The sequence below is a fragment of the Streptomyces sp. NPDC057010 genome (genome assembly GCF_042673805.1).
Lineage (GTDB): Bacteria > Actinomycetota > Actinomycetes > Streptomycetales > Streptomycetaceae > Streptomyces.
Window position 1 is genome coordinate 1 of sequence record NZ_JBHUSC010000025.1, and the last position, 54,641, is coordinate 54,641.

General features: G+C 71.5%; 59 protein-coding genes and 1 rRNA gene (1 of these 60 running past the window's edge). 34 read left to right on the plus strand and 26 right to left on the minus strand.

The window, feature by feature from the left end:
- Window positions 1-142 precede the first annotated feature (142 nt).
- Window positions 143-259 (plus strand): 5S ribosomal RNA (rrf, locus tag ACFTXQ_RS21060).
- Window positions 260-339: 80 nt separating this feature from the next.
- Window positions 340-900 carry a GNAT family N-acetyltransferase gene (locus tag ACFTXQ_RS21065; protein WP_382642876.1) on the plus strand — a complete coding sequence of 187 codons (561 nt, stop codon included), beginning with the start codon at window positions 340-342 and terminating at the stop codon, window positions 898-900.
- Here ACFTXQ_RS21065 and ACFTXQ_RS21070 read toward each other — a convergent pair.
- The 8 genes from ACFTXQ_RS21070 to ACFTXQ_RS21105 all read right to left on the minus strand — a co-directional run bounded on the left by ACFTXQ_RS21070 (window position 897) and on the right by ACFTXQ_RS21105 (window position 9,660).
- Window positions 897-2,558, minus strand: coding sequence for a type VI secretion protein (locus ACFTXQ_RS21070; protein ID WP_382642877.1), 1,662 nt, complete (start codon window positions 2,556-2,558; stop codon window positions 897-899). The two genes, ACFTXQ_RS21065 and ACFTXQ_RS21070, sit on opposite strands and share 4 nt — an antisense overlap.
- Before the next feature lie 2 nt (window positions 2,559-2,560).
- The gene (locus ACFTXQ_RS21075) at window positions 2,561-3,982 is read right to left on the minus strand and encodes an ATP-binding protein (RefSeq protein WP_382642879.1); all 1,422 of its coding nucleotides are present in this window, start codon (window positions 3,980-3,982) and stop codon (window positions 2,561-2,563) included.
- 19 nt (window positions 3,983-4,001) lie between these two features.
- Window positions 4,002-5,564, minus strand: a complete 1,563-nt coding sequence (locus tag ACFTXQ_RS21080; protein ID WP_382642881.1) for an SCO6880 family protein — start codon at window positions 5,562-5,564, stop codon at window positions 4,002-4,004.
- Window positions 5,561-6,877 carry a hypothetical protein gene (locus ACFTXQ_RS21085; protein ID WP_382642883.1) on the minus strand — a complete coding sequence of 439 codons (1,317 nt, stop codon included), beginning with the start codon at window positions 6,875-6,877 and terminating at the stop codon, window positions 5,561-5,563. The genes ACFTXQ_RS21080 and ACFTXQ_RS21085 overlap by 4 nt, the downstream gene beginning before the upstream one ends.
- Window positions 6,867-7,673 carry a hypothetical protein gene (locus tag ACFTXQ_RS21090; protein WP_382642885.1) on the minus strand — a complete coding sequence of 269 codons (807 nt, stop codon included), beginning with the start codon at window positions 7,671-7,673 and terminating at the stop codon, window positions 6,867-6,869. The genes ACFTXQ_RS21085 and ACFTXQ_RS21090 overlap by 11 nt, the downstream gene beginning before the upstream one ends.
- 97 nt (window positions 7,674-7,770) lie before the next feature.
- Window positions 7,771-8,079, minus strand: coding sequence for a hypothetical protein (locus tag ACFTXQ_RS21095; protein WP_008742356.1), 309 nt, complete (start codon window positions 8,077-8,079; stop codon window positions 7,771-7,773).
- Between the two features lie 266 nt (window positions 8,080-8,345).
- Window positions 8,346-9,170 carry a pentapeptide repeat-containing protein gene (locus ACFTXQ_RS21100; RefSeq protein ID WP_382642887.1) on the minus strand — a complete coding sequence of 275 codons (825 nt, stop codon included), beginning with the start codon at window positions 9,168-9,170 and terminating at the stop codon, window positions 8,346-8,348.
- Window positions 9,171-9,174: 4 nt separating this feature from the next.
- Entirely contained in the window at window positions 9,175-9,660 is a 486-nt protein-coding gene (locus ACFTXQ_RS21105; RefSeq protein WP_382642889.1) for a GNAT family N-acetyltransferase, read from the minus strand.
- Between the two features lie 151 nt (window positions 9,661-9,811).
- On the opposite strand from ACFTXQ_RS21105, the gene ACFTXQ_RS21110 reads away from it, so the two are divergent.
- From ACFTXQ_RS21110 to ACFTXQ_RS21125, 4 genes are all read left to right on the plus strand, one after another.
- Window positions 9,812-10,420: a LysE family translocator gene (locus ACFTXQ_RS21110; protein WP_382642891.1), complete on the plus strand. Its 609-nt coding sequence runs from the start codon at window positions 9,812-9,814 to the stop codon at window positions 10,418-10,420.
- Window positions 10,421-10,472: 52 nt separating this feature from the next.
- Entirely contained in the window at window positions 10,473-11,267 is a 795-nt protein-coding gene (locus ACFTXQ_RS21115; protein WP_382642893.1) for a thioesterase family protein, read from the plus strand.
- A 606-nt stretch (window positions 11,268-11,873) separates the two neighbouring features.
- Window positions 11,874-12,887, plus strand: coding sequence for an NlpC/P60 family protein (locus tag ACFTXQ_RS21120; RefSeq protein ID WP_382643050.1), 1,014 nt, complete (start codon window positions 11,874-11,876; stop codon window positions 12,885-12,887).
- A gap of 154 nt (window positions 12,888-13,041) precedes the next feature.
- Entirely contained in the window at window positions 13,042-13,776 is a 735-nt protein-coding gene (locus ACFTXQ_RS21125) for a phosphatase PAP2 family protein (protein ID WP_382642895.1), read from the plus strand.
- A gap of 135 nt (window positions 13,777-13,911) precedes the next feature.
- Here ACFTXQ_RS21125 and ACFTXQ_RS21130 read toward each other — a convergent pair whose 3' ends face one another.
- Window positions 13,912-14,127 carry a hypothetical protein gene (locus ACFTXQ_RS21130; RefSeq protein WP_382642897.1) on the minus strand — a complete coding sequence of 72 codons (216 nt, stop codon included), beginning with the start codon at window positions 14,125-14,127 and terminating at the stop codon, window positions 13,912-13,914.
- Between the two features lie 54 nt (window positions 14,128-14,181).
- Entirely contained in the window at window positions 14,182-14,397 is a 216-nt protein-coding gene (locus ACFTXQ_RS21135; RefSeq protein WP_382642899.1) for a hypothetical protein, read from the minus strand.
- A 180-nt stretch (window positions 14,398-14,577) separates the two neighbouring features.
- On the opposite strand from ACFTXQ_RS21135, the gene ACFTXQ_RS21140 reads away from it, so the two are divergent.
- Window positions 14,578-15,363, plus strand: coding sequence for a hypothetical protein (locus ACFTXQ_RS21140; RefSeq protein WP_382642901.1), 786 nt, complete (start codon window positions 14,578-14,580; stop codon window positions 15,361-15,363).
- A 148-nt stretch (window positions 15,364-15,511) separates the two neighbouring features.
- Window positions 15,512-15,667 (plus strand): hypothetical protein, encoded by a 156-nt coding sequence (locus ACFTXQ_RS21145; protein WP_382643058.1) that lies wholly within the window; start codon window positions 15,512-15,514, stop codon window positions 15,665-15,667.
- A gap of 208 nt (window positions 15,668-15,875) precedes the next feature.
- Here the strand turns inward: ACFTXQ_RS21145 and ACFTXQ_RS21150 are convergent, their stop codons facing one another.
- Window positions 15,876-16,190 (minus strand): metal-sensitive transcriptional regulator, encoded by a 315-nt coding sequence (locus ACFTXQ_RS21150; protein ID WP_382642903.1) that lies wholly within the window; start codon window positions 16,188-16,190, stop codon window positions 15,876-15,878.
- Window positions 16,191-16,411: 221 nt separating this feature from the next.
- Between ACFTXQ_RS21150 and ACFTXQ_RS21155 the strand changes: the two genes are divergently transcribed.
- The 3 genes from ACFTXQ_RS21155 to ACFTXQ_RS21165 all read left to right on the plus strand — a co-directional run bounded on the left by ACFTXQ_RS21155 (window position 16,412) and on the right by ACFTXQ_RS21165 (window position 19,167).
- Entirely contained in the window at window positions 16,412-17,032 is a 621-nt protein-coding gene (locus ACFTXQ_RS21155; protein WP_365046515.1) for a DUF47 family protein, read from the plus strand.
- A gap of 5 nt (window positions 17,033-17,037) precedes the next feature.
- Entirely contained in the window at window positions 17,038-18,036 is a 999-nt protein-coding gene (locus ACFTXQ_RS21160; protein ID WP_382642905.1) for an anion permease, read from the plus strand.
- A gap of 183 nt (window positions 18,037-18,219) precedes the next feature.
- On the plus strand, window positions 18,220-19,167 hold the full coding sequence (locus tag ACFTXQ_RS21165) for a hypothetical protein (RefSeq protein WP_382642907.1): 948 nt from the start codon (window positions 18,220-18,222) through the stop codon (window positions 19,165-19,167).
- 114 nt (window positions 19,168-19,281) lie between these two features.
- Here ACFTXQ_RS21165 and pstB read toward each other — a convergent pair whose 3' ends face one another.
- The 7 genes from pstB to mshD form a co-directional block, all read right to left on the minus strand.
- A complete protein-coding gene (gene pstB, locus ACFTXQ_RS21170; RefSeq protein ID WP_382642909.1) occupies window positions 19,282-20,058 on the minus strand; it encodes a phosphate ABC transporter ATP-binding protein PstB in 777 nt (258 codons plus the stop codon).
- A gap of 30 nt (window positions 20,059-20,088) precedes the next feature.
- On the minus strand, window positions 20,089-21,171 hold the full coding sequence (gene pstA / locus ACFTXQ_RS21175; protein ID WP_382642911.1) for a phosphate ABC transporter permease PstA: 1,083 nt from the start codon (window positions 21,169-21,171) through the stop codon (window positions 20,089-20,091).
- A complete protein-coding gene (gene pstC / locus ACFTXQ_RS21180) occupies window positions 21,171-22,160 on the minus strand; it encodes a phosphate ABC transporter permease subunit PstC (RefSeq protein ID WP_382642913.1) in 990 nt (329 codons plus the stop codon). The genes pstA and pstC overlap by 1 nt, the downstream gene beginning before the upstream one ends.
- A 134-nt stretch (window positions 22,161-22,294) precedes the next feature.
- Window positions 22,295-23,428 (minus strand): phosphate ABC transporter substrate-binding protein PstS, encoded by a 1,134-nt coding sequence (pstS, locus tag ACFTXQ_RS21185; RefSeq protein WP_382642915.1) that lies wholly within the window; start codon window positions 23,426-23,428, stop codon window positions 22,295-22,297.
- A 244-nt stretch (window positions 23,429-23,672) separates the two neighbouring features.
- Complete coding sequence (locus tag ACFTXQ_RS21190) at window positions 23,673-24,620, minus strand: CHAD domain-containing protein (RefSeq protein WP_382642917.1); 948 nt, start codon at window positions 24,618-24,620, stop codon at window positions 23,673-23,675.
- Window positions 24,621-24,624: 4 nt separating this feature from the next.
- Window positions 24,625-26,877 carry an RNA degradosome polyphosphate kinase gene (locus tag ACFTXQ_RS21195; RefSeq protein ID WP_382642919.1) on the minus strand — a complete coding sequence of 751 codons (2,253 nt, stop codon included), beginning with the start codon at window positions 26,875-26,877 and terminating at the stop codon, window positions 24,625-24,627.
- Between the two features lie 638 nt (window positions 26,878-27,515).
- Window positions 27,516-28,445, minus strand: a complete 930-nt coding sequence (gene mshD, locus ACFTXQ_RS21200) for a mycothiol synthase (protein WP_382642921.1) — start codon at window positions 28,443-28,445, stop codon at window positions 27,516-27,518.
- A 168-nt stretch (window positions 28,446-28,613) separates the two neighbouring features.
- Between mshD and ACFTXQ_RS21205 the strand changes: the two genes are divergently transcribed.
- Complete coding sequence (locus tag ACFTXQ_RS21205; protein WP_382642923.1) at window positions 28,614-30,431, plus strand: bifunctional metallophosphatase/5'-nucleotidase; 1,818 nt, start codon at window positions 28,614-28,616, stop codon at window positions 30,429-30,431.
- Between the two features lie 189 nt (window positions 30,432-30,620).
- On the opposite strand, the gene ACFTXQ_RS21210 is transcribed toward ACFTXQ_RS21205, so the two are convergent.
- On the minus strand, window positions 30,621-31,421 hold the full coding sequence (locus ACFTXQ_RS21210; protein WP_382642925.1) for an alpha/beta fold hydrolase: 801 nt from the start codon (window positions 31,419-31,421) through the stop codon (window positions 30,621-30,623).
- A gap of 127 nt (window positions 31,422-31,548) precedes the next feature.
- On the opposite strand from ACFTXQ_RS21210, the gene ACFTXQ_RS21215 reads away from it, so the two are divergent.
- Window positions 31,549-32,118 carry a TetR/AcrR family transcriptional regulator gene (locus ACFTXQ_RS21215; protein WP_382642927.1) on the plus strand — a complete coding sequence of 190 codons (570 nt, stop codon included), beginning with the start codon at window positions 31,549-31,551 and terminating at the stop codon, window positions 32,116-32,118.
- 227 nt (window positions 32,119-32,345) lie between these two features.
- The gene (locus tag ACFTXQ_RS21220) at window positions 32,346-33,167 is read left to right on the plus strand and encodes a phosphatidylinositol-specific phospholipase C (protein ID WP_382643052.1); all 822 of its coding nucleotides are present in this window, start codon (window positions 32,346-32,348) and stop codon (window positions 33,165-33,167) included.
- On the opposite strand, the gene ACFTXQ_RS21225 is transcribed toward ACFTXQ_RS21220, so the two are convergent.
- The 5 genes from ACFTXQ_RS21225 to ACFTXQ_RS21245 form a co-directional block, all read right to left on the minus strand.
- Complete coding sequence (locus ACFTXQ_RS21225; RefSeq protein WP_382642929.1) at window positions 33,147-34,580, minus strand: sensor histidine kinase; 1,434 nt, start codon at window positions 34,578-34,580, stop codon at window positions 33,147-33,149. The genes ACFTXQ_RS21220 and ACFTXQ_RS21225 overlap by 21 nt on opposite strands.
- On the minus strand, window positions 34,577-35,308 hold the full coding sequence (locus ACFTXQ_RS21230; protein ID WP_382642931.1) for a response regulator transcription factor: 732 nt from the start codon (window positions 35,306-35,308) through the stop codon (window positions 34,577-34,579). The genes ACFTXQ_RS21225 and ACFTXQ_RS21230 overlap by 4 nt, the downstream gene beginning before the upstream one ends.
- 55 nt (window positions 35,309-35,363) lie before the next feature.
- Entirely contained in the window at window positions 35,364-36,500 is a 1,137-nt protein-coding gene (locus ACFTXQ_RS21235) for a S1C family serine protease (RefSeq protein ID WP_382642933.1), read from the minus strand.
- 175 nt (window positions 36,501-36,675) lie between these two features.
- The gene (locus ACFTXQ_RS21240) at window positions 36,676-37,698 is read right to left on the minus strand and encodes a LacI family DNA-binding transcriptional regulator (protein WP_382642935.1); all 1,023 of its coding nucleotides are present in this window, start codon (window positions 37,696-37,698) and stop codon (window positions 36,676-36,678) included.
- A gap of 23 nt (window positions 37,699-37,721) precedes the next feature.
- Window positions 37,722-38,513 (minus strand): response regulator transcription factor, encoded by a 792-nt coding sequence (locus tag ACFTXQ_RS21245; RefSeq protein ID WP_382642937.1) that lies wholly within the window; start codon window positions 38,511-38,513, stop codon window positions 37,722-37,724.
- A 458-nt stretch (window positions 38,514-38,971) separates the two neighbouring features.
- Between ACFTXQ_RS21245 and ACFTXQ_RS21250 the strand changes: the two genes are divergently transcribed.
- The 13 genes from ACFTXQ_RS21250 (at window position 38,972) to ACFTXQ_RS21310 (ending at window position 48,445) form a co-directional block, all read left to right on the plus strand.
- Window positions 38,972-39,226 carry a MoaD/ThiS family protein gene (locus tag ACFTXQ_RS21250; RefSeq protein WP_382642939.1) on the plus strand — a complete coding sequence of 85 codons (255 nt, stop codon included), beginning with the start codon at window positions 38,972-38,974 and terminating at the stop codon, window positions 39,224-39,226.
- A 4-nt stretch (window positions 39,227-39,230) separates the two neighbouring features.
- A complete protein-coding gene (locus tag ACFTXQ_RS21255; RefSeq protein ID WP_382642941.1) occupies window positions 39,231-40,628 on the plus strand; it encodes a hypothetical protein in 1,398 nt (465 codons plus the stop codon).
- Between the two features lie 64 nt (window positions 40,629-40,692).
- Window positions 40,693-41,409 carry a DUF2993 domain-containing protein gene (locus ACFTXQ_RS21260; RefSeq protein WP_382642943.1) on the plus strand — a complete coding sequence of 239 codons (717 nt, stop codon included), beginning with the start codon at window positions 40,693-40,695 and terminating at the stop codon, window positions 41,407-41,409.
- Window positions 41,410-41,570: 161 nt separating this feature from the next.
- Window positions 41,571-41,654 carry a putative leader peptide gene (locus ACFTXQ_RS21265; RefSeq protein WP_350206375.1) on the plus strand — a complete coding sequence of 28 codons (84 nt, stop codon included), beginning with the start codon at window positions 41,571-41,573 and terminating at the stop codon, window positions 41,652-41,654.
- Window positions 41,655-41,853: 199 nt separating this feature from the next.
- Window positions 41,854-42,699 carry a sulfurtransferase gene (locus ACFTXQ_RS21270; RefSeq protein WP_382642945.1) on the plus strand — a complete coding sequence of 282 codons (846 nt, stop codon included), beginning with the start codon at window positions 41,854-41,856 and terminating at the stop codon, window positions 42,697-42,699.
- Window positions 42,700-42,760: 61 nt separating this feature from the next.
- On the plus strand, window positions 42,761-43,051 hold the full coding sequence (locus ACFTXQ_RS21275; protein ID WP_382642947.1) for a DUF1416 domain-containing protein: 291 nt from the start codon (window positions 42,761-42,763) through the stop codon (window positions 43,049-43,051).
- 118 nt (window positions 43,052-43,169) lie between these two features.
- Complete coding sequence (locus ACFTXQ_RS21280; RefSeq protein ID WP_382642948.1) at window positions 43,170-43,433, plus strand: DUF3099 domain-containing protein; 264 nt, start codon at window positions 43,170-43,172, stop codon at window positions 43,431-43,433.
- Between the two features lie 114 nt (window positions 43,434-43,547).
- Entirely contained in the window at window positions 43,548-44,360 is an 813-nt protein-coding gene (locus tag ACFTXQ_RS21285; RefSeq protein WP_382642950.1) for a hypothetical protein, read from the plus strand.
- Entirely contained in the window at window positions 44,357-45,202 is an 846-nt protein-coding gene (locus ACFTXQ_RS21290) for a hypothetical protein (protein ID WP_382642952.1), read from the plus strand. Before ACFTXQ_RS21285 ends, ACFTXQ_RS21290 begins: the two co-directional genes overlap by 4 nt.
- On the plus strand, window positions 45,199-46,089 hold the full coding sequence (locus tag ACFTXQ_RS21295) for a hypothetical protein (RefSeq protein ID WP_382642954.1): 891 nt from the start codon (window positions 45,199-45,201) through the stop codon (window positions 46,087-46,089). Before ACFTXQ_RS21290 ends, ACFTXQ_RS21295 begins: the two co-directional genes overlap by 4 nt.
- 259 nt (window positions 46,090-46,348) lie before the next feature.
- A complete protein-coding gene (locus ACFTXQ_RS21300) occupies window positions 46,349-46,921 on the plus strand; it encodes an FABP family protein (protein ID WP_382642956.1) in 573 nt (190 codons plus the stop codon).
- 87 nt (window positions 46,922-47,008) lie between these two features.
- On the plus strand, window positions 47,009-47,455 hold the full coding sequence (locus tag ACFTXQ_RS21305; RefSeq protein ID WP_382642958.1) for a Fur family transcriptional regulator: 447 nt from the start codon (window positions 47,009-47,011) through the stop codon (window positions 47,453-47,455).
- 21 nt (window positions 47,456-47,476) lie between these two features.
- On the plus strand, window positions 47,477-48,445 hold the full coding sequence (locus ACFTXQ_RS21310) for a YgfZ/GcvT domain-containing protein (RefSeq protein WP_382642960.1): 969 nt from the start codon (window positions 47,477-47,479) through the stop codon (window positions 48,443-48,445).
- A 10-nt stretch (window positions 48,446-48,455) separates the two neighbouring features.
- On the opposite strand, the gene dtd is transcribed toward ACFTXQ_RS21310, so the two are convergent.
- Window positions 48,456-48,881, minus strand: a complete 426-nt coding sequence (gene dtd, locus ACFTXQ_RS21315; protein WP_382642962.1) for a D-aminoacyl-tRNA deacylase — start codon at window positions 48,879-48,881, stop codon at window positions 48,456-48,458.
- 136 nt (window positions 48,882-49,017) lie between these two features.
- Here dtd and ACFTXQ_RS21320 point away from each other — a divergent pair, with 136 nt between their 5' ends.
- The 7 genes from ACFTXQ_RS21320 (at window position 49,018) to ACFTXQ_RS21350 (ending at window position 54,142) form a co-directional block, all read left to right on the plus strand.
- A complete protein-coding gene (locus tag ACFTXQ_RS21320; protein ID WP_382642964.1) occupies window positions 49,018-49,578 on the plus strand; it encodes an AmfC protein in 561 nt (186 codons plus the stop codon).
- 73 nt (window positions 49,579-49,651) lie between these two features.
- A complete protein-coding gene (locus ACFTXQ_RS21325) occupies window positions 49,652-50,896 on the plus strand; it encodes a GNAT family N-acetyltransferase (RefSeq protein ID WP_382642966.1) in 1,245 nt (414 codons plus the stop codon).
- Between the two features lie 74 nt (window positions 50,897-50,970).
- Entirely contained in the window at window positions 50,971-51,834 is an 864-nt protein-coding gene (locus ACFTXQ_RS21330) for a sigma factor-like helix-turn-helix DNA-binding protein (protein WP_382642968.1), read from the plus strand.
- Window positions 51,831-52,601 carry a putative protein N(5)-glutamine methyltransferase gene (locus ACFTXQ_RS21335; protein ID WP_382642970.1) on the plus strand — a complete coding sequence of 257 codons (771 nt, stop codon included), beginning with the start codon at window positions 51,831-51,833 and terminating at the stop codon, window positions 52,599-52,601. Before ACFTXQ_RS21330 ends, ACFTXQ_RS21335 begins: the two co-directional genes overlap by 4 nt.
- 79 nt (window positions 52,602-52,680) lie before the next feature.
- Entirely contained in the window at window positions 52,681-53,076 is a 396-nt protein-coding gene (locus tag ACFTXQ_RS21340) for a helix-turn-helix domain-containing protein (protein ID WP_382642972.1), read from the plus strand.
- A gap of 23 nt (window positions 53,077-53,099) precedes the next feature.
- Window positions 53,100-53,702, plus strand: a complete 603-nt coding sequence (locus tag ACFTXQ_RS21345) for a hypothetical protein (protein ID WP_382642974.1) — start codon at window positions 53,100-53,102, stop codon at window positions 53,700-53,702.
- Window positions 53,703-53,803: 101 nt separating this feature from the next.
- Window positions 53,804-54,142, plus strand: a complete 339-nt coding sequence (locus ACFTXQ_RS21350) for a DUF2516 family protein (RefSeq protein WP_382642976.1) — start codon at window positions 53,804-53,806, stop codon at window positions 54,140-54,142.
- A gap of 20 nt (window positions 54,143-54,162) precedes the next feature.
- Here the strand turns inward: ACFTXQ_RS21350 and ACFTXQ_RS21355 are convergent, their stop codons facing one another.
- Window positions 54,163-54,641, minus strand: the 3' end of a protein-coding gene (locus ACFTXQ_RS21355; protein ID WP_382642978.1) for a PP2C family protein-serine/threonine phosphatase. 826 nt of this gene lie beyond the right edge of the window; 479 of the gene's 1,305 nt are visible here — the last part of the coding sequence; its start codon lies beyond the right edge, outside the window — the gene reads right to left on this strand; the stop codon is at window positions 54,163-54,165.

Consider the following 54,641-nt stretch of genomic DNA (forward strand, 5'->3'; position numbering starts at 1 on the left):
CCAGATGTGGAAGCCCGGTAACGGGTGAAGCTGACTGGTACTAATAGGCCGAGGGCTTGTCCTCAGTTGCTCGCGTCCACTGTGTTAGTTCTGAAATAACGAACGGCTGTGATTACACACCAGCGTTCAAATTTCATAGTGTTTCGGTGGTCATAGCGTTAGGGAAACGCCCGGTTACATTCCGAACCCGGAAGCTAAGCCTTTCAGCGCCGATGGTACTGCAGGGGGGACCCTGTGGGAGAGTAGGACGCCGCCGAACAATCATTGCGGGAAGCCCCGCACCGAACCCTTAGGGGTCCGGTGCGGGGCTTTTCTGCGTTCAGGCTAAGATCTCCAGCCATGAACCAGCACGTGATACGTCCTGTACGAACCGACGAGTGGGAGAAGGTCAAAGAGCTGCGGATCGCGGCTCTGCGGGATCCGGAGGCGGGTGTTGCCTTCCTGGAGACCGAGGAGGCTGCCGCGGGCCGGCCCGATGAGTTCTGGAAGCAGCGTACCGAGGGTGCTTCGCACGGGCGTTACGCGCGGCAGTTCATTGCCGAGGCGGCGGACGGAACGTGGAACGGGAACGTGGTGGTGCTGGTCGAGGAGGCCGGGACCACTGGGATTTTCGATGAGGACATCGAGGTGCACCAGGGGCACCTCGTCGGGGTGTTCGTGCGGCCCGAGCAGCGGGGGAGCGGGCTGACCGAGGCGCTGTTCGAGACCGCGCTGGAGTGGGCCTGGTCGCTGGAGGAGCCGGCGCTGGAGCGCGTACGGCTCTTCGTGCACGAGGCGAACGGGCGGGCCGCGGGCTTCTACCGGCGGTTCGGGTTCGAGGCGACGGGGCTTGCCGTGCCCGTGCCCACCGATACCGCTGCCCAGGAGATCGAGTACGTGTTCCCGAGGCCGTCCGCCTAGGGGAGGTCTGCCTCCGGCCAGCGGGAGCGGGCCTGTTCGCGGCTGCGGCACAGGGCGAGGAGGGGCAGCGTCTCGTCCTGGAGCAGCTCCGGGAGCTGGGGGACGGGGGCGACCGCCGCCACGTCGTCCAGGATCAGGGACAGTGGTGGGTCGAGCCGACCGTGGGATGACCGTACGGCCATGCGGCGGCCGTGCTCGACCACGTGAGAGGCGAGTGCGGTCAGCAAGGGCATCGCACCCGGGTGGGTGCGGGGGTCCTCCAAGGCTTCACCCACCACGTAGAGGGTGCCCCCTTCGGCGGTGAACGAAGCCAAGGTGAGGGCATCCGTTCGGTTGGGATTGCAGGCTTCGCGGATGTGGATCGAGGTCAGGCAGGAGAGCGCACGGGCCGTCAGATGCTGGGCCTGCTCCCGGCGTTCGGGGTGGGCGGTGAGCGCGCTCTCCAGTTCGCCGGCCGTGCCGGGGGCCGCCTGGGGGTGGGTGCGCAGGATGCGGACCGGGTCCTGGGCGTTGTTGCCCTGGGTCCAGCGGTGGAGCTGCTTGAAGGGGCGGTCGTCCAGGGCGGCGGCCTGGAGCCAGCTGCGCAGGAGCGTTTCCGCGGTGTCCGCGATCGCGGCGTCCATCCGCGACTGGGGCCGTACGGGGGCCAGCAGGGCGATCGCGCGGGCGGCGGCGGTGTCGCGGTCGGCGCAGCCCTCGGTGGGGTTCCAGTGCATGCGGGCCGGGGTGTCGCAGAGGTGCGAGGGGTCGTAGAGGAGGACCGGGCCGAGTTTGGCGCGGGCGTCCTTGGTCTCGGCCCAGAGGGTGGGGGAGGAGGTCACGATCAGTGCCGCGCCTTCCGTCTCCTCGATACGGGTCGCTGCCGCGTGGAAGCGGTCGCGTGGACCGGCGTAGCCCAGGCGGGCTCCGCCCAGGGGCTGCGGGTGTGCCGCGGGGGCTCCGGCCGAAGCCCGTGTGTCCGCCGGGCGGGGGCTGCTGGGGGCGCGGCCCCCAGACCCCCGCGCCTCAAACGCCGGCGAGGCTGGAGAGGCCCCGGCCGAGGGAGCGGGTGCGGCTGAAGGGGTCCCGGCCCAGTGCGTCGGTGCGGCTGAAGGGGCCCCGGCCGAGGGCGTGGGCGGGGCTGAAGGGGCCCCGGCCGAGGGCGTGGGTGCGGCTGCAGAGGTGCCGGGTGAGGGCGTGGGTGCGGCTGCAGAGGTCCCGGTCCCCTGGGTCGGGGCGGCTCGGTCTACCGGAGAGGGCTGCCCCGGCTCGGGGAGCGTGGGGGTTGCTGCGGTCTGGCGGGCCAGGGCGCGGCGGGACTTGGTGCGGGCGATGACGCCGATGGCGAAGACGGTGAGCACGAACAGCACCAGGAGCTGGCTGATGAACAGCCCCCAGAACAGGCCCCAGCCGGAGAGCGCGGCCGGGTCGGTGTCCGGCCAGGCGCCCGGGACGTCGTGCGGTTGCGCTATCAGGGCGCGCACGGCTCCCGGGGTGCGGGTGAAGGTGACGGTGGCGGGCCAGGCGCCCTTGGCGAAGAGGGCGGCCAGGCCCGTCGCGGACCAGACGAGGACGGCCAGGCCGAGGAGGAAGGCCAGCAGGCCGACCAGGAGGCCGTCCGGGATGCCACCGCGCGCCTGGGTCTCCGTACGGCGCGGGTCGTGTCGTGCGTCGTGCATGGTCAGGCCACCGTGGTCGCGGAACCCGGGCCGCCGTTGCCTCGGCGGCGTTCGATGGACAGGGCGCGTTCCTCCGCCTCCAGTTCGGCGGCCAGCAGGTCGTCGGGGAGCCGGTTGGGGGTGGAGGCCTCGGTCATGGCGCGGTCGGTGTAGACGAGGGGGCGTTCGGCTTCGGTGATCAGGTGCTTGACCACCTGGACGTTGCCGTTGACGTCCCAGACCGCGATGCCCGGGGTGAGGGTCGGGATGATCTCCACCGCCCAGCGGGGCAGGCCCAGGACCCGGCCCGTCGCCCGGGCCTCGTCCGCCTTTTGGGCGTAGATCGTGCGGGTCGAGGCCATTTTGAGGATGGCCGCCGCTTCGCGGGCCGCCGCGCCGTCGACGACGTCGGAGAGGTGGTGGACGACGGCGACGAAGGACAGGCCGAGGCGGCGGCCGAACTTCAGCAGCCGCTGGAACAGCTGGGCCACGAAGGGGCTGTTGATGATGTGCCAGGCCTCTTCGACGAGGAAGATGCGCTTCTTGCGGTCGGGCCGGATCCAGGTGTGCTCCAGCCAGACGCCGACGATCGCCATGAGGATCGGCATCGCGATGGAGTTGCGGTCGATGTGGGAGAGGTCGAAGACGATGAGGGGCGCGTCGAGGTCGATGCCGACGGTGGTGGGGCCGTCGAACATGCCGCGCAGGTCGCCGTCGACGAGGCGGTCGAGGACGAGCGCCACGTCGAGGCCCCAGGCCCGGACGTCGTCTATGTCGACGTTCATGGCGAGTGCCGATTCGGCTTCGGGGTGGCGCAGTTGCTCGACGATGTCGGTGAGGACGGGCTGGCGGTCCTGGATGGCGTCGACGACGTAGGCGTGGGCGACCTTGAGCGCGAAGCCGGCGCGCTCGTCGAGGCCGTGGCCCATGGCGACCTCGATGATGGTCCGGAGCAGCGCGAGCTGCCCGGTCGTCGTGATGGCCGGGTCGAGGGGGTTGAGGCGGATCCCGTCGTCGTTGGCGGCGATCGGGTCCAGGCGGATGGGGGTTATCCCCAGCTGCTGGGCGATGAGGTTCCACTCGCCGACGCCGTCCTCGCCCTGGGCGTCGAGGACGACGACCTGGCGGTCCTTGAAGCGGAGCTGGCGCAGGACGTAGGTCTTCTCGAGGGCTGACTTTCCGTTTCCGGATTCGCCGAGGACCAGCCAGTGGGGTGCCGGGAGCTGCTGCCCGTACAGCTGGAAGGGGTCGTAGATGTAGCCCTTGCCGCTGTAGACCTCGCGGCCGATGATGACGCCGGAGTCGCCGAGTCCGGGGGCGGCGGTGGGCAGGTAGACGGCCTGCGCCTGCCCGGTGGAGGTGCGTACGGGCAGGCGCGTGGTTTCGACTTTGCCGAAGAGGAAGCTGGTGAAGGCGTCCGTCAGGGCGGACATGGGATCTCGCATGGGCGGCACTTCCTTCCGGCTAGCGGCGGATGCCGGTGGCGAACGGCAGGGTGTTGACGAAGGCGCGGTGGTGCTCGCGGTCGCACCACTCCAGCTTCAGGTAGGACTTGCCGGCCGAGGCGCGGATCGTCCGCTTGTCACGGGCGAGGGCTTCGGGTGACCGCGAGGACACCGTGATGTACCCGACCAGGTTGACTCCCGCCGCACCGCTGGCGAGATCTTCACCCCTCTGGTCGAGTCGGCCGTGGGCTGCGATGTCGCGGGGGTCGACGGTGCGGTTCATCTTGGCGGCGCGGCTCGCGTCGGCCTCGTCGTTCGTCTTCTCCGTCAGCATGCGCTCGATGGCCACCTCGGTGGGCTCCAGGTCCATGGTGACGGCGACGGTGCGGATGACGTCCGGGGTGTGGACGAGGAGCGGCGCGAGGAAGTTGACGCCGACGGGGGTCATCGGCCATTCCTTCACCCAGGCGGTGGCGTGGCACCAGGGGGCGCGGGTGGAGGATTCGCGGGTCTTGGCCTGGAGGTAGGTGGGCTCGACGGCGTCGAGTTCGGCGGGCCAGGCGTTGCGCTTGGTCATGGCCTGGATGTGGTCGATGGGGTGGTCCGGGTCGTACATGGAGTGCACGAGGGAGGACAGGCGGCCCTGGCCGAGGGGCTGGCGGACGCGGATGTCGGCTTCGGCGAGGCGGGCGCAGATGTCGGTGAGCTCGCGGGCCATGACGATGGCGAGGCCGGCGTCGCGGTCGAGCTTGCGGCCCTTGTGGGGGGTGGCGGCGCGGGCGATGGTGTGGGCCTCGGCGGCGAGGTCGCGCGTGTAGTGCATGCAGGCGACGAGGTACGCGCGGTGCTGCTCGGAGGAGGTGGACACCATCGACTGGAGCTGGTCGTAGGAGTCGCGCAGCCAGCCGGGGGCGCCCGTGTCGCCGCGCTGGGCGACGTCCTTGGCGTGGGCGTCCGGGTCGGCGGGGAGCGTACGGGCGAGCATCTGGAGGCGGGTGACGAAGCCGTCGCCGTTGGCCACGTGCTTGAGGAGGGTGCCGAAGCGGTCGACGAGGGCTTCCTGGTCCTCGCTGTCGCGCAGGCCGACGCCGGGGCCCTCGATCTCGATGGCGGCCGTGACGGTTCTGCGGTCGGCGTGGAGGAGGACGGCGATCTCGTCGGGGCCGAAGGGGGCGGCGAGCCAGTTGATGCGGCCGATGCCGGGGGGCGGGCCGACCTCGACCTCGCGGCCGTCGGCGGCGCGGGTGCCGGCTTCCATGGCCGAGGAGCGGTAGGTCGTACCGCGGCGCAGGGTGCGCTTGTAGCTGCGGCTGATCTCGAACCAGCGGTAGAAGGTGCGGCCCTTGTACGGGACGTACACGGCGGCGAGCGCGAGCATGGGGAAGCCGGCGAGGCTGACGATGCGCAGGGTGAGGTCGGGGACGAGCAGTCCGCTCATCATGCCGAAGAACGCCCCGGCGATGATCAGGGCGATCTCGCCGGTCTCGCGGTTCTTGCCGACGATCGCGTTCGGCCGGGCGCGGCCGATGAGATACGTGCGGCGGGGCGCGACCGGGTGCAGCTGATGGGACTGGGTCGTCAACGCCCGTCACCTCCTGTGTTCCTCGTACTCGAACTCGTGCGGGGCGGGGGTGCGGCGGAGGGGACGGATCCGCCGCCTGCTCCGCCGCCGGTGGGGCGGCTGCTGTGGGCGGCCACGCCTCCGGAGATGGGGTTGGCGGGGCGGGGCGCGTTGCTGCCGCCGCCGTCGCCGCCGCGGTGGGCGCCGCGGCTGCTGTGGGTCTTGATGCCCTGCGAGACGAGGGAGGCCGGGGAGCTGATGACGGCGGCTGCCTGGGCGCCGTCGGTGGCCTTGCTGCGGTTGGAGCGGGCGGAGGCGATCTCGTCGCCGAAGCCGGGGACGAAGCGGTAGATCATCGCGGAGGCGAAGATCGCCAGGAGGATGATGGCGAGGCCGGTGACGACGGCGGAGAAGGCGTTGGGGCCCTTCTCGCCGGCGAGGGCTCCGGCGAGACCGAGGACGATGACGATGACCGGTTTCACGAGGATGACGGCGATCATGATGCCGGCCCAGCGGCGGACGTGGCCCCAGAGGTTCCGGTCGACGAGGCCCGCGTAGACGACGACGCCGAGGAGGGCGCCGACGTAGAGGAGGGCGGCGCGGATGAAGAGCTCGAGGAAGAGGACGCCGGCGGCGAGGACGGTGACGAGGGCGACGACGATCAGCATGATCGGGCCGCCGCCGATGTCGTCGCCCTTCTTGAGGGCTTCGGAGAAGGAGCCGAAGAAGACGTCGGTCTGGCTGCCGGTGGCGGAGGCGATGACCTCGGTGACGCCGTCGGTGGCGGAGACGACGGTGTAGAGGATGAGGGGGGTGAAGGCGGAGGCGAGGACGGTGAGCCAGAGGAAGCCGATGGCTTCGGAGATGGCGGTGGTGAGGGGGACGCCGCGGACGGCTCGCTTGGCGACGGCGAAGAGCCAGAGGACGAGGGTGAGGATGGTGGAGGCGGCGAAGACGACGGAGTACTGCTTGAGGAAGGCGGGGTTGGTGAAGTCGACGTTGGCGGTGCCCTTGACCGCTTCGCTGAGTTTGCCGACGATCCAGGCGGCGGCGTCGGCGCAGCCCTTCGCTAGCGCGGCGAGGGGGTTGAGGGCGTCGTTGGGGCTGCTCGGCGAGAGCCCTGTGCCCGCCCCCGGACTGGGGTTTCCGCCGACGCTGCGCTCGCAGTCCTCCTTGAGCGGGCCGATGACCCCTTCGCAGCGGTTGTCCTTGCTGGGCGATGCCGAAGGGGTCGGGGATGGCGCGGCGAAGGCCTGGGCAGACAGCAGCACGACGGTCGTCTGCACGGTGGCCAGGACTCCGGCGCGGCGAAGGTGGCGGCGGCTACCGGGCATAGGTAAACCCTCCGAACTCCTTGACGGCCTTGCTGATGTCGTCGGACGTGGAGGCGGCGACGTCGCCGGGGACAGGGGCGGGGCCGTCTTGCTGGGCATCGGAGTTGACCTTCCAGTCCGTCCCATCCCAGAACAGCTCGAAGACCCAGGTCTTCCAGGTGGTACGGACCGGGGTGGTGGATTTGGAGCCCGACATCCCGATCAGGCCCGTGTACCAGACCGCCACCTTCGCCGTGGTCGGGCTGTAGCTCTCGATACGGGTGCCAATCGGGACCGCCCGGGTGACGAAGGTACTGCCCTGCGGAGGGTTCCCGTTCGGGTCGAGGCCCAGCGTGGAGAGGAAAGCCGTCGAGTATGCGGCGTCCTGAGCCCCCTTGCGTTCGGATGCCGCTTCCGGTGTGTAGATCCCGTCCATGAGGGCGTGGCGGGCATCCTTCTTCAACATGCCGTCGGAGCCCAGCGCGACCGTGTAGTTGGCGGCCGCAGACTGTGCGCCCTGCTCGTCGTGAGCGAAACCGCGAGGGATGCCGGAGGCTTTGCCCGTGACCGGGGTCGTGCCCGTGGCGGAGGTGGAGGAGGTGGCGGGGGCGGTGTCCGAGGGTTTGTTTTCGGGGGTGTCCGGGGCCTGGTTCGCGAACGCGATGGCGGCGATCAGGAGGACCACCACGCCGACCACAGTGATCAGGTTGCGGGTGGTGCGGGGGGCGCGGCGGGTGGGGCCGTACGGGTCCGTGGGGGAGTCCGGGAGGCGGGTACGGGTCTGGCCCGTGCCGCCGTATTGGTCGTCGTTGCTCATTCCGTGTCGGCCCCCTCCGCGTCGTACGACGGTAGCGCTGGTTCCCGCGTAGGCGCGGTGTGGTGAGTCCTCATCAGGTACGGCCGCGGCGGCCCGGCTAGACGGCCATTCCGTAGACGATGGTGAAGAGGGTGCCCAGGGAGCCGATGATGAAGACGCCCGTGAGGCCGGCCACGATCAGGCCCTTGCCCTGTTCCGCGCTGAACGTGTCGCGCAGGGCGGTCGCGCCGATGCGCTGCTTGGCTGCGCCCCAGATGGCGATGCCGAGGCAGAGGAGGATCGCCACGGCCATGACCACCTCGATCATGACCTTCGCTTCGTTGCCGAGACTGCCGAACGGCCCCCAGTTCGGGGCGATTCCGCCGATGATGGTGGTGATGTCGCCCTTTTCGGCTGCCAGGATCATGTAACTCACCGCCCCTGTATGGGTAGTTCCGGAAGCCCGTGCCCGACGGCAGGGGTCACGCACTATCTTCGCTGATGAAACCGCCGCCGTCGTCGACTTGACGGCTCTCTTTACCCGATCTCCCGGCGTGTGACCCCACCGTGCGCTCTGACCTGGGCACGGGTGGTTTGTATGCGAAAGAACGTATGGTCACTCTGTGTATCACGGGGGGTGACGCCGGGCAATGATTGTCGTCTCGGCGTACGGGGGACGCCGTGCGGCGGGCCTCAGCTCCAGTGCGCGGGGCGGGTGAGGGTCGCCGGGATGCGGGTGGTGGGGTCGCCCTGGGCGGCGTTGAGTTGGGGCTGGGTGAGGAAGATGGTGTCGCGGAGGTCCGCGCCGCGGAGGTTGGTGTCGCGCAGGTCCGCGCCGATCAGGTCGGCGGTGCGGAGGTCGGCGCCGGTGAGGTCGGCGGCGATCAGGTAGGCGCCGCGCAGGTTCGCGCCGCGGAGGTCCGCGCCCGAGAGGCGGGCTCCCATGAGGTCGGCGCCGCGGTGGTTCTTCTTGCGGCCCGGCACCTTGGCCCGTACGAGCTCGCTCGTCTTGAGGAGGAGGGTGTTGATCTCCTGGCGGAGGGCGCCGACGTCCAGGGTGGTGAGGGTGTCCGCGTCGGATTCCGTCCACTCGGCGGTCTTCGCCTGTGCGCGGCGCAGGTCGGCGTGGACCGGGGCGGCGGCCGGGAGGGTCAGGGCCGAGGACACGTAGAAGAGCAGTTCGTGCAGCTGGCGCATGACGGGGAAGGCGTCGAACATCCGGCGGGCCGTGTCGGGGTGCGTGCGCCAGTCCTGGCCGCCGAAGGTGACCTGGGAGACCTGCTGGCCGGCGCCGAAGCAGTCGAAGACCGTGCAGCCCTGGAACCCCTTGTCGCGCAGCCGGGTGTGGATGCCGCAGCGGAAGTCCTGCTGGAGGTTCTTGCAGGGGGTGCCGGCGGGCTTGTTCACGGCGAAGTCGGTGGACTTGGCGAAGGGGAGGGCCACGCAGCAGAGGGCGAAGCAGTTCGCGCAGTCGGCTTGCAGGACGGGCAGCTGGGCGGCGGGGGTATTACTGGGCACGGCTTCATTGTGACCGGTCGGGGGCGGTGAGTCTCATTTGGTGGGCGGTCCACGGGACGCCGTCGATCTTTTCGACGTCCTCGAGCACCTGTTCCGTGCGGAAGCCGAGCTTCTCGTAGAGGCGGATCGCCGTGGTGTTGTGGGCCCAGACGCCGAGGCCGAGCTCGGGGAGCCGCAGCTCGCCGAAGGCGTGGGAGACGGCGAGTGAGACGAGGGTCTCACCGAGGCCGCGGCCGCGGGCCTCGGGGGCGATCAGGATCCGGCCGAGGCGGGTGCCGGCCAGTGAGGCGTGTCCGACCGGGTCGCCGGCGGGGGTGACGGCGGTCCATGTGCGGCGGCCGGGCTCGGCGGCGTAGGCGGTGAGCTGGGCGTCGTCCAGGGGCCAGGTGAAGGCGGGGCCGGCCCAGGTCATGAGCTCGGCGGGGGTGGTCACCCAGGTGCGGAGCAGGGGGGCGTCGGGGGCGGGGTGGAAGGGGCGTAGGGAGAGCATTTCCTGAGTATGGGAGGACTTGGCTTCCCTTGCCTTGGCTTCCCTTGGCTTCCCTTGGCTTCCTTGGCTTTCCTTTCCTGTGTCTGGCGGCTCAAGTGCACGGAGAGTGGCGGGGGTTGATCGTGAGGGGTGGGGAGGTGAGCATGCCCCTATGACTGAAGTGATCGCCGTTGGTGTCATTACCTTCCTCGCCGTGATCAGCCCGGGCGCCGATTTCGCCATGGTGGTCCGCAACAGCTATCTCTACGGGCGTCCCACCGGACTGTTCGCCGCGGCGGGGGTCGCGGCCGGGGTGCTGGTCCACGTCTCCTACACGATGCTCGGGGTCGGCCTGCTGATCGCGTCCTCGACCGCGCTGTTCACCGCGATCAAGCTGGCCGGCGCGGCCTACCTGGTGTGGATCGGGATACGGACCTTCCGGGCGCGGGCCGAGGTGACCGTGGACCTGGAGTCGAAGCCGCAGCTGACGCGGCTGGGGGCGATGCGGTCGGGGTTCCTGACCAATGTGCTCAACCCGAAGACGACGCTGTTCGTCGTCTCGACCTTTACGCAGGTGGTGGATCCGGAGACGCCGGTGTGGCAGCAGGCCGGCTACGGGCTGTTCATGTCGGGGGCCCACCTGGGGTGGTTCGCGGCGGTGGCGCTGTTCTTCTCCAACTCCCGGCTGCGCGACCGGATGCTGAAGGCGCAGAAGGCGTTGAACCGGGCCATCGGGTCGGTGCTGGTGGGGCTGGGGGTGGGGCTGGGCTTCGCCCGCTGAGGGGTGGGCGCGGGGCTGGTGCGGGTGGTTACCTGTCGGTAGCGTGCGGGGTATGGGCGCTGTCGAGGGGTTCTTCGAACGGGTTGATGCCGGGCGGTTCACCGCCACCGAGTACACGCGCGGGCCGTGGGACCCGGGCTCGCAGCATGCCGGGCCGCCTGCGGCGCTGCTCGGGCGGGCCGTCGAGGAGCGGGCCGGCGCGCGGGCGGACATGCGGATCGCGCGGATCACGTACGAGATCTTGCGGCCGGTGCCGATCGGGGCGCTGGAGGTCACGACGTCGGTGCTGAGGGCGGGGCGCAGCACGGAGGTGGTCGAGGCGGCGCTGGTACCGGCGGGTGCGGACGCGCCCGTGATGCTGGCGCGGGCGCTGCGGATCCGGGTGGCGGAGGAGGCGGTGCCGGCGGTGGTTCCGGGGCCGCAGTTGCCGCCGCCGGGGGAGGTGGAGGTGACGCCGTTCTTCCCGGTGCCGTGGGAGATCGGCTATCACACGGCGATGGAGACGCGGTTCACCGAGGGGACGTTCGTCGAGCGGGGGCCGGGGACCTGCTGGATGCGGATGAAGGTGCCGCTGGTGGTGGGGGAGGAGACCAGGGCGCTGGACCGGGTGCTGATCGCCGCCGACTCCGGGAACGGGATCAGCTCGGTGATGGACTTCCAGCGGTACGTCTTCATCAACGGGGACCTCACCGTGCACCTGCACCGGCATCCGGTGGGGGAGTGGGCGTGCGTGGAGGCGCGGACGAGTGTGGACGGGGGCGGGATCGGGCTGGCCGATGCGCGGCTGCACGACGAGAAGGGGCCGATCGGGCGGGGCGTGCAGAGCCTGTTCGTCGCCCCGAGGTAGGGAGGGCGGCGCCGCTGTCGGGGCTCCGCACCGGGCCCCGGGCCCCGCGCCTCAAGCGCGGGCGGGGCTGGATGTGTGCCCGGCGGGGCTCGGGTTGGCCGCCCTGGGTGGGTGCGGCTGAAAGATCGGGGCTCCGCCCCGGGCCCCGCGCCTCAAACGCCGGCGAGGCTGGGTGTGCGCCCGCCGCAGCTGGATGGGTCTGGGGTAAGGCTGGGTGCTGTCCGGGCAGGGGTGGACGGTCCGGTACGGATGGATGGGCTCGGGCAGGGCTGGATGGGTCCGGGCAGGGCTGGATGGGCTCGGGCAGGGGTGGATGGGTCCGGGCAGGGGTGGGTGGGCTCGGGCAGGGGTGGATGGGTCCGGGCAGGGGTGGATGGGCTCGGGCAGGGGTGGATGGGTCCGGGCAGGGGTGGGTGGGCTCGGTACGGGTGGGTGGGCTCGGTAGGGGTGGATGGGTGGTGGTCCGGGGGGAGGGGCTGGACGGTGGTGTGGTGGGGCGTTGAGGATGGGGGGTGGAGCAAGTGGGCTAGTACGACCGGCGACACGGGCGAATCGCGGCGGAAAGTCGGGGGCATGGGGGAGGGTTGACGGGTGCGCAGATTCTGGATGGCCGGTGGGATCGGGGTCGGGCTGTGTCTGACCTTCGTCGTGCTCCTCGTGGTGGGTACGTACTCGGCCGCGGCGGGCCTGGTGGGGGCCGGTACGGGGTCTGGTGGGCGGACCGTGGGGCTCGCCAAGGGGGCCGTGCCCGCGAAGTACCAGGCGTTGGTGGAGAAGTGGGGCAATCTCTGCCCGGCCATCACCCCGGCGCTGCTCGCCGCCCAGCTGTACTCGGAGAGCGGCTGGAACCCCAGTGCCGTCAGTCCGGCCGACGCGCGCGGCATCGCGCAGTTCATCCCCGGCACGTGGGCGGGCCACGGTATCGATGGGGATGGAGACGGGGACCGGGACATCTGGGATCCGAGTGACGCGATCCCGTCGGCCGCCTCGTACGACTGTGAACTGGCCAAGGACGTGGCCGGTGTTCCGGGGGACCCGGCGTCGAACATGCTTGCTGCCTACAACGCGGGTGCGTATGCGGTCATCAAGTACGGGGGTGTGCCTCCGTACAAGGAGACGCAGGGGTATGTGAAGGCCATTACGACCCTGGCGAAGAGCTTTGCCAAGCCCGTGGGGCGGGTGGCGCCCTCGCAACAGGCCGCCGGGGCCATTTACTTCGCGCAGAAGCAGCTCGGGACCCCGTATCTGTGGGGTGGCAACGGGACGCCCGATCAGGACGGGCGGTTCGACTGTTCGGGGTTGACGAAGGCCGCGTACGAGACGGTGGGGATCGAGCTGCCGCGCGTTGCCAACGACCAGTACAACGCCGGGTCCCATCCTTCGCGGGACCAACTGCTGCCCGGAGACCTGGTGTTCTTCTCCGATGATCTGACGAACTCTCGGGAGATCCGCCACGTCGGGCTGTATGTGGGTGGCGGATATATGATCAATGCCCCCTATACGGGCGCCGTGATCCGTTTCGACAAGATCGATACGCCTGACTACTTCGGCGCGACGCGCGTGACGAAGGACGGGGCGGAGGCGCTTCCGGAGCGCGCGGGGGCGAACCGGCCGTCTTAGCAACTCTCCGTGAAGCAAAGGCCCTGAGCTGCGACGATGAGTCACTCTTCGATAACGTTGGGGTGATCATTCGGTGGAGAGTGGAACGTAGTTGCCAGAACGGGCGTTCCATGGGCACAAGGGAACCACGGCAAGGGCAAGGGGCCGCATCACCATGGCTGGACTCACGAGCAGTGGGCCGAACGTGGATGTCAGCCTGCTGTACGAGCTCAACGGAGTGGCCCGGCAGGCGCCGGGGTGGCTGGACCAGGCCGTGAGCCTGGCCGGGGAGTACGGGATCCTGCTCGCCCTGGTGCTCCTCGTCCTGTGGTGCTGGCGCGGTGCCCGCCGGCAGGACGAGACCACGGCCGTGGAATCGTTCGCCGCGCTCGTGTGGGCCCCGCTCGGCGCCGGGCTCGCGCTGCTCGTCAACATGCCGCTGCGTGAATTCGTCGGGCGTCCGCGGCCGTTCCGGGAGCACGAGGGCCTTCAGGTGCTCGACGCCGGCCCCGGGATCGGCCTCCCGAAGTCGGACTTCTCCTTCGTCAGCGACCACGCCACCCTCGCGATGGCCCTGGGCGTCGGCCTGTTCGTGGCCAACCGGAAGCTCGGGCTGGTCGGGATCGGGCTGGCCCTCGCCGAAGGGCTGTGCCGCGTGTACGTGGGCGTCCACTACCCCACCGATGTGATCGGCGGCTTCGCGCTCGGGACCGCCGTCGTGCTGGTGCTCGCGCCGCTCGCGATGGCCCTGCTGAACCCGGTGGTGCGGGCGGTGGCCGGATCCCGGCGCATGGGGCGGCTGGTGCGGGCCGAGGGGCGGGCGCGGCCGCGGCCGGTCGGCCTGCCGCAGGCACCGGCGCAGACCCCGCCCGCCGGGCAGCGTACGCAGGACAGCGACCTCGCCGCCTGAACCGCCGGCCTCCGCAGGCGTTCGCCGTTCAGCGGCTTCCGTACGACTCCCACGCCGCGATCAGGACGGCCGCCAGGAGGCACAGCAGAGCCGCGCCGAAGAACAGGCGTACCGCCGCCGGGCGGGGGCGCGGCGTCACGGTTCGCGCCGCTCGTCGCCCTCGCGGCGGTAGCGGGAGCGCAGCCACAGCCCGGTGGCCACGGCCGCGGCGGCGGTGAGTCCGATGGCCAGGGCCACGTCGGCGGGGCCGTCCGCCGTGCCCACGGGCCGGGCCCAGGCACCGGCGGCCGGGGTGAGCGTGATGAGCAGGGCCCAGAGGAGGGCCGTCAGGCGGGCTGCGGGTCCTGGCATGAATCAAGGGCATCCGGTCCGGCGGGCCCCGGCCAGCCGGGCCGTCCGAACGGGTTACCCCACGGTGTGCCGGGCGGCGTCCCTCCTGGCCAGGTCGCGGGAGCGGCGGGCCGGGCCGGTCCAGCCGCAGGTGCAGACGGCCAGGCAGAACGCTCCGCGTTCGGCGGTGGAGGTGGTGTGCCCGGTGGGCGGCTGCGGCTGTGGCTGCGGCCGCTGGAGGGGCACGGAGGCAAGCGGAGGGACCAGGGTCGCTTTGGTGTGCGGTTCCACGCCTCCACGGTACCCGGGCCCGGTACGGGCCGGGGAGGTGCGCGGCCCGTGACGGGAAACCCCGGACCTCGTTAAGCGGAGCGGGTGGGGGCCTCGGGCAAACAGCGGTCACGCGTTGGGGGTTGGCAGGCGATGGTGGTTCACCAGCACAGGCGGCGGCGCGGGCGTGCGGGTGAGGCGATGCTCGCCGCCGGGGTCGCCCTGGCGGTCGCGGCGACGGGCGGCTGCGCGGGCGCCGCCGGCGGCGACGGCAAGCCCCCCGCGGACCCGGCGGCGGTGGTCCGCGGGGCCGCCGACGCGCTGGCGAAGACGGGCAGCGCGCAGGCCCGTACGGCGATGGAGATGGCCACGGGCGGCACCCGGGTGACGATCCGGGGCGAGGGCGGGGTCGACTTCAAGAACCGGATGGGGCAGCTGCTGGTGATGCTGCCGGCCGATGTGAAGGGCAAGGCCGAGCACCGGCCGATCACCGAGCTGCTCGTGCCGGGCGCGCTCTACATGAAGAACCGCGGCTCGGGCGTCCCCGACGACAAGTGGGTCCGGGTCGATACGACGACGCTGGCCGACGGGAACCTGGTCACCGGCGGGGCCACCGATCCGCTGGTCGCGGCCGAGCTGCTGCGGGGGGTGCAGGAGGTCACGTACGTCGGGGAGACGGAGGTGGCGGGGACGAAGGTCCGGCACTACCGGGGGACCACCGACATCGGGCGGGCGGCCGGGAGTGCGTCGCCGGAGGTGCGGGGGGCGTTGGAGGCGGCGGCGAAAGGGTTCAGCAAGGACTCGGTGCCGTTCGACGCGTATCTGGACGAGCAGGGACGGTTGCGGAAGGTTCGGCACCGGTTCACGTACGTCAACAATGGCGTGATCGATGTCTCGTCGACGACGCTGCTGTACGGGTTCGGGACGCCGGTGACGGTCGAATTGCCCGCCAGTGCGGACATTTATGCGGGGAAGATCGCCGATTAGGGGGCGGCTGGGGGCCCGTGGACGGTGCGATCGGGCCACGGGGCGGTATCCGGAAATGGTCCATCCGTGTCATGCGCGGGGGGCCGGGGGCTCCCTACGCTGAGGAGTCGAGTGCCGATGACGATGACGGCAGATTGAGGTGACACGCGTGACTCCCGCTGGCGGTACGACGGTGCAGGACCACGTGGCGCTCGCCGAGATCGAGTTGTGCGGTGAGCTGATCATCGCCGCTTCGGCGGCGGATGAGGACCGGCTGAGTCTGGACCGGATCGACGAGGTGCTGTTGGGGCTGGCGGGCGGCTGACGCGCCGCCTCCCGGGCTCCGCCCCGGACCTGGCGCCCCAGCGTCGGCGGGGCTGGACGTGCCCGTCCGAGTGCGCGGGTGCGGCTACAGGATCGGGGCTCCGCCCCGGACCCCGCGCCTCAAACGCCGGCGAGGCTGGATGTGCCCCGGCCCAAGCCGGCCTGAAGCTGCTCCCGGCGGGGCGGGAGCTGCGGGCGGAGTCCCGGGTTCAGGTGCGCAGGAGGCGGGCGATGGCCTTGGTGGCTTCCTCCACCTTCGCGTCGATTTCGGTGCCGCCCTTGAGGGCCGCGTCGGCCACGCAGTGGCGGAGGTGTTCCTCCAGGAGCTGGAGGGCGAAGGACTGGAGGGCCTTCGTGCTCGCCGAGACCTGCGTGAGTATGTCGATGCAGTAGACGTCCTCGTCGACGAGCCGCTGCAGGCCGCGGATCTGGCCCTCGATCCGGCGCAGCCGCTTGAGGTGCTCGTCCTTCTGGTGGTGGTAGCCGTGGACGGCTCCGGAGCCCTCCGCCTCGATGGTCGTCATGAGTCCTCCAGTGGATTCGTGGTCCGTGGTGCGTGATCCGTGGTCCGGAAACGAGGGGATACCCCTCATGGGTATAGGGTACCGGGCCGCGGTCCGAGGGACAGGGGTCCAGTGTCCTCACTCTGCCTGATGGAGGACACTGGGGAACCGCCGGTTAGCCGTGGCCGGGGGATGCGCCTAGCATCAGCCTGACCGAATCCAATGCACCCCGAGGACCTCACGTGCGATTTCGTCTGACCCCCAGGGAGACGAGCTTCTACGACATGTTCGCCGCATCCGCGGACAACATCGTCACGGGCTCCAAGCTCCTGATGGAACTGCTCGGAGCGGACTCCTCCGCCCGGGCCGAGATCGCGGAGCGGATGCGGGCGGCGGAACACGCGGGCGATGACGCCACCCACGCGATCTTCCACCAGCTGAACTCCTCCTTCATCACGCCGTTCGACCGCGAGGACATCTACAACCTCGCCTCCTCGCTCGACGACATCATGGACTTCATGGAAGAGGCCGTCGACCTGGTCGTCCTCTACAACGTGGAGGAGCTCCCCAAGGGCGTCGAGCAGCAGATCGAGGTGCTGGCGCGCGCGGCCGAGCTGACCGCCGAGGCCATGCCGCACCTGCGGACGATGGACAACCTCACCGAGTACTGGATCGAGGTCAACCGTCTCGAGAACCAGGCCGACCAGATCCACCGCAAGCTGCTCGCCACGCTCTTCAACGGCAAGTACGACGCCATCGAGGTGCTGAAGCTCAAGCAGATCGTCGACGTGCTCGAAGAGGCGGCCGACGCTTTCGAGCACGTTGCGAACACGGTGGAGACCATCGCGGTCAAGGAGTCCTGAACCTCGTGGACACCTTCGCCCTGGTCGTGACCATCGGTGTCGCGCTCGGCTTTACCTATACGAACGGCTTCCACGACTCCGCGAACGCGATCGCGACCTCGGTCTCGACGCGGGCGCTGACCCCGCGCGCCGCCCTGGCGATGGCCGCCGTGATGAACCTCGCCGGTGCCTTCCTGGGCAGCGGGGTCGCCAAGACGGTCAGCAAGGGGCTCATCGAGACGCCGCACGGCGACAAGGGGATGTGGATCCTCTTCGCCGCGCTGGTCGGAGCGATCGTCTGGAACCTGATCACCTGGTACTTCGGCCTGCCCTCGTCCTCCTCGCACGCCCTCTTCGGCGGCATGGTGGGCGCGGCGCTGGCGGGCGGGATCGGCGTCATCTGGCACGGGGTGCTGGAGAAGGTCGTCATCCCGATGTTCCTGTCGCCGATCGTCGGCCTGGTCGTGGGCTACCTGGTGATGGTCGCGATCATGTGGCTCTTCCGCAGGTCCAACCCGCACAAGGCCAAGCGCGGCTTCCGCATCGCCCAGACCGTCTCGGCGGCGGGCATGGCCCTCGGCCACGGCCTCCAGGACGCCCAGAAGACCATGGGCATCGTGGTGATGGCCCTGGTCATCGCCGATGTCCAGGCCGCCGGCGACCCGATCCCGGTGTGGGTCAAGGTCGCGTGCGCGGTGATGCTCTCGCTGGGTACGTACGCGGGTGGCTGGCGCATCATGCGCACCCTGGGCCGCAAGATCATCGAGCTCGACCCGCCGCAGGGCTTCGCCGCCGAGACCACGGGCGCGTCGATCATGTACACGGCGTCCTACCTGTACCAGGCGCCGATCTCCACCACGCACGTCATCACCTCGGCGATCATGGGCGTGGGCGCGACGAAGCGGGTGAACGCGGTCCGCTGGGGCGTCGCCAAGAACATCATCCTGGGCTGGTTCATCACCATGCCGGCCGCGGCGCTGGTCGCGGCGCTGAGCTTCTGGATCGTGAACCTGGCCGTCGGCTAGCCGACCCCCTGGTCCTCGTCCGACGCCGGCCCCTCCCCGAGGCGTCCCCCCGATGTGCCGCCCGCCTTTTGGCCCACGCCGCTCGGTCATCCGGGGGACCCCTACGGACTGTCACCGGCCGACGTGGTCCCCGCTGCCTAGCGTGAGCGTCCGTCAGCACACGAGGACACAGGGAGAACAGGCATGCGCACAGTCCGCTCGGGGCAGCTCATCACGGTCGCGGCCACGGCGATGGGGGTGGGGCTGGCCGGCCTGGTCGGCGCGGCCCCGTCGCACGCCGCGGCGACCACCACGGTCCGCTGCTCCAGCCAGAGCCTGCAAACCGCGATCAACGCCGCGGCGGCGGGTGACACCCTGCGGCTCTCCGGGCACTGCGTGGGCCCGTTCACGGTCAACAAGAACCTGACCCTCGCCAGTGCAAAGGGCGAGGAGGCCGTCCTCGACGGCAACCAGGGCGGCAGCACCCTGACCGTCACCGGGGCAGGCGTGCAGGTGAAGCTGGAGAAGCTGAGGATCATCGGCGGCCGTGCGACCGCCGGGGGCGGCATCAACAATCTGGGCGCCACGGTGAAGGTGGTCCGCTCCGAGATCAGCGAGAACACCGCCGACACCGGAGGCGGCATCAACAACCAGAACGGCGGCACGGTGAACGTCGACCACTCCACGGTGCGCCACAACAGCGCCGGCTTCGGCGGCGGCCTGTACAACGCCTCCGGCACGCTGAACGTGACCGAATCCAAGGTGTTCGACAACACCGCCACCACCGGCAACGGAGGCGGCCTGTACAACGCCGGCACCGCGACCCTGACCCGGTCCTCGGTGGACCACAACTCCGCCGTCCGAGGGGGAGGCATCCGCAACGTCGGATCCGGCACCACGCTGACGCTCAGCCATACCAAGGTGCGCTTCAACCTGGCGACGCTGCAGGGCGGCGGCATCAGCGTCGACGAGGACGCCGCGGTCCGGTTGCGGGACTCCAAGGTCACCGACAACACCGCCAGCGGCGGCCCCGGAAGCGGCGGCGGCATCCGTACCGAGGGCGGCGAGGTGACGCTGACCCGCTCCACGGTGGAGGACAACCACCCGGAGAACTGTGCTCCGGCCGGAGCCGTCCCCAACTGCACCGACTAGCGCCGCGACGAAAGCGGGCCGGCTCCCCCCACCCAGGGGGAGCCGGCCCTTTTTCTTTCTTTCGCCTTGCGGTGGCACCGCCATGCAGCACCGCAGGACGTTCAGGACATCTCTTTAGCCGAAGCGGCCGGAGATGTAGTCCTCGGTGGCCTGCACGGACGGGTTGGAGAAGATCCGGTCCGTGTCGTCGATCTCGACGAGCTTGCCGGGCTGGCCCACGGCCGCCAGGTTGAAGAAGGCCGTACGGTCGGAGACGCGGGCGGCCTGCTGCATGTTGTGCGTCACGATGACGATCGTGAAGCGCTCCTTGAGCTCGCCGATCAGGTCCTCGATCGCGAGGGTGGAGATCGGGTCGAGGGCCGAGCAGGGCTCGTCCATCAGCAGGACCTGCGGCTCGACCGCGATGGCGCGGGCGATGCACAGACGCTGCTGCTGGCCGCCGGAGAGGCCTGAGCCCGGCTTGTTCAGGCGGTCCTTGACCTCGTTCCAGAGGTTGGCGCCCTGGAGGGACTTCTCCACGATGTCGGTCAGCTCGGACTTCTTGAAGCTGCCGTTCAGGCGCAGGCCCGCCGCCACGTTGTCGAAGATCGACATGGTGGGGAAGGGGTTCGGGCGCTGGAAGACCATGCCGACCGTGCGGCGGACCGCGACCGGGTCCACGCCGGGGCCGTACAGGTTCTCGTCGTCCAGGAGCACCTTGCCCTCGACGCGGCCGCCGGGGGTGACCTCGTGCATGCGGTTCAGGGTGCGCAGGAAGGTGGACTTGCCGCAGCCGGACGGGCCGATGAAGGCGGTCACGGAGCGGGGCTCCACGGTCATCGAGATGTCATCGATGGCCTTGTGGCTGCCGTAGAAGGCGGAAAGGCCGCTGACGTCGATTCGCTTGGCCATGAGGGGTCACTTCGCTTTCATATGGCCGCGTCAGCGACCGGTCTTCGGGGCCTTCCAGCGGGCTATGCCGCGGGCCACCAGATTCAGGATCATGACGAAGGCGATCAGGACGAGCGCTGCGGCCCATGCCCGGTCGTAGGAGGCTTCACTGCCGACCTTGTACTGCTCCCAGATGTAGAGGGGGAGCGAGGACTGGGCGCCTTCGAAGGGGTTTCCGTTGATCAGCTGGGAGCCGAAGACCAGCAGCATGATCGGCGCGGTCTCACCGGCGATACGGGCCACTGCCAGCATGACACCGGTGGAGATGCCGCCGATGGCGGTGGGGAGCACGACCTTGAGGATCACGCGCCACTTCGGCACACCGAGGGCGAGGGCGGCCTCGCGCAGCTCGTTCGGAACGAGCTTGAGCATCTCCTCGGTGGAGCGGACCACGACGGGCATCATCAGGATCGACAGGGCCATGGCGCCGGCGAAGCCGGAGGGGCCGAAGCCGAGCATCAGGTTCCAGGTCGTGAGGATGAACAGGCCCGCGACGATGGAGGGGATGCCGGTCATGACGTCGACGAAGAAGGTCACGGCCTTGGCGAGCTTGCCCTTGCCGTACTCGACCAGGTAGACGGCCGTCAGCAGGCCGATGGGGGCCGCGATCGCGGTGGCCAGGCCGACCTGCTCGATCGTGCCGAGCAGCGCGTGGTAGACGCCGCCGCCCTGGTCGAAGCTGGTCACTCCGTTCATGGAGTGGCCGAGGAAGTTGCCGTCGAGGAGCTTGATGCCGCGGCTGATCGTGGTCCACATCAGCGAGAGCAGCGGGATGACCGCGAGGACGAAGCAGACCCAGACGACGGAGGTCGCGACGCGGTCCTTGGCCTGGCGCCGGTTCTCGACGACCGCGCTGGCGGTGTACGTGATCGCGACGAACAGGAGGGCCGCGAGCAGGCCCCACTGGACCTTGCTGTGCAGGTCGAAGACGAGGCCGATGCCGCTGCCGAGGGCGACCGAGAGGACGGCGATGCCGGCCGGGGCCCAGCGGGGCAGGCCGCCGCGGGTCAGGCGGGCGGGTGCGACGGACCGGGGGGCCCGGGCGGGGCGCTGGTCCTGGAGTGCGTGGCTCATCAGGCGTTCGCCCCCGAGAAGTCCTTGCGACGGGCGATGATCAGGCGGGCTGCACCGTTGACCAGCAGGGTGAGCAGGAAGAGGACCAGACCGGAGGCGATCAGCGCGTCCCGGCCGAACTCGTTGGCCTCGTCGAACTTCGCGGCGATGTTCTGCGCGAAGGTTCCGCCGCCCGGGTTCAGGAGGTGGAACGAGATCAGGAAGCTCGGGGAGAGGACGGTGGCGACGGCCATGGTCTCGCCGAGTGCGCGGCCGAGGCCGAGCATCGAGGCGGAGATGACGCCGGAGCGGCCGAAGGGCAGCACCGACATCCGGATGACCTCCCAGCGGGTCGCGCCGAGGGCCAGGGCGGCCTCCTCGTTCATGCGCGGGACCTGCAGGAAGACCTCGCGGCTGACGCTGGTCACGATCGGCAGGATCATGATCGCGAGCAGGATGCCGACGGTGAAGAGCGAGCGGGCGACGCCGACCTGGGTCTTCTCGAAGACGTACGTCCAGCCGAGGTACTCGTCGAGCCAGAGGTTCAGGCCGTTCAGCTGCGGGACGAGGAAGAGGGCGCCCCAGATGCCGTAGATGATCGACGGCACGGCGGCCAGCAGGTCGACCACGTACGCGAGGGGGGCGGCCAGCCTGCGCGGCGCGTAGTGCGAGATGAACAGGGCGATGCCGACGGCGATCGGGACCGCGATGGCCATCGCGATGATCGAGCTGACGACGGTGCCGAAGAGCAGGACGGCGATGCCGAAGACGGGGGGGTTGGCCGACGCGTTCCAGTCGAAGGTGGTGAGGAAGTTGCCCTCGTTCTTCGACAGGGCGATCGAGGCCCGGTAGGTGAGGAAGACGGCGATCGACGCCATGATCACCAGGAGCAGGATGCCGGATCCCTTGGAGAGCCCGGCGAAGATCTTGTCACCGGCGCGGCCGGTGGACCTCTCGCTCTTGGAGACAGGCGGAGCCGTGTCTATCTGGGTGGGTGTGCTGGAAGCCATGGTCTTTCCGGTCTGTGTGGGGGGCGAGCCCCCTGGCGGCGGTGCACCGGATTTCCCCCGGGTGGAGGGGAAGGGTCCCGCGGGCCGGTCCGCCCCCCGGACGGGGGGAGCGGACCGGGCCCCGGGATCAGGGATCAGCCCAGCGAGGCGATGGCCGCGCGGACCTTGGTGTTGATCTCGGCCGGGATCGGCGCGTAGCCGTTCTCGGTGAGGACCTTCTGGCCCGCGTCCGAGGCGGCGTAGTTCAGGAAGGACTTCACGGTGGCGAGCGTCTCGGGCTTGTTGCCCTTGTCGCAGACGACCTCGTACGTCACCAGTGTGAGCGGGTAGGCGCCCTCGGCCTTGGTGGTGTAGTCGAGCTTCAGGGCCAGGTCGGAACCGGTGCCGGAGACCTTGGCGGCGGCGATGGCCTTGGAGGCGTTCTCACCGGTGGCCTTGACCGGGGCGGAGGCGCCGGTGTTCAGGTCGACGGTCTTGATGCTCTGCGAGCTGGCGAAGGAGAGCTCGAAGTAGCCGATCGCGCCGTCGACCTGCTTGACCTGCGCGGCGACGCTGGCGGAGCCGGAGGCGGCCTGGCCGCCCGGGGCGGCCCACTTCTTCGCGGGCTCGTACGGCCAGGCGTCGGGGGCGGTGGCCTTGAGGTACTTGGTGACGTTCTCGGTGGTGCCCGAGTCGTCGGAGCGGTGGAACGCCTGGATGGCGGTCGAGGGAAGCGTGACGCCCGGGTTCAGCTTCTTGATCGCCTCGTCGTCCCACTTCTTGATCTTGTCGTTGAAGATGTTGGCGATCGTGGCGGCGTCGAGGTTCAGCTTGTCCACGCCGGAGACGTTGAAGCCGAGGGCGATGGGGCCGCCGACCATCGGCAGGTCGATGCCCTGGCCGCCGGTGCAGACCTTCTTCGACTCCTCGACCTGCTCCGGCTTCAGCGCCGAGTCGGAGCCGGCGAAACCGACGGTGCCCTGGTTGAAGGCGACGATGCCCTCACCGGAGGAGGAGGACTTGTAGTTCACCTCGACGCCCGGGCAGGCGGCCATGTAGTTCTTCACCCACAGCTCGACCGCGTTCTTCTGCGCGGAGGAGCCGGACGCCAGGAGCTTGCCCTTGGCGTCGTCGCACTTGATGTCGCCCGCGGCGGCCGAGGGCTTCGCCGTGCCGTCCGCGGTCTTCGTGTTGTCGTCCGAGCCGCACGCCGTGAGGACCAGGGCGCCGGACACGACAAGCGCCCCGAGGGCGGAGGCACGAAGCATGTTCTTGCGCTGAAGCTTCACTTTCGGGTGTTCCTTCCAGAAGCCGCCGGCCGTTTCCGTATCGGGGCGGCGTGCGAAGAGGACTACGTCGGTGTGCCCGGCCGGGCCGCGCGACTTGCGGGCGACTCACACCGTGCACGACTGAAATTAGGCAGAACAGGTGAAGCGGCCGACCGGGCCGAGTGAACGGACGGTGAACCGTGGCGGACGACCCGGTGCGTTCCGGCGGGTCCGCACACGGGCGTAACCATCCGTTACCCGGCCGTTATCTCGACGTGACTCCCGACGGCACGGGCGCCGGGAGCCAGACGTGCCGGAAGGCGAGGCGGGCGGCCTCGGCCTCGTGGCGCTGGTCGGCGTGGAGCACGCCGAGCGCGTAGGCCGTGGCGGGCGCGATGCGCGGGGTGCGGGCGGCGGTCGCCGAGGCCCCCGCGGCCTCGGCGGCGTCGCGGTGGCGGTCCAGTGCCTCACCGGCGAGTTCCAGCCGGGTCACGTCCGCGCCCAGCGCCTCCTGCGCGTACCGGTGGACCCGTAGGAGGCGGCGTACCTCGTGCCAGAGCCCGTCACGGTCCGCGTTGTACGGGTGCTCCTCCTCGGCGGGCGGCAGCGCGGCCACCGCCGCCGACAGGCGGGTTTCGGCCACCTCTGCCAGCGGTACGAGGACCTCCGCGACCCGCCCCCGGGCCGCGACGGCGTCCAGCGGGACCTCCGAGGCCAGGACCGCCACGGCGTCCGCCACCGCATGGAAGCGGGCGGAGCCGAGCGCCTGGAGGGTCGCCGAGTGGGCGCGGGTCCGGGCCAGGGTCAGCTGGCGCTCCAGCAGCGCGCCCGCCCGGGCCGAGCCCACCGTGAGCGCGCCCGCGCCGCCGCGCGGCGCCGGGACCTCGGGCGTCCCCGACAGCCGGTGCAGCGCGTCCAGGAGCCGCACCAGCCGGGCCGCGTACGCGTGCTCGTCGGCCAGGGTCGAGGACAGCCACACCAGCTCGGTGCGCAGCGAGTCCGCCCAGGACGATTCGGTCACCACCCGGAAGGTGGCCAGGGAGCCGCTGATGCGGCGCGCAGCCCCCCGCAGGCCGCGCGCCGCATCGATGCCCCCGGCGGCATCGGCCCCGCCCGCTGCGCCTTCGTCGTGCAGGCGCAGCGCGCGGAGGAAAACGGTGGCCTGCGAGCGCAGGTACGTGCCGAGCACGTCACCCGCGTCCGCCCGTGCCATCGGGTCATGTTTTGGCTGAGCCACGCCGGCGCCTCCGGGCGTCTATGAGCATCTCCTGTACGTGCCGCAGCGGCTGGCCGTCCGCGTCCGTGCTGTGCCGGGTCCATTCGCCGTCCGGGCCCAGGTGCCAGGAGGACGTGAGGTCGGACATCCCGGTTTCCAGCATCCGGTCCAGGGCCGCGCGGTGGGCCGGGTCGGCGACCCTGACCAGTGCCTCGATACGGCGGTCGAGGTTGCGGTGCATCATGTCGGCGCTGCCGATCCACACCTCGGGCTCGCCGCCGTTGCCGAAGGCGAAGACCCGGGAGTGCTCCAGGAAGCGGCCGAGGATCGAGCGGACCCGGATGTTCTCCGAGAGCCCGGGGACCCCGGGGCGCACCGCGCAGATCCCGCGGACCCAGATGTCGATGGGGACCCCCGCCCGGGAGGCCCGGTAGAGCGAGTCGATGAGCGCTTCGTCGACGATCGAGTTCATCTTCAGGCGCACGGAGGCGGGACGGCCGGACCGGTGGTGGTCGGCCTCCTTGTCGATGCGCGCTATCAGGCCGTCGCGCAGCGAGCGCGGCGCCACCATCAGGCGGCGGTAGGTCTCGCGGCGCGAGTAGCCGGACAGCCGGTTGAAGAGGTCGGAGAGGTCCGCGCCGACCTGCGGGTCGGCGGTGAGCAGGCCGAGGTCCTCGTAGAGGCGCGCCGTCTTGGGGTGGTAGTTGCCGGTGCCGACGTGCGCGTAGCGACGCAGCGTGTCGCCCTCCTGGCGGACGACGAGCGACAGCTTGCAGTGGGTCTTGAGGCCGACGAGGCCGTAGACGACGTGGCAGCCGGACTCCTCCAGCTTGCGCGCCCACTTGATGTTGGCCTGCTCGTCGAAGCGGGCCTTGATCTCGACCAGTACGAGGACCTGCTTGCCGGATTCGGCGGCGTCGATCAGGGCGTCCACGATCGGGGAGTCGCCGGAGGTGCGGTAGAGCGTCTGCTTGATCGCGAGGACGTCCGGGTCGGCGGCGGCCTGCTCCAGGAAGGCCTGCACCGAGGTGGAGAAGGAGTCGTACGGGTGGTGCAGCAGGACGTCCCGCTCGCGCAGGGCGGCGAAGATGTCGGGCGCGTGCGCGGACTCGACCTCGGCGAGGTCCCGGTGGGTGCCGGCGACGAACTTCGGGTACTTCAGCTCCGGCCGGTCCAGGGAGGAGATCCCGAAGAGGGCGGTCAGGTCCAGCGGGCCGGGCAGCGGGTAGACCTCGGAGGCGTTGACCTTCAGCTCCTGGACGAGGAGGTCCAGGACGCCGGGGTCGATGGACTCCTCGACCTCCAGGCGGACGGGCGGGCCGAAGCGGCGCCGCATGAGCTCCTTCTCCAGGGCCTGGAGGAGGTTCTCGGCGTCGTCCTCCTCCACCTCCAGGTCCTCGTTGCGGGTCACGCGGAACATGTGGTGCGCGAGCACCTCCATGCCGGGGAACAGCTCCTCCAGGTGCGCGGCGATGACGTCCTCCAGCGGGACGTAGCGCTGCGGGGAGGCCTCCAGGAAGCGGGAGAGGAGGGGCGGGACCTTGACGCGGGCGAAGTGGCGGTGGCCGCTGACGGGGTTGCGTACGACGACGGCCAGGTTGAGGGAGAGGCCGGAGATGTACGGGAAGGGGTGCGCGGGGTCCACGGCCAGCGGGGTGAGCACCGGGAAGATCTGGTTCCGGAACAGCGTGAAGAGGCGGGCCTGCTCCTTCTCGGTGAGGTCGGGCCAGCGGATGAGGTGCACGCCCTCTTCGGCGAGGGCCGGGGCGATGTCCTGCTGGAAGCAGGCGGCGTGCCGGGCCATGAGCTCGCGCGAGCGGGTCCAGATCAGGTCCAGGACCTCACGGGGCTGGAGGCCCGAGGCCGAACGGGTGGCGACGCCGGTCGCGATGCGGCGCTTGAGGCCGGCGACGCGGACCATGAAGAACTCGTCGAGGTTGCTCGCGAAGATCGCGAGGAAGTTGGCGCGCTCGAGGAGGGGGGTGGTGGGGTCCTCGGCGAGCTCCAGCACGCGCTCGTTGAAGGCGAGCCAGCTGCGCTCCCGGTCGAGGAAGCGGCCCGGGGGGAGCTCGCCGGCGTCCTTGTCCTCGTAGGCGTCCAGATCGGCGTCGAGGTCGGGATCGAGGTCGATGTGGGGGCGGTGGGCGGAGATCGACCCCAGACGTGCGGGGGTGGCGCCGTTCGCTGCCGCGGCGGGGTGAGACGGGTGCTGGGCGGGGACCTCGGTGGGGCCGGCGCTGGGCTGGTGGCTCATGACTCCATTCTTCCGCGCGCGCGGGAGGACAGGCGCGTCGGAAGTGTCGGCCGTCAGTCGGAGGCGGGGCTGCCGGGGCTGCATGGGGGGAGAGTCGCAAGCGCGTCTTAATGCCCGGTGAATGGCGCGTGGCTTCCCGGCTCCGGATCTGCGGCCGGGGGTGCGGGCGCGGCCCGATCCCCGGGGCCCCGCCCCGGACCCCGCGGCTCAAGCGCCGGCGGGGCTGGGTTTGGCTGCCTGAGTGCGCGGGTGCGGCTTCAGGATCGGGGCTCCGCCCCGGGCCCCGCGGCTCAAGCGCCGGCGGGGCTGGGTTTGGCTGCCTGAGTGGGCTGGTGCGGCTTCAGGGTCGGGGCTGCGCCCCGTGCCCCGCGCCCCAAGCGCCGGAGGCGCTGGATGTGGCCGCCTGAGTCCGCGGGTGCGGCTCAAAGACCGGGGCTCCGCCCCGTACCCCGCTCCTCAAACGCCGGAGGGGCTGGATTCAGGCGCCGGCGGCTGGATTGCCCGGAGGGCAATTTCAGCCCCGCCGGCGTTTGAGGCGCCGCCGGAGGCAAAACCGGGCCCGCCGGTGTTTGAGGCGCGGGGGCCGGGGCGGAGCCCCGGAGCATGGTGGGGGCCGGGCGGGGCCGGGTGTAGTCCGGTCAGCTTTCCGTGCGGTACATCAGGTCCACCTCGTGGGTCGTGAAGCCGAGGCCCTCGTAGACGGCGAGGGCCGCCGGGTTGTCGGCGTCGACGTAGAGCATCGCCGTCGGGAGCCCGGAGTCCGCCAGGTGGCGCAGGCCGATGGACGTCAGGGCCTTGCCGAGGCCGCCGCCCTGGACGCCCGGGCGGACGCCCAGTACGTAGACCTCGCCCAGCTGTTCCTCCCGGTGGACCTTGGTCCAGTGGAAGCCCACCAGCTCGCCCTCCCGCTCCGCGAGGAAGAAGCCCTTCGGGTCGAACCACGGCTGCGCGATCCGGTCGTTGAGGTCCCGCTGGGTCAGCGAGCCCTGCTCGGGGTGGTGGGCGAAGGCGGCCGCGTTCGCCGCGAGCCAGGCGGCGTCGTCCGCCCCGGGGACGAAGGTGCGGATGGTGACCTCGGGAGGGAGGACCGGCTCCGGCAGCGGGGCGGCTTCCGTGCCCAGGGGCCTGCGGAGCTGGCGCAGTTCGCGGAACAGGGTCAGGCCCAGCACCTGGGCGAGGTGCCGGGCGGCCGATTTGCCCCCGTGTGCCCAGACCCGGATCCGCTTTCCGGAGGCGGCCAGCAGGGCCGTGCCCAGCGCCCGCCCGTGGCCGCGCCCGCGCAGCGCCGGGTGGATGACCAGCTCGGCGGCCGGGGCCTCCACCGGGTCGGTGTCCTCCAGTTGCCCGTATCCGGCGAGGCGGCCGCCGTCGGTGAGCAGGAAGTGCCGGATGCCCTCCCGCGGCCCGCCGCGCAGCTGGAGCCGTCCCTGCTCGGAGACGGCGGTGGTGCCGTCGGTGCGCGCCGCCTCCTCGATCAGGGCGAGCACTGCCGCGGCCTGTTCTTCCGTCAGCTCGTCGAGGGTCTGAATCTGCCGTCCCGGCTCCAGGGCCGCTGCTGCGTCAGTCATGTCACGAGCCTACGACCGTCGCGGGCACCCGGAGGGGGCGGGCGCGGAGTCGGTCCGTCTTCTGCACGTAACCAGCTCGATACCCGTTCCCCCCTGTCGTGCTACGCGCGTTGACAATAGGCTGCGGCGGACCTCCCATGCAGTATCGCTGTCCACAAAGGGGATTAAATGTCAGCGACGCCACAACGGCACCGCCGAGCCCGCCGGTTGACCTTCACCGCCCTCGCCGTCACGGCCGGGGCCGGGGCGATGGTCGCCGCCGCCCTGCCGGCCGGAGCCGCGAGTGGTGGCGGTCCCGGCGGCAAGAGCCGGACCGTCGACGTGCAGATGCTGTCGTTCAACGACTTCCACGGCACGCTGGAGCCCCCGCAGGGCTCCTCCGGCAGCGTGACCGAGCGTCAGGCCGACGGCACCACCAAAGCCATACCCGCGGGCGGGGTCGAGTACCTCGCGACCGGCCTGCGCGAGGCCCGCAAGGGCCACGAGTACTCCGTCACCGCCGCAGCCGGTGACATGATCGGCGGCAGCCCGATGCTGTCCGGGCTCTTCCACGACGAGCCGAGCGTCGAGGCGCTGAACAAGCTCAAGCTGGACGTCACGAGCGTCGGCAACCACGAGTTCGACGAGGGCAAGACCGAGCTGCGCCGCATGCAGTACGGCGGCTGCCACCCGGTCGAGGGCTGTTTCGAGTACGGCAAGGAGTTCACGGGCTCCGAGTTCAAGTACCTCGCCGCGAACGTGACGGACGAGAAGACCAAGCGTCCGCTGATGTCGCCCACCTTCATCTGGAAGAAGGGGGACGTGAAGATCGGTTTCATCGGCGTCACCCTGGAGGGCACTCCGGACGTCGTCACCGCCGAGGGCGTCAAGGGCCTCAAGTTCGGCGACGAGGTCGAGACGATCAACAAGTACGCCGCCGAGCTGAACAAGCAGGGCGTGAAGTCGATCGTCGCGCTGATCCACGAGGGCGGCCTGCCCGCGAGCGGCGCGTACAACTACGACTGCAACGTCCCGGGCGCCGGCGCCGGCATCTCGGGCGCGATCGTGGACATCGCCAAGAACGTGGACCCGAAGGTCGACGCCCTGGTGACCGGCCACACGCACCAGGCGTACTCGTGCAACATCCCCGACCCGGCGGGCAACCCGCGCACGGTGACCTCGGCCGCCTCCTACGGCCGGCTGTTCACGGACACCACGCTCACCTACGACCGCCAGACCAAGGACATCGTCCGTACGCCGGTGACCTCGCCGAAGCCGGTCAACAAGCTGGTCAGCCGGGACGTGCCCAAGGCCCCCGACATGACCGAGCTGATCGACCGGTGGAAGAAGCTGGCGGCCCCGGTCGCCAACCGTCCGATGGGTTACATCTCCGCCGACATCGCGGGCCGCGGCTCGGAGTCCCCGGAGAAGCCGCTCGGCGACCTGATCGCCGACGCGCAGCTGGAGGCCACGGCCCCCGCCGACAAGGGCGGCGCGCAGCTGGCCATCATGAACCCGGGCGGCATCCGTGCCGACCTGGCCTACAAGGCCGCGGGTGACGAGGGCGACGGCGTCGTGACGTACGGCGAGTCCTACACGGTTCAGCCGTTCAACAACCTGATGAACATCGTGGACCTGACCGGCGCGCAGCTGATCACCGCGCTCCAGCAGCAGGTCAGCGGTACGGTCAACGGCCCGAACCCGAAGATCCTCCAGGTGTCGAAGGGCTTCACCTACACCCTGGACATGACGAAGACGGGCGCGGACCGCATCGTCGTGGACTCGGTGAAGCTGAACGGTGCGGCGATCGACCCCGCCAAGACCTACCGCGTCGCGATGAACGAGTTCCTCGCGGGCGGCGGTGACGGCTTCACCGTCCTGAAGGAGCACAAGAACAAGCTCGTCGGCGTGCCCGACCTGGACGCCTTCAACGCCTACCTGGCCAAGTCGACGGCGGCGGCCCCGATCGCCCCGCCGGCGGCCGACCGCATCACCGTCGTCAAGTAGGACGACGGACGCGACCCCGAGGGGGGGGGGGGGCCCGGGGGCCGCCGCCCCCAGCTCCCGTTCCGCGGGCGGCGCCCCCCCGCCCCCCGCCGGCGCCCCCCCCCAACCCGGGCCTAACGTCGCCCCCGGGCCCCCCCCCCGGGGGGGGGGGGGGCCGGGGGCCCCCCCCCCCCCTCCTCCGTTCCCGCGTCACAGGCCGGCGAGGAACGTCCCGACGGCCGCGTGGAAGGCGTCCGGTCGGGTGAAGGGCACGAAGTGGTCCCCGTCCAGGGGGATGTACGAGGTTCCCGGGCGCCGGGCGACCATCGCGTCGGCCGTGGCCTGCGGGAGGGGTGCGCTGCCGGTGGCGTGGATCAGCACGGCGGGGCAGTGGCTGCCGAGCCAGGCGTCCCAGTGGTCGCCGCGCGCCCCGGCGATGGCGTCGAGCATGTCCTGCGGGTGGTACGGGAGCCGCCAGCCGCCGTCGGGCAGCGGGCGCAGGGCCTGCGCGACGAACTGCGAGCCGATCGGGCCGGCCGCCTCCAGGAGTTCCTCGCGGGTGGCCGCGGTGTGGCGCATGGTGTGCAGGAACTCGAACCCGGCGGGCGCCCGCCCTGGCTCGGGGGCTCCGGTGAGGGGGACCTCGATGGTGGAGTCGACGTTGATGAGGGCGCCGACCCGGTCGGGGTGCCCGGCCGCCAGGTGCGTGGCGGTGATGCCGCCCAGCGAGTAGCCGAGGACGGTCACCGGGTCGTGCAGGCCGAGGTGGTCCAGGAGGGCGAGGGCGTCGGCGACGAACCCCTCGGTGCGGTAGTGCGGGGCGCGGTCGGAGTCGCCGTGGCCGCGCTGGTCGGGGGCGATGACGCGCCACTCGCCGCCGAGGGCCTGGGCCAGGCCGATGAAGGCGCCGCCTTCGGAGAGCCCGCCGTGCAGGGCGAGCAGGGGGCGGCCGGTGCCGCCGGAGTCCAGGTAGGACAGGGTGCGGTCGTCGATCTTCAGTTCGTGGCGCATGGCGTCTCCCCGTTGGTTCCTCGGCCTCGCGGCTTCCGGTGGCTTCAGCCTGCCAGGAGTTGGGCGCTTGCGCAATACGGTTGTCTTGGGCGCTTGCCCAAGAAGAGGGCGCGGCTACGATCGCCGCATGGGAAATCGCGAGGACCTGCTGGCCGGAGCGCGCCGCTGCCTGGAGGAGAAGGGGTACCTGCGCACGACCGTGCGCGACATCGCCACGGCCTCGCAGGTGAGCATGGCGGCGATCGGCTACCACTTCGGATCGCGCGAGGCCCTGCTCAACCAGGCGCTCTTCGCCGCGATGGAGGAGTGGGCCGCGGGCTCCGGCCGCCTCGCCGGCCAGGGCGACACGCCGGGGGAGCGGTACGCCGACACCTGGGACCGCAAGATCCGCGACTTCGGCGAGATGCGCTGGCTGTGGCTGGCCTCCGTCGAGGCCTTCGTGCACGCGCAGTCGGCGCCCGAGCTGCTCGCGATCCTGGCCGAAGGCCAGCGCCGGAACCGGCGGGTGGTGGCCGCGGCGCTGCGCGGGGTCCCCGAGAGCGAGGTGTCCGAGGAGGACGTACGGGCCCTCGGCTCGATGCACATCGCGCTGCTGAGCGGGGTGATGGTGCAGACCCTGACCGACCCGGGACAGGCACCGACCGGGGGTGAACTCCTCCAAGGGCTGCGCACGATGGTCGAGTTGCTCGAAAGCTGACCGCTACCGACGGGTAGTAAAGGCTGCTTCCGCACGCCATAATCCGGTCCCACCACTGGGTCGGCAAAGGGGCGGGCATGGGCGTGGCATCGGCTACGGGCACGGGCACGGACGCGGGAACGGCTACGGCTGCGGACGCGGGCACGGCGGCGAGAACGCGCCCCGGCGCGGGCCCGGGCCTGGGCCGGCGCGGCTTCCTGGCCGGCGCCCTCGCCGCGGGCACGGCCATGGCGTTCGGCGCCGCGGCGGCCGCCCCGGCCTCCGCGCGGACCCTCGGCACGCAGGACTGGATGGCCGGCCTGGCCGACTCCACCGCCCTCCAGCGCATGACCATCCCCGGCACCCACGACTCCGGCGCCACCAAGGGCGGCCTCTACGTGGCCTGCCAGAACACCTCGATCGCCCAACAGCTCGACTCGGGCATCCGCTTCCTCGACGTCCGCTGCCGGGTCACCGGCGGCTCGTTCGCCATCCACCACGCGGCGTTCTTCCAGGACCTGATGTTCGGCGACGTGCTCGTCGCCTGCGCGAACTTCCTCGCCGCGCACCCCTCCGAGACCGTCCTGATGCGGGTCAAGCAGGAGTACTCCACGGACGGCGACGCCACCTTCCGCGCCGTCTTCGACGACTACCTGGACCACCGCGGCTGGCGCCCGCTGTTCCGCATCGCCGACACCCTGCCGAACCTCGGGCAGGCCCGCGGCAAGGTGGTCCTCCTCGCCGACAACGGCGGGCTGCCGGGCCTGCGCTACGGCGACGGCAACGTCTTCGACATCCAGGACGACTACAACACCGAGCCCTTCGCCAAGCGCGGCCGGATCGAGAACCACTTCCGCAAGGCCGTCCAGCAGCCCGGGAAGCTGTTCGTGAACTACACCAGCACCGCCGCCTACATGCCGCCGCGCTGGAACTCCGACCGGCTCAATCCGCAGGTGCACGCCTTCGTCGACGGCGGGGAGCTGGCCGGCCGGGCCGGGCTCGGGATCGTCCCGATGGACTTCCCGAACACCCGCTCCGGCCTGGTCGCCTCACTGATCCGGCACAACTGACGGCCCGCCCGGCGGCAGCGTCGGCGCGCCCGGGAAGCGGAGCACCGCCTCCGTCCCCGGGCCGCCGTCCGCTGCCGCCCGCAGCTGCGCGCTGCCGCCCGCGCGCTGCACCGTACGGGCCACGATGGACAGGCCCAGGCCGCTGCCGGGCAGGGCGCGGGCCTGCGGGGAGCGCCAGAACCGCTCGAAGACGTGCGGGAGTTCCTCCGCCGGGATACCCGGCCCGTGGTCCCGGACGGCCAGCTCCCCCGCCCGCAGCGTCACCGTGACCGCGCCGCCGGGCGGGCTGAACTTCACCGCGTTGTCGAGGACGTTGACCACCGCGCGCTCCAGGGCGGCCGCCTCGCCCCGTACGTACCAGGGCTCCAGGTGGGCGGTGAACTCCAGCTCGGGGCCGCGCAGCCGGGCCCGGGACAGCGCGCTCCCGGCGATCTCGTGCAGGCCCACCACGCCCAGCGGGCCGTGCGGGACGGCGTCCGGGCGCGACAGCTCCTGGAGGTCCCCGATCAGCGCGGCGAGCTCCGTCATCTGCGCCTTGACGGAGGCCAGCAGCTCCTTGCGGTCCTCGGGCGGGATGGCCCGGCCGGTCTCCTCGCTGCGCGCGAGCAGCTCGATGTTCGTACGGAGCGAGGTGAGCGGGGTGCGCAGCTCGTGCCCGGCGTCGGCGATCAGCTGCGCCTGCCGCTCCTGGGAGGAGGCGAGGGAGGCCGTCATGGAGTTGAAGGACCGCGACAGGCGGGCGATCTCGTCGTCGCCCTCGTCGGGGATCCGCACGGTGAGGTCTTCGGTGCGGGCGATGTGCTCGACGGCGTCGGTCAGTTCGTCGACGGGCCGCAGTCCCGTACGGGCCACCCAGAGGCCGGCCGCGCCGGCGCCGACGACTCCGACGGCGGAGACGAAGAGCAGCACCCAGGCCAGGGTGGACAGGGGCTTGTCGACATCGGCGAGCGGCTTGGCGACGGACAGTGCGGCGGGCTGCCCCTGCAGGAGGGCGGGCTGGGTGTAGACGCGGACGGGAGTGCCGTCGGACGTGGTCGCGTCGTAGAGGACGGGGCCCCGCCGGCGCTGGGCGACCTCCAGGTCGGTGTCGGTGACCTGGAGGGTGCTCCGGCCGTCGACCCAGCAGTGGCCGCCGTTGGGCAGCACGATCTGCACCTGCGCGCTGAGGTTGTTGGAGGGCCGCTCCGGCAGGGCGGCGCCGGCGACGCAGCCGAACGCCTTGTACACCTGGTTGGCCTGGGCCTCGGCGTTGGTGGCGCGCAGCGTGCTGTCCAGCTGGTCGCGGAGCTGGCTGCGCACCATCACCCAGGACACGGCGGCCACGGCCGCCACGGCCAGCGCCACCGCCACCGTGACCAGCAGCGCCAGGCGGGAGCGCAGCGGCAGCGCGCGGAATCTGGCGGCCGGGCTCACTCGGGACCGCTCTCGCCGGCCCGCAGCACGTAGCCGACCCCGCGCACGGTGTGGACCACGCGCGGCTCGCCGCCCGCCTCGGTCTTGCGGCGCAGGTACATCACGTACACGTCCAGGGAGTTGGAGCTGGGCTCGAAGTCGAAGCCCCAGACGGTCTTGAGGATCTGCTCGCGGGTGAGGACCTGGCGGGGGTGGGCGAGGAACATTTCCAGGAGCGTGAACTCGGTCCGGGTCAGTTCCACCTGGCGCCCGGCCCGGGTGACCTCCCGGGTGGCGAGGTCCATGCGCAGGTCGCCGAAGGTCAGCGCGTCCTCGTGGCTGTCGGCGCCGGGCCGCGGGGCGGCGTAGGAGCTGCGGCGCAGCAGGGCGCGGACGCGGGCGAAGAGCTCGTCCAGCTCGAAGGGCTTGACGAGGTAGTCGTCGGCGCCCGCGTCGAGGCCGGTGACGCGGTCGCCGACGGTGTCGCGGGCGGTGAGCATCAGGACCGGGGTGACACTGCCCGCGGAGCGCAGCCGCCGGGCCGCCGTCAGACCGTCCATCCGGGGCATCTGGATGTCCAGGACGATCAGGTCGGGGGCGTACGAGGCCGCCTTGTCGAGGGCGTCGAGCCCGTCGACCGCGGTCTGCACGGCGTACCCCTCGAAGGCGAGGCTGCGGCGCAGGGCCTCACGGACGGCCGGCTCGTCGTCGACGACGAGGATGCGCGCTTCGCCTTCGGCGGGATGCATGGACGGTTCCTCCATGGTGGTCGTGACGTTGCCTCCAGCGTCGCACGGTCCCCTGTCAGAACCGGTTGTCGAAGCCGCCGGTGGAGCCGCTGCCCGTGTCGGTGCCGCCGCTGCCGCCGCTGCCGCCCGAGCCCGTGCCGCCGGGGCCGCCCTTGCGGAGGGAGTCCAGGTCGGCCTTGATCGTGTTGACCGGGATGGCGAAGCCGAGGCCGACGCTGCCGGCGGTGGAGTTGCCGGAGGAGGGGGAGTAGATCGCGGAGGGCATGCCCACGACCTCGCCGTTCATGTTGAACAGGGCGCCGCCGGAGTTGCCGGGGTTGAGGGAGGCGTCCGTCTGGATGGCCTTGTACGAGGCCGTGTCGTTGCCGGTGTTCCCGTTGAACTGCTGGCCGTTGAAGGAGAACGGCCAGCCGTCGCCGCCGCGCTGGGGGGACTGCCGGGTCTCCGGCTTGGACACGTTCACCTCGCGGTTCAGCGCCGAGACGATGCCGCTGGTGACCGTGCCGGTGAGGCGGTCGGGGGAGCCGATGGCGACGACCTGGTCGCCGACCTTGACGTTGTCGGAGTTGCCGAGGGCGGCGGGCTTGAGGCCGCTCGCGCCCTGGAGCTTGATGAGGGCGAGGTCCTTGTCGGGGTCGGTGCCGAGGACCTTGGCGGTGTACTTCTTGCCGTCGCTCATCGTCACCTGGATCTCGGAGGCGCCGGCGACGACGTGGTTGTTGGTGACGATCTCGCCGTCGGCGGTGACGACGATGCCGGAGCCGGTGCCCTGGCCGGAGGCGGTGCGGGTGTCGATGCGGACGACGGAGGGGCTGTTCTGCTCGGCGACGCCGGAGACGGTGCCGTTGCTGGACTGGGAGACGTTGGTGCCGTTGACGCCGCCGGAGCCGGTGCCGTTGTGGGCGCCCGTCAGCTGCTGGACGGCCGCGGCCGTGCCGCCGCCGACCACGGCCGCGGCGAGGGCGACGGCGGCCAGCAGCGCGACCGGCCGCTTGGCGCGGGGGGCCGGGGCGGCCGCGTGGGCCGGGCCCTGGGCCCGGGGCGCCTCGGGGACCGTCTCGCCCCGGATGACCGGGGGCTGGTGCGCCTCGTGCCACCCGGGAGCGGGCGGGTACACGGGCGGCGGCGGGTACGCCCCGGCCGGGCTGTTCTCCTGCGGGTACTCGCCTTCGCGGCGGAAGCTCTCGGTCATGGCTACGACTCTCGCCGCCGATGATGAGAGCTTCCTGAATCCGACCTGAGAAGCCCGACAGAACCGCGTATGCCCGATATAAACCTCAGGCTCCGGCGGACATCGGAGCCCCGGGAGGCCGGGCCGCAGGGGAGTTCGGCGGGGGCCGGGAGGGTGGGCTGCCGACCGCCGGAGGCTAGCGGCAGCCGCAGGAGCGGCGGATGACCAGGGCCGAGGGGAACTGCTTCAGGCGCTCGCGGCGCGAGCCAGCCACCCGCAGGCCGTCGTCCAGGACGAGGTCCACCGCCGCGCGGGCCATCGCCGGCCGGTCCGAGGCGATCGTGGTGAGGGGCGGGTCCGTCAGGGCCGCTTCCTTGACGTCGTCGAAGCCGGCCACCGCCAGCTCGCCGGGGACGTCGATGCGCAGCTCACGGGCGGCCCGCAGCACGCCGATGGCCTGGTCGTCCGTGGCGCAGAAGATCGCCGTCGGCCGGTCGGGCCGGGCCAGGACCTCCAGGGCCACCCGGTACGCGTCGTAGCGGTTGTACGGGGCCTCGATGAGCCGGCCCTCGGTCGAGCGCCCGGACTCCTGCATGGCGCGGCGCCAGCCCTCGACGTGGTCGGCCACCGGGTCGCCGACCGAGGGGGTGTTCTCGATGCCGCCGATGCAGGCGACGTACTCGTGGCCGTGCTCCAGCAGGTGCCGCGTGGCGAGCTGGGCGCCGCCGATGTCGTCGGTGACCACCGCGACGTCGTCGAGAGCCTCGGGCCGCTCGTGCAGCAGCACCACCCGCGCGTCCCACGCCTCGATCTCCGTGGCGGCGCGCTCGCTCATGCCCTGGCTGACCAGGATCAGGCCCGAGACCCGCATGCCGAGGAAGGCCCGCAGGTAGTGGACCTCGCGCTCGTCCCGGTAGTCGGAGTTCCCGACCAGCACCATCTTTCCGCGCTCGGCGGCGGCCTGCTCGACCGCGTGCGCCATCTCCGCGAAGAACGGCTGGCGGGCATCGGGGACGATCATGCCTATGAGATCGGTGCGCCGCGAGGCCATCGCCTGGGCGACCCGGTCCGGGCGGTAGCCCAGCTCCTTGATCGCGGCGAGGACACGCTCGCGCGTGGCCGGGGCAACCGGCCGGGGTCCGTTGTTGATGACGTACGAGACGACAGCGGTCGAAGTACCCGCCAGTCGCGCTACGTCATCCCGCGTCACCTTGGCCACGCGCGAAGTCTACGCGGGGTGACCTACCTCTGGGCAGGGCGTCCTGCCGAGTGGACGATCACAGGCTCTTCGGCCGTCCGGGTGACGGCCTCCGCGGCCTTCGCGGCCGCCTGCGCCGCGGCCTCCGCCGCCGCCCGCTCGACCTTCTCCGGCGTCACGAAGCGGTAGCCGACGTTACGGACCGTACCGATCAGCGACTCGTGCTCGGGGCCGAGCTTGGCGCGCAGCCGCCGTACGTGGACGTCCACCGTCCGGGTGCCGCCGAAGTAGTCGTAGCCCCAGACCTCCTGCAGCAGCTGGGCGCGGGTGAAGACCCGGCCGGGGTGCTGCGCGAGGTATTTGAGCAGCTCGAACTCCTTGAAGGTCAGATCCAGGACCCGGCCCTTCAGCTTCGCGCTGTACGTCGCCTCGTCGACCGACAGGTCGCCGTTGCGGATCTCCATCGGGGAGTCGTCCGAGCCGAGCTGCTGGCGGCCGGTGGCCAGCCGCAGCCGCGCCTCGACCTCGGCCGGGCCGGCGGTGTCCAGGAGGACGTCGTCGATGCCCCAGTCGGCGGTGACGGCCGCGAGGCCGCCCTCGGTGACCACGAGGAGGAGCGGGCAGCCGGGCCCGGTGGAGCGCAGCAGCTGGCACAGCGAACGCACCTGGGGCAGGTCGCGGCGGCCGTCCACGAGGATGACGTCGGCACCCGGGGTGTCCACGAGGGCCGGGCCCTCGGCGGGGGCCACCCGGACGTTGTGCAGCAGCAGGCCGAGGGCGGGCAACACCTCGGTGGACGGCTGCAGGGCGTTGGTCAGCAGCAGGAGGGAGCTCATGCCCGACCACCCCGCCCGGTTCCCGTCGGCAGGTCGAACACGGTTCGCTGGTCCATCACGTCGGTTCCTCCTCGGTCCCGTCGAGGACATGCGTGGTTCTGCTTCGTACGTGTGCTGCGCGGCCTCCGCCCGGTCCCCGCGCCCTGAGGTCCGGATGGATACCACTGTTCTCGGTTCGTTCAACGTGCTGAAAGCACAAAAGGACCCGGGGGCAACGTTGCCCGGATCCTCTTCGCAGCAGAATAGCCCACCGGCCCTTTCCCGGCCGAGGCTTCTTCCGCTCCCTCTTCTGTGGTTCCTGCCACGCCCTCTTCCAGCGTATGCCCCGGTTTCATGCGATCGGTGGACCCCCTGCGGCGCACCCGGGCGTACCCGGGGCGCGCGGAGGCACGCCGGAGCGGTGGGTGGGAGGGGTCATCATGGAGGCCGACGGTAGAGAGCCGACGATAGGAGCTGCAGTGGCAACCGGAACCATCCGCTACTGGGCGGCGGCCAAGGCCGCGGCCAAGACGGCGGAGGAGCCGTACTCGGCGCGGACACTGGCCGAGGCGCTCGACGCCGTGCGGGAACGCCACCCCGGGGAGCTGAGCCGGGTCCTGCTGCGCTGCTCCTTCCTCGTGAACGACGAGCCCGTGGGCAAGCGCCCCCACGATGCCGTCCTGCTGACCGAGGGGGGCACCGTCGAGGTGCTCCCGCCGTTCGCGGGCGGGTGAGCCGATGAGCACTCCCGAGGAACAGCAGCAGCAGCAGCAGTACGAACAGCAGCACCAGCAGCAGCAGGACCCGTACGGGACCCAGACCTGGCAGTCCGACACCTGGGACACCGGCTACCAGCCCGTGCAGCCCCCGCTGGGCGGGGTGCCGGGTCAGCCGGTCGCGCCCGAGGGGTGGTTCCGGGACGAGGTCCAGGCTCCGGCCGCGCAGGCTCCCGCTCCGGCGCAGGACTGGTCGCACCCGGCCCCGGCGGCCGAGCAGACCGCGTACCTGCCGCCGTACCAGGAGCAGGCCCCCGCCCCGGCTCCGGCCGCGGCGCCGGAGGGGTGGTTCCGGGACGAGGTCCAGGCTCCGGCCGAGCAGACCGCGTACCTGCCGCCGTACCAGGAGCAGGCCCCCGCCCCGGCCCCGGCTGCTCCGGACGGGTGGTTCCGCGACGAGGCCCAGGCCCAGGCCCCGGCCCCGGCGCCTGACTGGTCGGCGGCCGAGCAGACCGCCTACCTCCCGTCGCAGGCCGCCCCCGCCGCCCCGGCGGAGGAGACCGCCTACCTGCCGCCCGTGCAGCCCCTGCCGGAGGCGGCCGCGCCCGCCGCCGAGGAGGAGCCCGCCTGGTCCCCTCCCACCCTCGCCGGCAACACCCTGCGCGCCGTCGACCCGGCGCAGGCCCGCGCCGAGGGCCGGTCGCCGATCATCGACCCCGGTCCGCAGTCGGCCATACTGACCGCCGCCCTGGGGATCCTGCTCGCCGCGGCCGCGGCGGTCGGGCACCTCGCGCTCGTCGTGCCGCTGGTCGCCCTCCAGGGGCTCACCGCGGCCGGCTGGTTCCGCCTCAACGGCATGTGGCCGGCCCGCCAGGGCATCGCCCTCGCCTTCGCCGGAGCACTCGTCGCGGACGTGGCCGTGCTCGCCGTGGACGAGGGGTACGGCCCCGGCGCGATCATCGGGACCCTCGGGGCCTGGGTGCTGCTCACCCTCGTGCTCCAGCTGCGCAGCCACGCCGACCCCGACGAGCGGATGTACGGCCTGATGGCCTCGGTGGCCTCCGCCGCCCTCGCCATCGTCTGCGCCGGATACCTGGCCGCGGACATCCGCGCCGTCACCGTCGGCGCGGCCTCCGTGGCCGTCGCCGTCTTCGCCCGCGCGCTGCCGCTGCCCACCGCTCCCTCGGTCGGCGTCTCGCTGGCCGCGGCCGCCGGTGCGGGCATCGCGGTCGGCGGGCTGGCCGGCGTCGGCGTGGGCGGGGCGCTGATCGGCCTCGTCGCCGGGGTGTGCGCCCTGGTCGGGCTGCGCGTGGCGGCGTACGACTACCCGTCGAAGTTCGTCCACATGACGGCCGGTGTCGCGCTGCCGCTGGCGGCCGCCGCGCCCGCCGTCTACCTGATGGGCCGGGTGGTGGCCTGACGGCCCCTTGACGGCCGTCCGTGGTCCACTTGATCGCACGTACCGACTAGTAGGGGGAGGGCACGTGCGTTTTCTGCGTGTCGTTGTGATCATCGGAGTGGTGCTGGGGGCGATCTTCGTCGGAGTGGACCGCTGGGCCGTGAGCTACGCCGAGAACCGGCTGGCCGGCCGGATCCAGGCCCGCCAGGGGCTGGCCGGCAGCTCGGAGGTGGACATCCACGGGTTCCCGTTCCTGACGCAGGCGCTCAGCCACGACCTCGACCGCGTCGACCTGAAGCTCCGGGGCGTCGAGGTGATGGCGGACGGCCGCAAGACGCGCCTCTCCGAGCTCGACGCGAGCTTCCGCGGCGTGGCGCTGAACGGGGACTACAGCCGCGGCACCGCCAAGACCGCGACGGGCACCGGGCTCATCACGTACGGGGACCTCTCGGCGGCCTCGCAGACCGGCGCGACCCTCTCCTACGGCGGCGCGCCGGGCAAGGTGAAGGTGACGGCGGGCGTGGACGTCCTCGGCCGGACGCTGACCCGCAGCGTGGTGTCCACCATCACCCTCGAGGACACGAAGGACGGCAAGGGCGGCAAGATCGTCCGCGTGCGGGCCGACGAGGTGCCGGGCGAGGGCATTCCCGGACTGGAGAAGCTGGTCCGCAAGAAGACCGACTTCGACCGCACCCTCGACAGCGGTCTGCCGGCCGGGCTCCACCTCTCGGCCCTGACCTCGGACGAGACCGGCGTGCACCTCACGCTGGACGGCTCGAACGTGGTGATGGCCGGATCGTGAGACGACGCGGTCCGATCCGCAGGAGGACGGGCCGTACGAGGGGCTCCCGGGGCGGCGCGGCGGCCGCCCACGGAGCACGGGTCCCAGTATGCGGACGATCCCGTCTCGGAATATGACACGCCGGTGACAGGGCGGCCGATTCGTCCCTACGATCCATGGCTATGAAGCATCAGCAGGCGGACCTCACGAAGCGGCGGGCAGTAGACCTGTGTCGCGTCGCCGCCATGCTCTGTCGATCCATGTGACATGTGAGCGCATCCGCTCCATCAGCCAGCCGGACGACGGCTTTTTCCCCGCGTGGCGTACCCGCCTCCTGATCCCTGACGCCTCCCCGCGCAGGACCTGCGAGCGCACCCGGACGCACGCACGCAGCACCCCGCAGCACCAGCACCCACCAGCTGGACCAGCACAGCCCCGCCGCACACTGCCCCGGAGGAGAACACCATGAGCCGCAGCGACGTCCTCGTAGACGCCGACTGGGTCGAGGCCCACCTGAACGACGCCAACGTCGTCATCGTCGAGGTGGACGAGGACACGTCCGCCTACGACAAGAACCACATCACCAACGCCGTCCGGATCGACTGGAAGACCGACCTCCAGGACCCGGTCCGCCGCGACTTCGTGGACCAGGAGGGCTTCGAGAAGCTCCTCTCCGCCAAGGGCATCTCCAACGACGACACCGTCGTCCTCTACGGCGGCAACAACAACTGGTTCGCGTCCTACGCCTACTGGTACTTCAAGCTGTACGGCCACCAGGACGTCCGCCTGCTCGACGGCGGCCGCAAGAAGTGGGAGCTCGACTCCCGCGACCTGGTCGACGGCAAGGACGTCCCGAACCGCCCGGCCACCGAGTACAAGGCCAAGGCCCAGGACACCTCCATCCGCGCCTTCCGCGACGACGTCGTGGCCGCGATCGGCGCCCAGAACCTGGTCGACGTCCGCTCGCCCGACGAGTTCTCCGGCAAGCTGCTCGCCCCGGCGCACCTCCCGCAGGAGCAGTCGCAGCGCCCCGGCCACGTGCCGAGCGCCCGCAACATCCCGTGGTCGAAGAACGCCAACGACGACGGCACCTTCAAGTCCGACGAGGAGCTGACCGCCCTCTACCAGGAGGAGCAGGTCGACCTGGCGAAGGACACCATCGCCTACTGCCGCATCGGTGAGCGCTCCGCGCTCACGTGGTTCGTGCTGCACGAGCTCCTGGGTCAGGAGAACGTCAAGAACTACGACGGCTCGTGGACCGAGTACGGCTCGCTCGTCGGCGTGCCGATCGAGCTCGGCGCCAACAAGTAATCAGCGGGCACGCGACGCCCTCGCAGTAGACGTACGACCTCTCTAGGACAGGACAGAGAACATGTGTGGAGCACAGATCGGCGGGCCCGACCTCTCGACGCTCAAGCCCGGTGAGACGGCCATCCAGGGCCAGGTCACCAAGAACGGCGAGCCGGTGTCCGGCTACGTCCGCCTGCTGGACTCGACCGGCGAGTTCACCGCCGAGGTCCCGACCTCGGCGACCGGCCAGTTCCGCTTCTACGCGGCCACCGGCTCCTGGACGCTGCGGGCGCTGGTCCCGGGTGCCCAGGCGGACCGCGCCGTCGTGGTCGCCGAGGCCGGCGGCGTGACGGACGTGGCGATCGCGGTCTGAGCTCCGACCGTGTGATTGCCTGATCGAACGGCCGAAGGGCCGCACCCCCGGGGGTTGGACGCCACTGGATCGGGGTGCGGCCCTTCGTGCCGTCCACCGCCGGCTCTACGCTGAAGGCATGTACGCGCGGCGCCGACGCGCTTATTTCTGGCTCATGGGCGGATGCCTGTTCCTCTTCGTCTCCGCCTGGTCCTTCGTGCGCCTGTTCTCGGTCGAGGCGGCCGTGGCCCTGTGCGTGGTCGCCATGGTCATCCCGCCCGTCGCCGCGATGGTCGCGAACCGGCGAGGCCCCGACGACCGCTGGTGGGACGACCCCTCGGGGGACCCGAAGTCCGACGAGTGGTGGGACGAACTGGACGGAAAGCGGCGTCACGAGGATTGAAACGCCGTGAGATAAAAATGTAATAAGGGTTCGTACAACCAGTCCCCGCCAGGGCGGGTCATGGGTACGCGCGGGTAGACGAATCCGCGCCTCCAGGCCTGTGGGGGGACTTCCTTGGAACACGAACACACCATCCCCGAGCAGCGGGAAGAGGGGGAGCTCGCGGCTCCCGACCCCGCTGCCGGTGCCGATGCCGCTCCCGCCGCCGAGGGCGCCGCGCGCCGCCGGGGCCGTACGACGCTCCTGATCGCCGGCGCGGCCGTCCTCGGCGTCCTCGCCGGGACGATCACCGGCTACGCGGTCCAGTACGACCGGGCCCCGACCCCGCTGCAGCCGCTGGCGCAGCGGAACATCGCCGTGCAGCCACCCGTCGCGCCGAACGACGCGACCACCCGCCGCTCCGTCAACGCCAACCGGTGGGACAAGGCGGAGGAGGACCTCGCCAAGAAGCTGCTGGAGGCCCCGGGCGGCGCGAAGGACGGCTACTCCGGATACCAGTCGCTGGACGAGTTCGCGGCGGACTACTACGAGTCCCCCGACCGCGGCTTCGACTCCATCGCCCAGAAGGTGCGGCGGATCGCCACGGCGGGCTGGCAGCAGGGCGAGCACGATTTCATCGAGATCCGGCTGCTCCAGTTCCAGGACCAGGGCTCGGCCAAGAAGTACCAGGAAGGCCAGTCCTCCTACCAGGAGGAGGAGAAGCGCGCGGGCAACGACGGCTTCGCGCTGCCCGGCGTACCCGACGGCTACGGCCGCGGCTGGCTCTACAAGCCGAAGACGAAGGAGGGGTACCTCCCGCTGCGCCAGGCCCGGGCCATCCTCCGGCGCGGGGACATCGTCATGGACGTCGAACTCACGAACAACACGGGTGACGTCTCCCAGGCCGAGATCACCGATCTGGCGAAGCGACAGATGGAGCGGCTGTGACCGAGCAGCAGAACAACGACGCCGTGACCGGTCCGGCGCCGGAGCAGGACGCACCGGTCTCCGCGCGCCCGCCGCGCAGGGCGAACCGCAGGACGCTGGCCCTGGTCGCGGGCGGGCTCGGCGTGGTCGTCCTCGCGGGCGGCGGTTTCTGGGCCGCCGGCAGGATCGACGCGGCCGACCGGACCTCCCCGACGCGCTACTGGGTACCGGAAGGCCCCCGGCCGACCACCTCGGCGACCCCGGTGCCGACCGTGCCGCCCAACGAGCTCACGGGCAAGCTGCTGCCGGTCCCCGCGAGCTACGAGCTCGGCCCCGACCTGGAGGACGAGGGCAACGACTTCTACGTGTCGGGCGAGCGCGCGGTCCAGGCCCTGAAGGACGCCCGTACGGGACTGTCCGCGGCCGAGCGCGCCGAGCGGGACAAGGCCGTGGCCGATCTGAAGCTCAAGGGCGTGGCCGGTCGCAGCTACACCCTCTCGTACGCCGGCCCGATCACCGAGATCGAGCTCACGCAGGCGGACCCGCAGGCACTCGGCACGTTCGCGGAGGTCAACAAGAAGCTCCTCGACGTCCTCGTGGCGCTGGGCGAGAAGAAGAACGAGGCGCCCGCCGTCGAGGGGTTCCCGCAGGCCAAGTGCGTCCTGCTGGACATCGTCGAGGAACGGCCCGGAGCGGCGAAGAAGCCCGAGACGATCGAATCCCTCGACTGCGTGGCCGTCGAGGGCGACGTGCTGGTGACCTTCCGTTCGTACGGTCCCCGGCACCGGTTCGACGTGAAGACGGCCGTCGACCTGTTCACGAAGCAGCTGAAGCACCTGAAGTCCCCCGGGGAGTCCGTGTGACCGAGCAGAACACCACCGACGCCGCACCCGCCGAGGGACGCGACCTCGTGGCGGAGCCCGTGGCCGAGCCCGCCCCCGAGCCCGTGGCCGAGCCGGTGCCGGCCGCGCCGAAGGACCGCCGGAAGCTCTTCGCCGCGCTGCGCTGGACCGCCGCCGTCCTCGTCTTCGCCGCCGTCGGCGCGGGCACCGCGTACGGGGTCGTCCAGCCGGAGCGGACCAGGATTCCCGGACTGTCCACGCTGCCCGACGGCCGCTGGACCTACCCGCAGCTGGCCAAGCCCGAGCTGCCGGCCGGAGCCCCGCTGCCCGGCGCCACGGACAACCCGGACGGCACGCACTACGCCGCCCTGAGCGGCCTGCTGCTCCCGGCCCCCGAGGGATCCCGGCCCGACGACGTCGTCAAGGCGGACAAGGACGGGAAGGTGGAGCCGGACGCCTTCCTGGAGGAGTACGCCCCCGACGACCGGCCGAAGCTCAAGCAGGGCTTCGAGTACGAGGGGCTGCGTCAGATCACCGGCCGGTCCTGGACCATGCCCGACGGCACGCGGACCCGCGTCTACCTGCTGCGCTTCCACTCCTCCAGCTTCGTGGACGCCTTCCGCGGCTGCGGCCTCGACACCCGGCTGACCGGCGCCCCCTCGCTCTCGGTCGACCTGACGTGGAGCAAGACCAAGGCGGCGCAGTCCGTCGACGTCGGATCGGGCGGCAAGAGCTCCAGCGAAATCAGCCTCTACGAGGAGGCCAAGCCCTTCGGGGACGAGCAGGTCCGCCTCGGCTGCGTGCAGATGGGTGACGTCCAGGCGGTGATCGTCCAGTCCCGCAAGGGCGGGCTGCCGATCATCCCCTTCCACCAGACGGTGATCCTCCAGAGCCAGCTGCTGGGCTGAGGGCCGTCCGGCCGACCTCACAGAGTGCGCCGGTCCCCGGGCCAGTAGGCTTGGGGACCGGCCCCGTACAGCCCCGATACGAATTCCGAGGAGCACCCCGTGCTTGAGGCAGTCTTCACCTCCCTGCTGGTCCTGGTCTGCGTCGGCGTCCTCGCCTTCACCGGCCTGGCCGTCAAGAAGCTGTACCAGGGTCAGCGCTGAGCGTCCGCCCAGCCGACCGCCCCGGAACCCCTCCCACAGATCGCCTGAGCAGCCATTCATGATCCAGATCCCGTCCGACCTGAACCCGGGCCTCGTCCCCCTCGCCTTCCTCCTCGGCAACTGGGAGGGCGCGGGCGTCTTCGACTTCCCGGGTGAGGAGAAGTGCAACTTCGGCCAGGAGGTCGTCTTCAGCCACGACGGCCGGGACTTCCTGGAGTACACCTCCCGCACCTGGGTCCTCGACGCCGAGGGCAACAAGGTGCGGCCGCTGGAGTCCGAGTCGGGCTACTGGCGCATCGACAAGGACCGCAAGGTCGAGGTCGTCATGGTCCGCGACCAGGGCGTCATCGAGGTCTGGTACGGGGAGCTCGCCGACCAGAAGCCCCAGATCGACCTGGTCACCGACGCGGTCGCCCGCACCGCGGCCTCCGGCCCGTACAGCGGCGGCAAGCGGCTCTACGGCTACGTCAAGAGCGACCTGATGTGGGTCGGCGAGAAGGCCACCCCCGACGTCGAGCTGCGCCCGTACATGTCGGCCCAGCTCAAGAAGGTCGTCACCCCGGAGGAGGTCGCCGAGATGGCGCGCAACCTCCCGGACATGCCGGACGACGGCATCGCCTTCTTCCGCTGATCGATCGCCCGATCACCGGACCTGCCGTATACGGGAAGGGGACCGCGGGAGCACCCGCGGTCCCCTTCGCGCGCTTACACTGGCGGCGTGGTCAGCACCGAGAGCACCGACTGGAAGAGTGACCTGCGGCAGCGCGGATACCGGCTGACACCGCAGCGCCAGCTCGTGCTGGAAGCGGTCGACGCGCTGGAGCACGCCACCCCGGACGAGATCCTCGCCCAGGTGCGCAAGACCGCCTCCGGGGTCAACATCTCCACCGTCTACCGGACGCTGGAGCTGCTGGAGGAGCTGGGGCTCGTCTCGCACGCCCACCTCGGGCACGGGGCCCCCACCTACCACCTCGCCGACCGGCACCACCACATCCACCTGGTCTGCCGCGACTGCGGGGACGTCATCGAGGCGGACGTGGACGTCGCCGCCGAGTTCACCGCGAAGCTCCGTACGACCTTCGGGTTCGAGACCGACATGAAGCATTTCGCGATCTTCGGGCTGTGCAAGAAGTGCGCGGCCAAACAGCGTGCCGCCCAGCCGTAGCCGGGTCGTACGCTTGGTCCCATGACCAGCAGCCCCTTGCTCCATCATCCCGGCGCCGTGCAGGCCGAAGGCCGTGACGAGGGCGTCGCCGCCCACTACGGAGAGCTGTACGGCGAACAGCGCGCCCTCGCGGACGGGCGCGGCTTCGTCGACCTCTCGCACCGCGGAGTCGTCACCGTCACCGGACCGGAGCGGCTGAGCTGGCTGCACCTGCTGCTCACCCAGCACGTCACCGAGCTGCCGGCCGGGCAGGCCACCGAGGCGCTGATCCTCTCCGCGAACGGGCACATCGAGCACGCGCTCTACCTCGTCGACGACGGCGAGACCACGTGGGCGCACGTGGAGCCGGGCACCCAGGGGGAGTTGATCGCCTACCTGGAGTCCATGAAGTTCTTCTACCGCGTCGAAGTCGCCGACCGCACCGAGGAGTTCGCGGTCGTGCACCTGCCGGCCGGCTCCATCACCGAGGTCGCCAAGGAGCTCGTCGTACGGGAGACCGCGCACGGCCGCGACGTCTTCCTGCCCCGTGGCGAGCTGGAGGCCTTCGCCGCCGCGCACGGGCCGGCCGCCGGGCTCCTCGCCTACGAGGCCCTGCGCGTGGAGGCGCACCGGCCGCGCCTCGGCCTGGAGACCGACCACCGCACGATCCCGCACGAGCTGGGCTGGATCGGCACCGCCGTCCACCTCCAGAAGGGCTGCTACCGCGGCCAGGAGACGGTGGCCCGCGTCCACAACCTGGGGAAGCCCCCGCGCCGCCTGGTCTTCCTGCACCTGGACGGCTCCGAGGTGGTGCTCCCGGCGCACGGCGCCCCCGTCCGGCTCGCCGCGGACGGGGAGGAGGGCCGCCAGCTGGGCTTCGTCACCACCGCCGTACGCCACCACGAGCTCGGCCCGATCGCCCTCGCGCTGGTCAAGCGGAACGTCCCGGTCGATGCCCCGCTGCTGGTGGGCAACACGGCCGCCGCCCAGGAGGTCGTCGTAGCGCCGTGACGCCCGCGCGCTAGATGTCGACGACGATGGTGAACGGGCCGTTGTTGGTCAGCGAGACCCGCATGTCCGCGCCGAACCGGCCCGTCTCCACCGTCGCGCCCAGTGCGCGCAGCTGCGCCACGACCTCGTCGACCAGCGGCTCGGCCACCGCCCCGCCCGCGGCGGCGTTCCACGTGGGGCGCCGGCCCTTGCGCGCGTCCCCGTACAGCGTGAACTGGGAGATCACCAGCAGCGGCGCACCGTTGTCGCTGCAGGACTTCTCGCCCTCCAGGATCCGCACGGACCACAGCTTGCGGGCCAGCAGCTCCGCCTTCTCCGGCGTGTCGTCGTGGGTCACCCCCACCAGCACGCACAGCCCCTCGCCGACGATCTCGCCCACGGTCTCGCCGCCCACGACGACGCTCGCGCCGTCCACCCTCTGCACCACTGCTCGCATACCACCTGTGTACCAGGACTGCACCCGTCCGGGGCCGATCGGGTGGAGTGGGACTGCATCGGGACCACGGAGAGTGGCACGATGCACGCAGGCGGTGCGGGTGCGCCGCACCGGTCGAGGGGACGGACTCGTTCGTATGAATACTTCTGGTACCTCCGTACCTGCATCACCCGCCGCGGTACGACCGCCCGCGCAGCGCACCGCCGAAGACCAGGGGACGCCGACGCCGGCCTTGGCGCTCGGGCTGCCCGAGCTGCGTGCGCTGCGCCGGGACGCGCAGCGCGACGAGGCCGATCTGAGCTACGTGCGCCGGCTGCTCCAGGGGCGCATCGACATCCTGCGGGCCGAGCTGGCCCGCCGGGCCGATCCCGAGGCGCCGGTGGTGGACCGGCTGTCGGAGATCCTCGCCGACGCGCCCTCCAGCCGCAGTGCCTCCGCCCGGCACGTCACGCTCGGCACCCCGCACGGGGAGGAGTACCGGCTGCTCGCCGCGGAGATGCTGGCCGACGTGGAGCTCTCGGACCTGGGCGCCCGTACGGACGGGGAGCTGTACGACGGGATGGGCCGGCTGGTCCGCTACGAGGAGCAGGTCTCGCGGCGGCGGCAGCAGCTGCAGCGCACGGTGGACGACTGCAGCGCGGAGATCACCCGGCGGTACCGGGAGGGCGAGGCCCAGGTGGACGACCTGCTGGCCTGAGCGCAGGGCGCAGGGCGCGGGGCGCGGGAAATTCGGGGGACTCGCGCGGACCGGGCGGTTAGCGTGGCCCGTTATGAGTGCTGACGTCCGGCCGATCGCCGAATCCGAACTCCCCGAGTGGATGGAGTCCCTGAACGCGGGGTTCCTGACCCCGGGCCGGGCAACGGAGTCCGACGTTGCCCAGCGCGCCAAGTACAGCGACTTCGCCCGCATCCAGGGCGCCTTCGACCCCGACACCGGCCGCTGCGTGGCGACCTTCCGCTCCTTCGCGCAGGAGCTGACCGTGCCCGGCGGCGCGGCCGTCCCCTCCAGCGCCGTCTCGAACGTCACGGTGCTGCCCACCCACCGCCGCCAGGGCCTGCTGACCCGGATGATGGCCAACGACCTCGCCGCCGCGAAGGCGCGCGGGGACGTGGTGTCGACGCTGATCGCCGCCGAGTACCCGATCTACGGCCGTTACGGCTACGGGCCCGCCGCCTCGCTCTCGGAATGGGAGATCGACGTCCCGCGGACCGGACTGGACCGGCGCCTGTCGCGGCCCGTGGACGGCGGGCGGATCGACCTGGTGGACGTGGCCGAGGTGCGCCGCGTGGGCCCGGAGCTGCACGAGCGGCTGCGCGCGGTCACGCACGGGGCGGTGAACCGGGACGAGCGCTGGTGGAACCTGACGACCGGCGCGGAGGAGATGTCGCACCGCCCGTACAAGGAGAAGTTCCAGGCCGTGTACCGGACGGAGGCGGGCGAGGTGGCCGGCCTGGCCGTCTACACCGCCGACGACCACTGGACGGACGCGAAGGTCCCGCTGAACACCGTGCAGGTCAGGGACCTGATCGCGGTCACCCCGCAGGCGGAGCGGGCGCTGTGGCAGTTCCTGTGCTCCATCGACTGGGTGCTGAAGGTGCGCACCGGCTACCGCGCCCCCGACGACCTCGTCGCGCAGCTGCTCCCCGACCCGCGCGCCGCCCGGCCGCTGGCCGCCGCGGACTTCCTGTGGGTGCGGCTGCTGGATGTCGTACGGGCGCTGCGGGCGCGGACGTACGCCGTGCCCGGGGTGCTCGTACTGGAGGTGACCGACGCGGCGGGGCTGGCGGACGGCCGCTACCGGCTCGACGCGGGCACGGGCGAGTGCACGCGGACGGAGGAGCCGGCCGACCTGCGGCTGGACGTGTCCGCGCTGGGCGCCCTGTACCTCGGCGACGAGTCGGCGGTGCGGCTGGCCGCGCTGGGCCGGGTGGCGGAGGAGCGGCCGGGGGCGGTCGCGCTGGCCGACGCCGTGTTCCGTACCGCGCGCCGGCCTTGGTGCCCGGACATCTTCTGATCCTCCGCCCCGTCACACCGACGCGGCGCGAGCGGTCAGGGTGGTGACGGAGCACGAGGAGAGGAGCCCCCACGATGGCCGGTGACAGCGAGTACCTCGCGGCGCGGTTCGAGGAGAAGCGCGGGCATCTGCGGGCGGTGGCCCGGCGGATGCTCGGCTCGGCGGACGAGGCGGAGCACGCGCTGCGGGAGGCGTGGCTGCGCATCGACCGTGAAGAAGGGGCGGACAGCGGCGAGAGGTACCAGGTGGGCGGCTGGCTGACCAGCGTCGTCGCCCGGGTCTGCCTGGAGCGGTTGCGCGCCCGCACGCACGGGAGGGCGCCGGACGCGGGGCCCGAGCGCGAGGTGCTGCTCGCGGATCCGGTGGGGCTCGCGCTGCTCGTCGTACTGGAGCAACTGGAGCCCACCGAGCGGATGTCGTACGTGCTGCACGACATGTTCGGGCTGCCCTTCGAGGAGATCGCGCCGATCGTGGAGCGCAGCCCGGACGCCGCCCGCGAGCTGGCGGGCCGGGCCCGGTGGCGGGTGCGGGGCGGGGCGCCGGCGGCGCGGCCCCTCCCGGTGGTTGCGGCTTGCGGGGCGCCGGCGGGGCAGGAGGAGATCGTCGCGGCCTTCCTCGCCGCCGCCCGCGACGGCAGCTTCGAGGGCCTGGTCGCCGTTCTCGACCCGCAGGTCGTGCTGCGCGTGGACCGTGCGGAGACGGCGCTGGGCGCGGGGGCGGTGGCCCGGCAGGCGCTCACCTTCCAGCGGCTGGCCCCGTACGCGCGGCCCGCGCTGGTCGGCGGCGTTCCGGGGATCGTCACCGTGCCGCCCGGGGGCAGGGCGGTGGCGGCCATGGGTTTCACGGTGGGCGACGGCCGTATCGTCGCCATGGACGTCCTGGCGGATCCGGCCCGGCTGGCCCGCCTGGACTTCACCCTTTCGCACACTGAGGAATGAGCCATTTGACGACCCTTGTGGAACAACTGCGCGCGGCGGGCTGCGTCTTCGCGGAGGAGGAGGCGGAACTCCTCGCCGCGGCCGCGCGTGACGACGGCCATCTGGCGGAGCTGGCGGCCCGCCGGGTCGGCGGTGAACCGCTGGAACACGTGGTGGGCTGGGCGGAGTTCTGCGGACTGCGCATGGAGGTGGGCGCGGGGGCCTTCGTACCGCGCCGGCGTACGGAGTTCCTGGTGCGGGAGGCGGTGGCGCTGGCCCGGCCCGGGGCGGTCGTACTGGACCTGTGCTGCGGGGTCGGCGCCCTGGGCGCGGCGGTGGCGGCGCGGGTGCCGGGCGGGGTGGAGCTGCACGCGGCGGACGTCGACCCGGCGGCGCTGGCGTACGCGCGGCGCAACGTGGCCCCGTACGGCGGCAGCGTGTGGGAGGGCGACCTGTACGGGCCGCTCCCGGCGTCCCTGCGGGGCCGGGTGGACGTGCTGGTGGTCAACGCCCCGTACGTGCCGACGGGGGAGATCGGGTTCATGCCGTCGGAGGCGCGGGACCACGAGCCGCTCGTCTCCCTGGACGGGGGTGCGGACGGCCTGGACGTCCACCGCCGGGTCGCGGCGGGGGCCCTGCCCTGGCTGGCGCCGGGCGGGCACCTGCTGATCGAGACGAGCGCCCGCCAGTGCCCGTCGACGGCCGGGGCCCTGACCGCGGGGGGTCTGAAGACCCGGGTGGCCGCCTCGGAGGAGTTCTGCGCGACGGTGGTGATCGCGGCCGCGTGACGGGCTGACGCCCCTCGGGGGTGGGAGATGTTGCAAGCGGCTGCTTGCAATAGTTAGCACCGTCGGGCAGGATGGAGCCATGGCATCGCTCAACGTCGGAAACCTCGGCGAGTACCTCCGTGAGCAGCGTCGGCAGGCCCAGCTTTCGCTGCGGCAGCTGGCCGACGCGGCGGGGGTGTCGAATCCGTACCTGAGCCAGATCGAGCGCGGGCTGCGCAAGCCGAGCGCGGACATCCTCCAGCAGCTGGCCAAGGCGCTGCGGATCTCCGCGGAGACGCTGTACGTGCAGGCCGGGATCCTGGACGAGCGGGACCGGGACGAGGTGGAGACGCGGGCCGTCATCCTCGCCGACCCGTCCATCAACGAGCGGCAGAAGCAGGTGCTGCTCCAGATCTACGAGTCGTTCCGCAAGGAGAACGCACTCGACGCGCCGGCCGGCGAAGCCGATGAGATGCCGCCGAAGACGACGAACTGAACTTGATCCGGGAGGACCACCACATGGCCATCGCCGATGACCTGAAGAAGACCCTCACCGACCCGACGCCGCTCTACTTCGCCGCCGGCACCGCCGACCTGGCCGTGCAGCAGGCCAGGAAGGTGCCGGGGCTCATCGAGCAGCTGCGTGCCGAGGCCCCCGCGCGCATCGAGGCCGTGAAGAACACCGACCCGAAGGTCGTGCAGGAGAAGGCGAAGGAAGCGGCCAGGGAGGCGCAGGAGGCCGTCACCGCCAAGGTCGCCGAGGTGCTCGGCGCGATCGACCCGAAGAAGCTCGGGGAGACCGCGCAGGACCTGGCGCTGCGCGGCGTCGGTGTGGCCGCGGAGTACGCGGTCCGCGCCAAGGAGACGTACGACAAGGTCGCCGAGCACGGCGAGCAGGCCGTGCGGGCCTGGCGGGGCGAGGTCTCCGAGGAGATCGTCGAGATCGCGGTCGCGGTCGAACCGAAGGCCGAGTCGGCCGCCGAAGCGGAGTCCAAGGCCGAGTCGGAGGCCGCGCCCGAGGCCGCGCCGGCCGGCGCCGAGGAGAAGCCGGCGGCCAAGAAGCCGACCGCGCGCCGCACCACGGCCAAGAAGACCGCTGCCGCGGCGGCCGACGAGAGCTGATCAGCATGGACCACACCGGGCCGGGCACCCTGAGGGTGTCCGGCTCGCTGTGCCGGTAGCGTGGAAGCAAGAGGACGACGTACGAGAAGGCGGTCGACGCGATGCTGATGAACGGGTTCGATAACGGGGTGCTCCCGTTGCTCGGGTTCGCCATGCTGGCGCTCGCCGTCGTGGCGTTCGTGCTCGCGCTGGTGGCGCGCGAGGACGCCTACCGGGCGGCCGACAAGCAGACCAAGACCTTCTGGCTGGTGATCCTCGGCATCACCGTGCTGGTGGACGCCTTCCTGGGGATGCTCTTCCTGGAGATCGCCGGTCTGGTCGCGACCATCGTGTTCTTCGTCGACGTGCGCCCCGCCCTCAAGCAGGTCTCGGGCGGCGGGCGGCGCAGCGGCGGCAGCAGCAGTGACGGGCCGTACGGGCCCTACAACGGCGGGCGGTAGCCCCCGCACGGGCGCCGGGGTCAGCCCTCGGCGCGGGAGAGCAGGACCACGGCCACGTCGTCGGTGAGCTCGCCGCCGTTGAGGCGGCGGGCCTCGGTCACGGAGGCCTCCAGCAGGCCCTCGCCGCTCAGGCCGCGGTCCAGGTGGCGGTTGATCATCTCGACCATGCCGTCCTGCCCGAGGCGCTCCTTGCCCTCGCCGATCCGGCCCTCGATCAGGCCGTCCGTGTAGAGCATCAGGCTCCACGTGCCGCCCAGCTCGACCTGGCGGCGGGGCCAGCGGGCCCTGGGCAGCAGTCCGAGCGCCGGGCCGCTGTTCTCGTACGGGAGCAGGCGCGCGGGGCGGCCGGGCCTGGAGATCAGCGGGGCCGGGTGACCGGCCAGGCAGAGGCCGGCGCGGCGGCCGTCGGGGGAGATGTCGACCGTGCACAGCGTCGCGAAGATCTCGTCGCAGGGGCGCTCGACCTCCAGGACCTCCTGGAGGGTCGCCAGCAGGTCGT

Coding starts and splice junctions, on each gene's coding strand:
- ACFTXQ_RS21150 (WP_382642903.1), bottom strand. CDS start 16,190: ATGACGACCATCGAGGCGGAGGGCTCCGGAGCCGTCCACGGCTACCAC.
- ACFTXQ_RS21280 (WP_382642948.1), top strand. CDS start 43,170: ATGTACGCGCGGCGCCGACGCGCTTATTTCTGGCTCATGGGCGGATGC.
- ACFTXQ_RS21215 (WP_382642927.1), top strand. CDS start 31,549: ATGGGAAATCGCGAGGACCTGCTGGCCGGAGCGCGCCGCTGCCTGGAG.
- ACFTXQ_RS21125 (WP_382642895.1), top strand. CDS start 13,042: ATGGCTGGACTCACGAGCAGTGGGCCGAACGTGGATGTCAGCCTGCTG.
- ACFTXQ_RS21310 (WP_382642960.1), top strand. CDS start 47,477: ATGACCAGCAGCCCCTTGCTCCATCATCCCGGCGCCGTGCAGGCCGAA.
- ACFTXQ_RS21095 (WP_008742356.1), bottom strand. CDS start 8,079: ATGATCCTGGCAGCCGAAAAGGGCGACATCACCACCATCATCGGCGGA.
- ACFTXQ_RS21205 (WP_382642923.1), top strand. CDS start 28,614: ATGTCAGCGACGCCACAACGGCACCGCCGAGCCCGCCGGTTGACCTTC.
- ACFTXQ_RS21070 (WP_382642877.1), bottom strand. CDS start 2,558: ATGCACGACGCACGACACGACCCGCGCCGTACGGAGACCCAGGCGCGC.
- ACFTXQ_RS21220 (WP_382643052.1), top strand. CDS start 32,346: ATGGCGTTCGGCGCCGCGGCGGCCGCCCCGGCCTCCGCGCGGACCCTC.
- ACFTXQ_RS21265 (WP_350206375.1), top strand. CDS start 41,571: ATGAAGCATCAGCAGGCGGACCTCACGAAGCGGCGGGCAGTAGACCTG.
- dtd (WP_382642962.1), bottom strand. CDS start 48,881: ATGCGAGCAGTGGTGCAGAGGGTGGACGGCGCGAGCGTCGTCGTGGGC.
- ACFTXQ_RS21270 (WP_382642945.1), top strand. CDS start 41,854: ATGAGCCGCAGCGACGTCCTCGTAGACGCCGACTGGGTCGAGGCCCAC.
- ACFTXQ_RS21235 (WP_382642933.1), bottom strand. CDS start 36,500: ATGACCGAGAGCTTCCGCCGCGAAGGCGAGTACCCGCAGGAGAACAGC.
- pstC (WP_382642913.1), bottom strand. CDS start 22,160: ATGGCTTCCAGCACACCCACCCAGATAGACACGGCTCCGCCTGTCTCC.
- ACFTXQ_RS21130 (WP_382642897.1), bottom strand. CDS start 14,127: ATGCCAGGACCCGCAGCCCGCCTGACGGCCCTCCTCTGGGCCCTGCTC.
- ACFTXQ_RS21195 (WP_382642919.1), bottom strand. CDS start 26,877: ATGAGCCACCAGCCCAGCGCCGGCCCCACCGAGGTCCCCGCCCAGCAC.
- ACFTXQ_RS21065 (WP_382642876.1), top strand. CDS start 340: ATGAACCAGCACGTGATACGTCCTGTACGAACCGACGAGTGGGAGAAG.
- ACFTXQ_RS21345 (WP_382642974.1), top strand. CDS start 53,100: ATGGCCATCGCCGATGACCTGAAGAAGACCCTCACCGACCCGACGCCG.
- mshD (WP_382642921.1), bottom strand. CDS start 28,445: ATGACTGACGCAGCAGCGGCCCTGGAGCCGGGACGGCAGATTCAGACC.
- ACFTXQ_RS21090 (WP_382642885.1), bottom strand. CDS start 7,673: ATGAGCAACGACGACCAATACGGCGGCACGGGCCAGACCCGTACCCGC.
- ACFTXQ_RS21300 (WP_382642956.1), top strand. CDS start 46,349: ATGATCCAGATCCCGTCCGACCTGAACCCGGGCCTCGTCCCCCTCGCC.
- ACFTXQ_RS21110 (WP_382642891.1), top strand. CDS start 9,812: ATGACTGAAGTGATCGCCGTTGGTGTCATTACCTTCCTCGCCGTGATC.
- ACFTXQ_RS21115 (WP_382642893.1), top strand. CDS start 10,473: ATGGGCGCTGTCGAGGGGTTCTTCGAACGGGTTGATGCCGGGCGGTTC.
- ACFTXQ_RS21350 (WP_382642976.1), top strand. CDS start 53,804: ATGCTGATGAACGGGTTCGATAACGGGGTGCTCCCGTTGCTCGGGTTC.
- pstA (WP_382642911.1), bottom strand. CDS start 21,171: ATGAGCCACGCACTCCAGGACCAGCGCCCCGCCCGGGCCCCCCGGTCC.
- ACFTXQ_RS21210 (WP_382642925.1), bottom strand. CDS start 31,421: ATGCGCCACGAACTGAAGATCGACGACCGCACCCTGTCCTACCTGGAC.
- ACFTXQ_RS21075 (WP_382642879.1), bottom strand. CDS start 3,982: ATGCGAGATCCCATGTCCGCCCTGACGGACGCCTTCACCAGCTTCCTC.
- ACFTXQ_RS21120 (WP_382643050.1), top strand. CDS start 11,874: ATGGCCGGTGGGATCGGGGTCGGGCTGTGTCTGACCTTCGTCGTGCTC.
- ACFTXQ_RS21275 (WP_382642947.1), top strand. CDS start 42,761: ATGTGTGGAGCACAGATCGGCGGGCCCGACCTCTCGACGCTCAAGCCC.
- ACFTXQ_RS21245 (WP_382642937.1), bottom strand. CDS start 38,513: ATGAGCTCCCTCCTGCTGCTGACCAACGCCCTGCAGCCGTCCACCGAG.
- ACFTXQ_RS21085 (WP_382642883.1), bottom strand. CDS start 6,877: ATGCCCGGTAGCCGCCGCCACCTTCGCCGCGCCGGAGTCCTGGCCACC.
- ACFTXQ_RS21190 (WP_382642917.1), bottom strand. CDS start 24,620: ATGGCACGGGCGGACGCGGGTGACGTGCTCGGCACGTACCTGCGCTCG.
- ACFTXQ_RS21335 (WP_382642970.1), top strand. CDS start 51,831: ATGAGCCATTTGACGACCCTTGTGGAACAACTGCGCGCGGCGGGCTGC.
- pstB (WP_382642909.1), bottom strand. CDS start 20,058: ATGGCCAAGCGAATCGACGTCAGCGGCCTTTCCGCCTTCTACGGCAGC.
- ACFTXQ_RS21340 (WP_382642972.1), top strand. CDS start 52,681: ATGGCATCGCTCAACGTCGGAAACCTCGGCGAGTACCTCCGTGAGCAG.
- ACFTXQ_RS21105 (WP_382642889.1), bottom strand. CDS start 9,660: ATGCTCTCCCTACGCCCCTTCCACCCCGCCCCCGACGCCCCCCTGCTC.
- ACFTXQ_RS21320 (WP_382642964.1), top strand. CDS start 49,018: ATGAATACTTCTGGTACCTCCGTACCTGCATCACCCGCCGCGGTACGA.
- ACFTXQ_RS21165 (WP_382642907.1), top strand. CDS start 18,220: ATGCGCACAGTCCGCTCGGGGCAGCTCATCACGGTCGCGGCCACGGCG.
- ACFTXQ_RS21325 (WP_382642966.1), top strand. CDS start 49,652: ATGAGTGCTGACGTCCGGCCGATCGCCGAATCCGAACTCCCCGAGTGG.
- ACFTXQ_RS21330 (WP_382642968.1), top strand. CDS start 50,971: ATGGCCGGTGACAGCGAGTACCTCGCGGCGCGGTTCGAGGAGAAGCGC.
- ACFTXQ_RS21140 (WP_382642901.1), top strand. CDS start 14,578: ATGCTCGCCGCCGGGGTCGCCCTGGCGGTCGCGGCGACGGGCGGCTGC.
- ACFTXQ_RS21255 (WP_382642941.1), top strand. CDS start 39,231: ATGAGCACTCCCGAGGAACAGCAGCAGCAGCAGCAGTACGAACAGCAG.
- ACFTXQ_RS21230 (WP_382642931.1), bottom strand. CDS start 35,308: ATGCATCCCGCCGAAGGCGAAGCGCGCATCCTCGTCGTCGACGACGAG.